The 57,413-nt window shown below is 51.1% G+C and carries 59 protein-coding genes and 1 tRNA gene (2 of these 60 running past the window's edge); 22 read left to right on the top strand and 38 right to left on the bottom strand.

Annotated features, from left to right (window positions below; translation table 11 throughout):
* The 4 genes from ACJJI4_RS21815 to ACJJI4_RS21800 all read left to right on the top strand — a co-directional run.
* On the top strand, positions 1–434 hold the 3' portion of the coding sequence (locus ACJJI4_RS21815; protein WP_444926451.1) for a uroporphyrinogen-III synthase. 349 nt of this gene lie to the left of the window's left edge; the window shows 434 of its 783 coding nt (coding positions 350–783); the start codon falls outside the window, past its left edge; its stop codon occupies positions 432–434.
* A gap of 120 nt (positions 435–554) precedes the next feature.
* Entirely contained in the window at positions 555–1,883 is a 1,329-nt protein-coding gene (locus tag ACJJI4_RS21810) for a uroporphyrinogen-III C-methyltransferase (RefSeq protein ID WP_444926450.1), read from the top strand.
* Positions 1,880–3,130 carry a heme biosynthesis HemY N-terminal domain-containing protein gene (locus tag ACJJI4_RS21805; RefSeq protein ID WP_444911935.1) on the top strand — a complete coding sequence of 417 codons (1,251 nt, stop codon included), beginning with the start codon at positions 1,880–1,882 and terminating at the stop codon, positions 3,128–3,130. The genes ACJJI4_RS21810 and ACJJI4_RS21805 overlap by 4 nt, the downstream gene beginning before the upstream one ends.
* Before the next feature lie 88 nt (positions 3,131–3,218).
* Complete coding sequence (locus tag ACJJI4_RS21800) at positions 3,219–4,247, top strand: alpha/beta fold hydrolase (RefSeq protein ID WP_444926449.1); 1,029 nt, start codon at positions 3,219–3,221, stop codon at positions 4,245–4,247.
* Between the two features lie 197 nt (positions 4,248–4,444).
* Here the strand turns inward: ACJJI4_RS21800 and ACJJI4_RS21795 are convergent, their stop codons facing one another.
* The 15 genes from ACJJI4_RS21795 to proC all read right to left on the bottom strand — a co-directional run bounded on the left by ACJJI4_RS21795 (position 4,445) and on the right by proC (position 19,474).
* Positions 4,445–4,774 carry a hypothetical protein gene (locus ACJJI4_RS21795; protein ID WP_444926448.1) on the bottom strand — a complete coding sequence of 110 codons (330 nt, stop codon included), beginning with the start codon at positions 4,772–4,774 and terminating at the stop codon, positions 4,445–4,447.
* Between the two features lie 306 nt (positions 4,775–5,080).
* On the bottom strand, positions 5,081–5,584 hold the full coding sequence (locus tag ACJJI4_RS21790; RefSeq protein WP_444926447.1) for a hypothetical protein: 504 nt from the start codon (positions 5,582–5,584) through the stop codon (positions 5,081–5,083).
* A gap of 86 nt (positions 5,585–5,670) precedes the next feature.
* On the bottom strand, positions 5,671–6,891 hold the full coding sequence (locus tag ACJJI4_RS21785; RefSeq protein ID WP_444926446.1) for a serine hydrolase domain-containing protein: 1,221 nt from the start codon (positions 6,889–6,891) through the stop codon (positions 5,671–5,673).
* Between the two features lie 184 nt (positions 6,892–7,075).
* Positions 7,076–8,542 carry a 4-hydroxy-3-polyprenylbenzoate decarboxylase gene (gene ubiD, locus ACJJI4_RS21780; protein ID WP_444926445.1) on the bottom strand — a complete coding sequence of 489 codons (1,467 nt, stop codon included), beginning with the start codon at positions 8,540–8,542 and terminating at the stop codon, positions 7,076–7,078.
* A gap of 156 nt (positions 8,543–8,698) precedes the next feature.
* Positions 8,699–8,968, bottom strand: a complete 270-nt coding sequence (gene rbp, locus ACJJI4_RS21775) for an RNA-binding regulator (protein WP_020413665.1) — start codon at positions 8,966–8,968, stop codon at positions 8,699–8,701.
* Positions 8,969–9,243: 275 nt separating this feature from the next.
* Positions 9,244–10,503, bottom strand: coding sequence for a transcription termination factor Rho (gene rho / locus ACJJI4_RS21770; RefSeq protein ID WP_108731406.1), 1,260 nt, complete (start codon positions 10,501–10,503; stop codon positions 9,244–9,246).
* 365 nt (positions 10,504–10,868) lie between these two features.
* Entirely contained in the window at positions 10,869–11,198 is a 330-nt protein-coding gene (gene trxA / locus ACJJI4_RS21765) for a thioredoxin TrxA (RefSeq protein ID WP_444895465.1), read from the bottom strand.
* A 147-nt stretch (positions 11,199–11,345) separates the two neighbouring features.
* A complete protein-coding gene (hemW, locus tag ACJJI4_RS21760; RefSeq protein WP_444926444.1) occupies positions 11,346–12,569 on the bottom strand; it encodes a radical SAM family heme chaperone HemW in 1,224 nt (407 codons plus the stop codon).
* A complete protein-coding gene (rdgB, locus tag ACJJI4_RS21755) occupies positions 12,553–13,170 on the bottom strand; it encodes an RdgB/HAM1 family non-canonical purine NTP pyrophosphatase (RefSeq protein ID WP_444906642.1) in 618 nt (205 codons plus the stop codon). Before rdgB ends, hemW begins: the two co-directional genes overlap by 17 nt.
* Positions 13,171–13,262: 92 nt before the next feature.
* Complete coding sequence (locus tag ACJJI4_RS21750) at positions 13,263–13,712, bottom strand: DUF4426 domain-containing protein (protein WP_413664060.1); 450 nt, start codon at positions 13,710–13,712, stop codon at positions 13,263–13,265.
* 140 nt (positions 13,713–13,852) lie between these two features.
* Entirely contained in the window at positions 13,853–14,443 is a 591-nt protein-coding gene (metW, locus tag ACJJI4_RS21745) for a methionine biosynthesis protein MetW (protein ID WP_282930320.1), read from the bottom strand.
* Positions 14,443–15,627, bottom strand: a complete 1,185-nt coding sequence (gene metX, locus ACJJI4_RS21740; RefSeq protein WP_444928257.1) for a homoserine O-succinyltransferase MetX — start codon at positions 15,625–15,627, stop codon at positions 14,443–14,445. Before metX ends, metW begins: the two co-directional genes overlap by 1 nt.
* Positions 15,628–15,764: 137 nt before the next feature.
* On the bottom strand, positions 15,765–17,732 hold the full coding sequence (locus ACJJI4_RS21735; protein ID WP_413664058.1) for a dynamin family protein: 1,968 nt from the start codon (positions 17,730–17,732) through the stop codon (positions 15,765–15,767).
* Positions 17,733–17,964: 232 nt separating this feature from the next.
* Positions 17,965–18,573 (bottom strand): YggT family protein, encoded by a 609-nt coding sequence (locus ACJJI4_RS21730; protein WP_413664057.1) that lies wholly within the window; start codon positions 18,571–18,573, stop codon positions 17,965–17,967.
* Positions 18,574–18,640: 67 nt separating this feature from the next.
* Positions 18,641–19,474 carry a pyrroline-5-carboxylate reductase gene (proC, locus tag ACJJI4_RS21725; protein WP_444926443.1) on the bottom strand — a complete coding sequence of 278 codons (834 nt, stop codon included), beginning with the start codon at positions 19,472–19,474 and terminating at the stop codon, positions 18,641–18,643.
* A gap of 126 nt (positions 19,475–19,600) precedes the next feature.
* Here proC and ACJJI4_RS21720 point away from each other — a divergent pair, with 126 nt between their 5' ends.
* Positions 19,601–21,616 carry an alpha/beta hydrolase family protein gene (locus ACJJI4_RS21720; RefSeq protein WP_444926442.1) on the top strand — a complete coding sequence of 672 codons (2,016 nt, stop codon included), beginning with the start codon at positions 19,601–19,603 and terminating at the stop codon, positions 21,614–21,616.
* 77 nt (positions 21,617–21,693) lie between these two features.
* Here the strand turns inward: ACJJI4_RS21720 and ACJJI4_RS21715 are convergent, their stop codons facing one another.
* On the bottom strand, positions 21,694–21,981 hold the full coding sequence (locus tag ACJJI4_RS21715) for a hypothetical protein (RefSeq protein WP_444926441.1): 288 nt from the start codon (positions 21,979–21,981) through the stop codon (positions 21,694–21,696).
* A 38-nt stretch (positions 21,982–22,019) separates the two neighbouring features.
* On the bottom strand, positions 22,020–22,724 hold the full coding sequence (locus ACJJI4_RS21710) for a YggS family pyridoxal phosphate-dependent enzyme (RefSeq protein WP_444926440.1): 705 nt from the start codon (positions 22,722–22,724) through the stop codon (positions 22,020–22,022).
* Positions 22,725–22,793: 69 nt separating this feature from the next.
* Here ACJJI4_RS21710 and ACJJI4_RS21705 point away from each other — a divergent pair, with 69 nt between their 5' ends.
* From ACJJI4_RS21705 to ACJJI4_RS21690, 4 genes are all read left to right on the top strand, one after another.
* Positions 22,794–23,828, top strand: coding sequence for a type IV pilus twitching motility protein PilT (locus ACJJI4_RS21705; RefSeq protein ID WP_108731395.1), 1,035 nt, complete (start codon positions 22,794–22,796; stop codon positions 23,826–23,828).
* 60 nt (positions 23,829–23,888) lie between these two features.
* The gene (locus ACJJI4_RS21700) at positions 23,889–25,040 is read left to right on the top strand and encodes a PilT/PilU family type 4a pilus ATPase (RefSeq protein ID WP_108731394.1); all 1,152 of its coding nucleotides are present in this window, start codon (positions 23,889–23,891) and stop codon (positions 25,038–25,040) included.
* A 236-nt stretch (positions 25,041–25,276) separates the two neighbouring features.
* Positions 25,277–26,026, top strand: a complete 750-nt coding sequence (locus ACJJI4_RS21695) for an SDR family oxidoreductase (RefSeq protein WP_444926439.1) — start codon at positions 25,277–25,279, stop codon at positions 26,024–26,026.
* 11 nt (positions 26,027–26,037) lie between these two features.
* Positions 26,038–26,646: a LysE family translocator gene (locus tag ACJJI4_RS21690; RefSeq protein ID WP_444926438.1), complete on the top strand. Its 609-nt coding sequence runs from the start codon at positions 26,038–26,040 to the stop codon at positions 26,644–26,646.
* Between the two features lie 3 nt (positions 26,647–26,649).
* Here ACJJI4_RS21690 and ACJJI4_RS21685 read toward each other — a convergent pair whose 3' ends face one another.
* Positions 26,650–27,396 carry a LytR/AlgR family response regulator transcription factor gene (locus ACJJI4_RS21685; protein WP_444926437.1) on the bottom strand — a complete coding sequence of 249 codons (747 nt, stop codon included), beginning with the start codon at positions 27,394–27,396 and terminating at the stop codon, positions 26,650–26,652.
* Positions 27,393–28,550, bottom strand: a complete 1,158-nt coding sequence (locus ACJJI4_RS21680; RefSeq protein ID WP_444926436.1) for a sensor histidine kinase — start codon at positions 28,548–28,550, stop codon at positions 27,393–27,395. The genes ACJJI4_RS21685 and ACJJI4_RS21680 overlap by 4 nt, the downstream gene beginning before the upstream one ends.
* An 89-nt stretch (positions 28,551–28,639) precedes the next feature.
* On the opposite strand from ACJJI4_RS21680, the gene argH reads away from it, so the two are divergent.
* Entirely contained in the window at positions 28,640–30,064 is a 1,425-nt protein-coding gene (argH, locus tag ACJJI4_RS21675; protein WP_444895475.1) for an argininosuccinate lyase, read from the top strand.
* 7 nt (positions 30,065–30,071) lie between these two features.
* On the opposite strand, the gene cyaY is transcribed toward argH, so the two are convergent.
* Positions 30,072–30,398 (bottom strand): iron donor protein CyaY, encoded by a 327-nt coding sequence (gene cyaY / locus ACJJI4_RS21670; RefSeq protein ID WP_282930329.1) that lies wholly within the window; start codon positions 30,396–30,398, stop codon positions 30,072–30,074.
* Positions 30,399–30,505: 107 nt separating this feature from the next.
* Here cyaY and lptM point away from each other — a divergent pair, with 107 nt between their 5' ends.
* The 4 genes from lptM (at position 30,506) to ACJJI4_RS21650 (ending at position 33,906) form a co-directional block, all read left to right on the top strand.
* The gene (gene lptM, locus ACJJI4_RS21665; RefSeq protein ID WP_282930330.1) at positions 30,506–30,856 is read left to right on the top strand and encodes an LPS translocon maturation chaperone LptM; all 351 of its coding nucleotides are present in this window, start codon (positions 30,506–30,508) and stop codon (positions 30,854–30,856) included.
* Between the two features lie 11 nt (positions 30,857–30,867).
* Positions 30,868–32,121: a diaminopimelate decarboxylase gene (gene lysA, locus ACJJI4_RS21660; RefSeq protein ID WP_444926435.1), complete on the top strand. Its 1,254-nt coding sequence runs from the start codon at positions 30,868–30,870 to the stop codon at positions 32,119–32,121.
* A 93-nt stretch (positions 32,122–32,214) separates the two neighbouring features.
* Positions 32,215–33,045 (top strand): diaminopimelate epimerase, encoded by an 831-nt coding sequence (gene dapF / locus ACJJI4_RS21655; RefSeq protein WP_413664046.1) that lies wholly within the window; start codon positions 32,215–32,217, stop codon positions 33,043–33,045.
* A 123-nt stretch (positions 33,046–33,168) separates the two neighbouring features.
* Positions 33,169–33,906: a DUF484 family protein gene (locus ACJJI4_RS21650; protein ID WP_444926434.1), complete on the top strand. Its 738-nt coding sequence runs from the start codon at positions 33,169–33,171 to the stop codon at positions 33,904–33,906.
* A gap of 74 nt (positions 33,907–33,980) precedes the next feature.
* On the opposite strand, the gene ACJJI4_RS21645 is transcribed toward ACJJI4_RS21650, so the two are convergent.
* The 5 genes from ACJJI4_RS21645 to ACJJI4_RS21625 form a co-directional block, all read right to left on the bottom strand.
* Complete coding sequence (locus ACJJI4_RS21645) at positions 33,981–34,205, bottom strand: hypothetical protein (protein ID WP_108731384.1); 225 nt, start codon at positions 34,203–34,205, stop codon at positions 33,981–33,983.
* Positions 34,206–34,588: 383 nt separating this feature from the next.
* Positions 34,589–34,927 carry a P-II family nitrogen regulator gene (locus tag ACJJI4_RS21640; protein WP_108731383.1) on the bottom strand — a complete coding sequence of 113 codons (339 nt, stop codon included), beginning with the start codon at positions 34,925–34,927 and terminating at the stop codon, positions 34,589–34,591.
* Positions 34,928–35,014: 87 nt separating this feature from the next.
* Positions 35,015–36,274 carry an ammonium transporter AmtB gene (gene amtB, locus ACJJI4_RS21635; protein ID WP_282930335.1) on the bottom strand — a complete coding sequence of 420 codons (1,260 nt, stop codon included), beginning with the start codon at positions 36,272–36,274 and terminating at the stop codon, positions 35,015–35,017.
* A gap of 54 nt (positions 36,275–36,328) precedes the next feature.
* On the bottom strand, positions 36,329–36,667 hold the full coding sequence (locus ACJJI4_RS21630) for a P-II family nitrogen regulator (protein ID WP_282930336.1): 339 nt from the start codon (positions 36,665–36,667) through the stop codon (positions 36,329–36,331).
* Positions 36,668–36,719: 52 nt separating this feature from the next.
* On the bottom strand, positions 36,720–37,445 hold the full coding sequence (locus tag ACJJI4_RS21625) for a TorF family putative porin (RefSeq protein ID WP_444926433.1): 726 nt from the start codon (positions 37,443–37,445) through the stop codon (positions 36,720–36,722).
* Positions 37,446–37,871: 426 nt separating this feature from the next.
* On the opposite strand from ACJJI4_RS21625, the gene ACJJI4_RS21620 reads away from it, so the two are divergent.
* Positions 37,872–38,114 (top strand): accessory factor UbiK family protein, encoded by a 243-nt coding sequence (locus ACJJI4_RS21620; RefSeq protein ID WP_108735120.1) that lies wholly within the window; start codon positions 37,872–37,874, stop codon positions 38,112–38,114.
* Between the two features lie 29 nt (positions 38,115–38,143).
* Positions 38,144–39,634 carry a YifB family Mg chelatase-like AAA ATPase gene (locus tag ACJJI4_RS21615; RefSeq protein WP_444926432.1) on the top strand — a complete coding sequence of 497 codons (1,491 nt, stop codon included), beginning with the start codon at positions 38,144–38,146 and terminating at the stop codon, positions 39,632–39,634.
* 85 nt (positions 39,635–39,719) lie between these two features.
* On the opposite strand, the gene ACJJI4_RS21610 is transcribed toward ACJJI4_RS21615, so the two are convergent.
* Positions 39,720–40,421: a YopT-type cysteine protease domain-containing protein gene (locus ACJJI4_RS21610; RefSeq protein ID WP_444926431.1), complete on the bottom strand. Its 702-nt coding sequence runs from the start codon at positions 40,419–40,421 to the stop codon at positions 39,720–39,722.
* 309 nt (positions 40,422–40,730) lie between these two features.
* On the opposite strand from ACJJI4_RS21610, the gene ACJJI4_RS21605 reads away from it, so the two are divergent.
* Genes ACJJI4_RS21605 through ACJJI4_RS21595 form a run of 3 tightly spaced genes read left to right on the top strand, consistent with a single transcriptional unit; the run spans position 40,731 to position 41,663 of the window.
* Positions 40,731–41,018 (top strand): putative quinol monooxygenase, encoded by a 288-nt coding sequence (locus tag ACJJI4_RS21605; protein WP_444926430.1) that lies wholly within the window; start codon positions 40,731–40,733, stop codon positions 41,016–41,018.
* 7 nt (positions 41,019–41,025) lie between these two features.
* The gene (locus ACJJI4_RS21600) at positions 41,026–41,469 is read left to right on the top strand and encodes a MarR family winged helix-turn-helix transcriptional regulator (RefSeq protein ID WP_444926429.1); all 444 of its coding nucleotides are present in this window, start codon (positions 41,026–41,028) and stop codon (positions 41,467–41,469) included.
* Positions 41,466–41,663, top strand: a complete 198-nt coding sequence (locus ACJJI4_RS21595; RefSeq protein ID WP_282930358.1) for a putative antibiotic biosynthesis monooxygenase — start codon at positions 41,466–41,468, stop codon at positions 41,661–41,663. Before ACJJI4_RS21600 ends, ACJJI4_RS21595 begins: the two co-directional genes overlap by 4 nt.
* A gap of 31 nt (positions 41,664–41,694) precedes the next feature.
* Here the strand turns inward: ACJJI4_RS21595 and bla are convergent, their stop codons facing one another.
* The 6 genes from bla to ACJJI4_RS21565 form a co-directional block, all read right to left on the bottom strand.
* Positions 41,695–42,561, bottom strand: coding sequence for a subclass B3 metallo-beta-lactamase (gene bla / locus ACJJI4_RS21590; RefSeq protein WP_444928256.1), 867 nt, complete (start codon positions 42,559–42,561; stop codon positions 41,695–41,697).
* Positions 42,562–42,576: 15 nt separating this feature from the next.
* Positions 42,577–43,365 (bottom strand): alpha/beta hydrolase, encoded by a 789-nt coding sequence (locus tag ACJJI4_RS21585; protein ID WP_444926428.1) that lies wholly within the window; start codon positions 43,363–43,365, stop codon positions 42,577–42,579.
* 308 nt (positions 43,366–43,673) lie between these two features.
* A complete protein-coding gene (locus ACJJI4_RS21580; RefSeq protein WP_444926427.1) occupies positions 43,674–44,231 on the bottom strand; it encodes a GNAT family N-acetyltransferase in 558 nt (185 codons plus the stop codon).
* A 12-nt stretch (positions 44,232–44,243) separates the two neighbouring features.
* Entirely contained in the window at positions 44,244–44,747 is a 504-nt protein-coding gene (locus tag ACJJI4_RS21575) for a GNAT family N-acetyltransferase (protein WP_444926426.1), read from the bottom strand.
* 17 nt (positions 44,748–44,764) lie between these two features.
* A complete protein-coding gene (locus ACJJI4_RS21570) occupies positions 44,765–45,217 on the bottom strand; it encodes a YaiI/YqxD family protein (RefSeq protein WP_152450565.1) in 453 nt (150 codons plus the stop codon).
* A gap of 2 nt (positions 45,218–45,219) precedes the next feature.
* Positions 45,220–45,438: a DUF3565 domain-containing protein gene (locus tag ACJJI4_RS21565; RefSeq protein ID WP_252084134.1), complete on the bottom strand. Its 219-nt coding sequence runs from the start codon at positions 45,436–45,438 to the stop codon at positions 45,220–45,222.
* A gap of 153 nt (positions 45,439–45,591) precedes the next feature.
* Between ACJJI4_RS21565 and rep the strand changes: the two genes are divergently transcribed.
* On the top strand, positions 45,592–47,625 hold the full coding sequence (gene rep, locus ACJJI4_RS21560; protein ID WP_444926425.1) for a DNA helicase Rep: 2,034 nt from the start codon (positions 45,592–45,594) through the stop codon (positions 47,623–47,625).
* Positions 47,626–47,682: 57 nt separating this feature from the next.
* On the opposite strand, the gene ACJJI4_RS21555 is transcribed toward rep, so the two are convergent.
* A complete protein-coding gene (locus ACJJI4_RS21555) occupies positions 47,683–50,205 on the bottom strand; it encodes a hypothetical protein (RefSeq protein WP_444926424.1) in 2,523 nt (840 codons plus the stop codon).
* Between the two features lie 299 nt (positions 50,206–50,504).
* Positions 50,505–50,927 carry a c-type cytochrome gene (locus ACJJI4_RS21550; RefSeq protein ID WP_444898270.1) on the bottom strand — a complete coding sequence of 141 codons (423 nt, stop codon included), beginning with the start codon at positions 50,925–50,927 and terminating at the stop codon, positions 50,505–50,507.
* A gap of 191 nt (positions 50,928–51,118) precedes the next feature.
* Here ACJJI4_RS21550 and ACJJI4_RS21545 point away from each other — a divergent pair.
* A tRNA-Arg gene (locus tag ACJJI4_RS21545) sits at positions 51,119–51,195 on the top strand.
* Between the two features lie 348 nt (positions 51,196–51,543).
* On the opposite strand, the gene moeA is transcribed toward ACJJI4_RS21545, so the two are convergent.
* A complete protein-coding gene (moeA, locus tag ACJJI4_RS21540; RefSeq protein ID WP_444926423.1) occupies positions 51,544–52,785 on the bottom strand; it encodes a molybdopterin molybdotransferase MoeA in 1,242 nt (413 codons plus the stop codon).
* Between the two features lie 41 nt (positions 52,786–52,826).
* Entirely contained in the window at positions 52,827–53,492 is a 666-nt protein-coding gene (narL, locus tag ACJJI4_RS21535) for a two-component system response regulator NarL (protein WP_108731363.1), read from the bottom strand.
* 198 nt (positions 53,493–53,690) lie between these two features.
* On the opposite strand from narL, the gene ACJJI4_RS21530 reads away from it, so the two are divergent.
* The gene (locus tag ACJJI4_RS21530; RefSeq protein ID WP_444895493.1) at positions 53,691–55,304 is read left to right on the top strand and encodes an MFS transporter; all 1,614 of its coding nucleotides are present in this window, start codon (positions 53,691–53,693) and stop codon (positions 55,302–55,304) included.
* Positions 55,305–55,358: 54 nt separating this feature from the next.
* On the opposite strand, the gene ACJJI4_RS21525 is transcribed toward ACJJI4_RS21530, so the two are convergent.
* Together ACJJI4_RS21525 and ACJJI4_RS21520 are read right to left on the bottom strand one after the other, a co-directional pair.
* Positions 55,359–56,561 (bottom strand): hypothetical protein, encoded by a 1,203-nt coding sequence (locus ACJJI4_RS21525; protein WP_444926422.1) that lies wholly within the window; start codon positions 56,559–56,561, stop codon positions 55,359–55,361.
* 100 nt (positions 56,562–56,661) lie between these two features.
* Positions 56,662–57,413, bottom strand: partial view of an ATP-binding cassette domain-containing protein gene (locus tag ACJJI4_RS21520; RefSeq protein ID WP_444926421.1) — the 3' portion only. The gene runs 367 nt beyond the window's last position; only the last 752 of its 1,119 coding nucleotides appear in the window; the start codon falls outside the window, past its right edge; the stop codon is at positions 56,662–56,664.

Genomic DNA, 57,413 nt, shown 5'->3' with positions numbered 1-57,413 from the left:
AGCAAAGCGGCAATACGATGAACTCCGAGGAGTTGCTGCGCCTACCCTGGTTACAGCAGTTGGACGGGAAAAGAGTTCTTATTTTTCGCGGCTCCGGTGGCCGCCCTCTTATCGGCGACACCTTGAGTGATAGGGGTGCGCGAGTAACTTATTGCGAACTCTATCGGAGAGTGCTGCCACCGGAGGCTGCAACCTCCCTGGCTGAGTATAAATTCCAACCCGATATTATCAGTGTGCACAGCGGTGAAACACTCGATAACCTGGTTACCTGTATCCGCCAGATAAACCGCAATACACTCTTTGAAACCGCTCTTATCTGCCCGAGTATACGAGTTGCCACTCGGGCAAATGAGCTTGGTTTTGCCCATTGCTATAGCGCGCTAAATGCCGGCGATAACGCTATGCTGGAAACACTGCGTAAAGCCCTCGGCTGATTTGCTATCGAATTCTCGACCGCTTTGCGCTAAAAATCTTAAAACGGCGTTTAGCCCGCTATTAAGGCTCGCGCCACTCGTTATAATCTGACGACATTTTCCACCTGCGCCGCCATACCCATGACCGATAAAAAAGATCAAAATATAGCCGCGACTAATGAGCCCCCGGAAAACACAAAGCCTGTAAAAGGCAAAAGTAATTTCGCCAAAGCCTCAGAGGAAAAAGCCTCTACTGGTAAAGCCAGCGGCGGTGCTGCGGCCAGTAGATCCAATGGGCTGTGGTGGTGGCTACTGTTCATCCTCATTTTGATTGCTGTGGCCTCACTGGCCTGGTTCAACTCTCCTCAGCTGCGCGAACACCTTGGCGCTTACCTCAACTATCTACCCGGAAAAACGGCAGCCCCGGAGAGCACCACCACTATTACCCCTGCAACGGAAGTGCCGGTTGCCGCTGAAAACACCACCCAAGCGCCGACCTCCAATACCACTTCGGAAACCCCAGCTGCTACCCCTGCCCCAACTGAACCCCAAACCCCCGATTATTCCGGGGAGTTCAATCAGCTGGAGCAGGCCGATGCCAATTTACGTAATCAACTGGAGCGACAAAATCGCACTATCGCCCAACTGCAGCAGCAACTGGCTTCCATGCAGCGCAGTGTCACCGCACAGGGAAACCGCTTGGGTCAGCTGGGAAATGTAAGCCGCGACGATTGGCAATTGGCTGAGGCAGATTATCTGTTGCGTCTAGCCAACCAGCGCCTGCTTCTCGAAGACGATAGTCGCGCTGCGCTGGGGCTGGTCGAACGCGTGGACGAGATATTGCGCAATGTGGACTTACCGGATCTGTACGGGGTACGCCAACAGCTTGCCCGTGATATCACCTCACTGAAGCTGGTCCAAAACATCGATCGCCAGGGTTTATACCTCCGTCTCAGCGCCTTGGAAGAACAGCTAATCCGCACAAATATCCAACCACAATTCGATATGGCTTCGGCAGAACAACCCAGTGAAGAGCAGCCCAGCATTGAGGAGAGTGCCCCCCTGTGGAAGCGGGAGTGGCACAACTTCACCCGCTTCATGCGCGAATCGGTGCGCCCCATTGATGGAGACATCAACCCGGTAATGCTGTCCCCTCAGAGTGAAGCTCGCTTTCGCCAGACTCTGCGCCTTTATATGGAGCAGGCCCAACTGGCATTGCTTCGCGGCGATACCACGGTTTACAGGGACGCTCTGGATAGTGCGCGGTCGCTACTACTCAGTTATGGCACTGCCAATCCGCAGCGCGATGCGCTGGCCCAACAACTAACGGAACTTAGCAAACAACGTATCCAGGTCGAAATGCCTGACCTCAGCGCCTCCCAGCTTGCCCTGCGCAATTATATTGAGCGTTTACACAAAACATCCGGCACCACCACACCAACTGCCTCGCAACAGGAGGAGAGCCAGTGAAAAAACTGTTCTTCACCGCTCTGGTACTACTGCTGCTCGGCGCTTTTCTACCGGAGGCTATTAACAATTATCCCGGCTACCTGGTAATCGGTATTGGCGGTGAGCTGAATAAAGGCTACGAGATGAACCTCTGGTTCGCAATTTTCTCGCTGGCAGCAGCTCTAATTATCCTCTTCTTTGCCATTTGGCTGGCTCGCAGTATCTTTCGCGGATTCCGAGGTAGTGTCGACCGGCTGAGATTTGGTCGCCAGCGTGTAGCGCGCCGACGCCTGACCAGCGGCTTGGTGGAATTTATGGAGGGCAACTGGTCCCGGGCCCGTCGTCAGCTGCTGAAGAGCGCCCCTCGATCTGAAGCCCCGCTGATCAATTATTTGGCGGCAGCGCGCAGCGCCTTTGAGCTGGGCTTTCGTGAGGAGGCCAATGAATTACTCGCCAAGGCGGAGGCCTGTGGTGAAGATACCCGCCTGGCTGTAGCCCTAAGCCAAGCTCGTATGCAGCTCCTGGATAAACATTACGAGCAGTGTATTGCCAGCCTAGAGCGCGCCAAGCAGCTCGAGCCGAAACATCCTGCCCTGTTACAACTTCTCAAGCAGGCTTATTACCTTCTGGGTGACTGGAGCCGTCTTCGCGCATTACTGCCCGAATTGGAGAAACATGCGAACATGCCCGAAGCTGAGCTGCACCAGCTTGAACTCGAGGTGTATCAACATCAGCTGACCGAAGCAGCTAATCGCAAAGATATCGATAAATTACACGATACCTGGCAAAGCCTGAGTGGCCGCTGGCAACGCAATGAAGCCCTGCGCAGTCTCTACGCACAGCAACTGCATCGGATTGGCGAAGACACAGAGGCAGAGAAGCATTTGCGCTGGCTACTCAATCGAGCTTGGGACCCCAATCTTGCCGAACTCTACGGCTGCCTGGTGGGGGCCGCCCCTGCGGCACAAATATCAGCAGCTGAAGGTTGGCTGAAAGAGTATGGGGAGAGTGCCGCACTGCTAACCTGTCTCGGACGTCTCTCAATGCGCAATGAACTTTGGGGCAAAGCGCAGCAGTATTTCGAGAAAAGCCTGTTGTTGCGCCAAGATCCCGCTACCTCCGCTGAACTGGCTCGCTTATTTCAATCCCTTGGGGAAAAAGACAAAGCAGCAAAACTCTATGAGGAAGGTTTGCTACAAGCAGTCAAGGACTTGCCCCAGTTGCCTATGCCCAGCCAAGGCACTCCCCTACTGGGCGCACACGCCTGAGCCATCCCCCCTGAAAGGCCGACGGGCCTTTCAGCCACCCCCCAATTGCGCCTATAGTGAACTCCCGTTTACCAATAAGGACACGGCTGTGACCCTCTTTGTGCGCTACATAGTTGCCTTACTTTTTACCGCCAGTGTGTTTTTTACCGGCCATGCATCTGCTGAATATTCAATAACGCCTCAAGATAAAGCCTTAACTGATTACGAATATCCCTATCCAGTTCATCACTTTCATTTCGAACAACAGGGGCAGCCACTGGCAATGACCTTTATGGATGTACCGCCTGCAGAGGGTAAAAATGCAAGAGGAACGGTACTCCTGTTGCACGGAAAGAATTTTTCGGCGGCCTACTGGAAGGAGACTATCTCCCAACTCAGTCAGCTAGGGTACCGGGTTATAGCACCTGACCAGATCGGTTTCGGAAAATCCAGTAAACCGCTTACCCAATATACTTTTCAGGGGCTTAGCAACAATACCAAGGTTTTATTGGATAAATTGAAAATAAGAGAGGTTATTGTAGTTGGGCACTCTATGGGAGGTATGCTGGCTACCCGGTTTACCCTGATGTACCCGGAGCGAGTCAAAAAGTTAGCACTTGTAAATCCTATAGGCCTTGAAGACTGGAAGCGATGGGTTCCCTATGAACCTTTGGACCAAGCCATTGCTCGCGAGAAAAAGCAAACTCCAGAATCTATCAAACGCTACATGAGTAAAGCCTACTTTTCTGAGCAGTGGCGCGAAGAATATAACCCGCTACTGGATATTCAAGCTGGCTGGACCCTGGGACCCGATGCAGCTCATATGGCAACCGTGGATGCCCTAACCTCCGAAATGGTATTCACTCAACCGGTACTTTATGAGTTTGCCAATATCAAGGTGCCCACCCTACTGATTATAGGTACCCGAGATCGAACAGCTATTGGCCGCGGCCGCGCGCCTGAAGCTGTACAAGAAAAATTAGGCCGGTACGATCAATTAGGAAAGCGTACAGCAGCAGAAATCCCCAAAGCCGAATTAGTTGAGATGGAGGGGGTTGGACATTTACCCCAGTTCGAAGCCTTTCCAGCTTATATTGATGTTTTAAGTAAATTCCTTGCGGCTCCTATTGGAAAGTAGGACCTACAGCCTGCCCAGTAGAAACCCAATCCAGGAAACATATCATTGGCACGGAGACTGATGTGTAGAGCATCCATTTTTCAGAAAGTTATAGCTTGTACGCTAGGAAACTATTAGTAATCAATGATAGTGCAAATGGCGATTTAGCATTCAATAAGTCGCCGCTTGCTGACTTTCTACGAGAATTTATTTCGTTTTTAAACAGCCCAGGGCAAACCCACAAAAATTAGCATGGCAAAATAAGTAATTACCCCTTGTAAAAGTGCAATTAGAATAGCCTTTAAAAAACCCGTACCAAGTACCAGCATATAGGCAATAGCAGCCAGGGGAATTGTCATTAAAATTCCAGCGCTATCCGTAACACCCGGCAACATGCCGCCAACAATTCTTTGAATAATTAGGGCCAATAGCAAAGCGAAAAGACAATAAAATACACCCGTATTTTTCGCCCCCAACATGGCAGCTGCCAACTTCAGAGGCAGAACAAGAACTGCCACCATAATAATTACAAAAATAATTAATTCCATTTGTTACCTCTCCATTTAATTTTAGTTATTTACTCACTTCCAACTTCTACCGTTTCCCAACCCCAGGAATTAGATATCCACTTGTTTTCAATGCAGCATGTCGTCATACGCAAAAACACAACCCGGCATAGCGCGCACTGTCACCCCATGCCAATAAGCTGGCAACAGCATGCAAATTCAGTCGCGAATCATACTTATATAAACCAAAACCACAATAAAGTTCACAAATAAAAAAGCTGGCGCGAATTTCGCTCCAGCTTTGAGAAATAATACATCTAAACTATCAGTTAATAACGATTTGGCAGCTTATTTACGTACCAGGGTCAGGGATGAGGGTAACTGCTCCCCGTTCTTCAAGTAAGTCTCTTCCCGCTGTAACTTGCCGTTACCTAACCAGGTAAAAGTGAGGCTATCCAGACGACTCTTACTGTCCAAAGTAAAATTAGTTACATCCTTGAAAGAGAATGCCAAAGTATCTTCAGCACTATTTTTTTGCCAGCTTAACCTGGGCTGATTACCCTGGGGGCAATAGTGCGTCACTATTAAATTATCGTTATCCAAGTGGTAGGCCGTCAGGGAGTGTTGGCGCCCGTTATAGAGCCAACGTTCCAGTACTACGCTTCCCCCAGCTGTATCGGCAAAACTAATAACAAAATCGTCATTTTTTGCCCCTTCCTCTCTCCACTCTCCAGCTAGCCCTTTGATCTTCTCAAAAATTGCCTCTGCACCATTACCCTGGCTGGCAATCACAGGCTGAAATATTGCTATCCCAAAAAATAGAATTATTAGTTTTGACAAATTCCCTATCATATTCCCATCCAACCTTAGAAAAATACACAAATAGAAAGACCCTCCTTAATATAAAAATTTCGGGAGTGGTCATCCTACAGTTGTTTTTATATTTTCATGAGGCGAATAGCAATACGCTTCATCGCATTGGCCGATTTAATATCCATGTCTCTGTTCATCAAGATAATAAAGCCATCCTTACTTTCTGGCTCAAAATACATAGCTACAAATACGCCCAGATCAGTTCCCATGTGCCCAGTAAGGCCATTGCGATCGCGCCAAAAGAAGCGCTGCGAATCTGATACAGACAACGGTAATTGCAGACGAAACATTTCCTGATACATAACATCTGATAAGATCTGAGCTCCAGATTTATCCCGATTATTAAGCAGCGCTAGCAAGAAATTGCTGAGGTCAGCAATGCTTACACGAACACCACCGTCAGGATACTGCGGATTACCACTGTGTGCATACGGGTGAAATTGCTTGTACTCAAAAGGAGGATCAATAAATCGACCAATTAAATAGTTCATCTTCTCCGCTTCACTATCTACACACAGACCGATATATGGTACACATTGCTCTACTTTGTAGGGAACTGCGATAGAGCTCAGATCTACTCCATTGAGTCTCCAATTGGCAGTCTCCATATCCAGGCTGTGAAATAAAGTATCCCGGCTATAATTGGCGAGAGACTGGCCGGTTACTGACTCAACCAATAACCCAGCTAAGCCGGCAGAAAGATTACTGTATTGTCTGTGCTCCCCGGGGTTATTTGTCAGATAATAATCCCCACTACCGTACAGGATTTCCCCTTTAACCAGCAGGGAGCGTAGATGTTGCTCCAAACTGATAGATGGATCACGATTTTCAGTGTAAGTGGCGTAGTCAAAATAATCTTTAATTGCTGCAGAGTGACTCGCCAGATGTCTCAGTGTAATTTTTTCTCCTTCTATATGTGGATTGTCGACCTTAAATGGTAAATAGCTATTAATATCCTCATCCAACTTCAATTTACCATCGTCGACCAATTGCAATAGTGTTACGCCCATAATCGGCTTACTTATCGAGGCAATATTAAATAACGTATCCTGAGTAACTGGTTTGCCGGCCTCAATATCGGCCATTCCGTACACTTGCTGAAGCGCAAGTTCACCCTCTTTTATTCTGGCAACGGCTATTCCGGGTATGGCTGCCTCATGCATAACGGCAGGAATAAAATCTTCGATATTATCAATTTCGGCACTTTGCTCCTGCTCACTTGGTACAACTAGTAAAAATATGAAAACACCTATCGATATCAGGCCCACTAAATAAATTTTCCTCATTAAAGCAATCCTTATAGTTAATTCAGGGCCACGGTCGAGCCCGTACCTGACTGCGACGTCAGCAGTAAAAGCTATAGATGCAAAGAAGGAAGAAAAAATAAAGAGTGACCGCTAAGCGGTCACTGTACTGAGCGCCACCAGAGGCGCTTATTCGGACGGGAGTACCGAGAATATGTCACCTTGCTTATTCGAGGCCCAATTTAGCCCACATTTCATCAATCTTTTTAACCACATTCGGGTCGCGCTCAATAGGTACACCCCACTCACGACTAGTTTCACCTTCCCATTTATTAGTCGCATCAAAACCTATTTTTGAGCCTAAACCAGAGACCGGTGAAGCAAAATCTAAATAATCAATCGGGGTATTTTCTATCATCACCGTATCCCGCGCCGGGTCCATACGCGTAGTCATCGCCCAGATTACATCTTTCCAATCCCTGGCATTGACGTCTTCGTCAGCGACAATAACAAACTTGGTGTACATAAACTGACGCAGGAAAGACCAGACACCCATCATTACCCGCTTGGCATGACCCGCATACTGCTTCTTCATGGTGACCACAGCGAGACGGTAAGAGCATCCCTCCGGCGGCAAATAGAAGTCGACAATTTCAGGAAATTGCTTTTGTAGGATTGGCACAAAAACCTCGTTTAAAGCCTCGCCTAAAATCGCAGGTTCATCCGGTGGGCGCCCAGTATAGGTGCTGTGGTAAATGGGGTTTTTACGGTGCGTAATCTTCTCTACCGTAAACACAGGGAAGCTGTCCACTTCGTTATAGTAACCGGTGTGGTCCCCATAGGGACCCTCATCAGCCATATCATTGGGATAGATAAATCCTTCCAGAACATATTCGGCACTGGCAGGCACCTGAAGATCACTGAGTAAGGCATCGGTCACTTCTGTCTTATCCCCCCGCAGCAGGCCGGCAAAGGCATACTCAGACAAAGTATCCGGCACTGGGGTAACGGCCCCCAGAATTGTGGCGGGATCGGCACCCAGGGCAACAGCTACCGGATAGGGCTCACCGGGATGCTTCTTACACCAGTCCCGATAATCCAGCGCCCCCCCGCGATGACTGAGCCAGCGCATAATCAGGCGGTTCTTTCCGATTAATTGCATCCGGTATATGCCCAGGTTTTGCCGTTTCTTCTCAGGCCCTCGAGTAATTACTAAGGGCCAAGTGACCAGCGGAGCGGCATCTCCCGGCCAGCAGGTTTGGATTGGCAGCTGATGAAGATCAACCTGATCCTTCTCAAGGACCACCTGTTGGCAAGCGGCACCCTTTACGACTTTTGGCCCCATATTCAGGACCTGCTTAAAGACCGGCAACTTCTCCCAGGCATCGCGGAGATTTTCCGGTGGCTGCGGCTCCTTGAGAAAAGCCAGCAGTTCTCCCACTTCACGCAGTTCGGCAACACTCTCTCTTCCCATCCCCAGGGCGACTCGCTCTGGTGTTCCGAATAGATTGGCGAGAACTGGGGTCTCAAAGCCTACCGGGTTCTCAAACAACAATGCAGGCCCCTCAGCTCGCAATACGCGATCGGAAATTTCTGTCATTTCCAAAATGGGGTCAACAGGGTGCTTGATTCGTTTTAGTAGGCCGCGCTTTTCCAGCAACTTAATAAAGTCGCGTAGATCTTTATATTTCATGGGCTAACAAGGCGTGACTATAAACCAGAGCGCAGTGTAAAACAGAAGGCGCAGGATGGGTAACAACACACCAATTGGAATGAAGAGAGAGGCGGGAGGGAGTCGCGGCTCGCAAGCCTGGGCTGCGAGCCGCGGAAATAATAAGCTTTTTACAGCTTAGAAGCGGGGGCGACGCGGACGATCTTCGCGAGGCTTAGCTTCGTTAACGCGGATGTTACGGCCAGACAGCGGTTGGTCGTTCATCTCTTCGATAGCTTTGCGCGCTTCATCGTCGTTAGGCATTTCTACGAAACCGAAGCCTTTAGAGCGGCCAGTCTCACGGTCGGTGATAACAGTAGCCCGAGAGATCTCTCCGAATGCACCAAAAGCTTCGTGCAGGTCGTCAGAGGTTACCGCGTAGGCCAGATTTCCAATATAGATATTCACAAAAGGTTCTCACTAGGTGTGTGGGCTGTCGTGCAGTCACAAATGGATAACCAGCTCCACCAGATTAACCATTTGAGATTGGCCCTTTGCGGAGAAATAAACTCCTGGGCCAATTCAGTAAGGCGCGTTGCCTAAAATCCATATCAAGCGCCACAATGTGGAACTTTATATGCCTAATGGCTCGCCTTTTCAACAGTAATAGACGCAATTAACCGTCTTATTCTGCTCCTAATAAATAAAGAGCGCCTTTTTAGGCGCTACTTTATATACAAAAATTATTTCCGTTTCATGGATAGGAAGAATTCGTCATTTGTCTTGAAATCTTTCAATTTATCCACTAGGAATTCAGTCGATGCTACATCTTCCATATCGTGTAACAGCTTACGCAAAATCCACACTCGCTGCAGCTCGCCTTCAGGCATCAATAGCTCTTCCCGGCGAGTGCCGGATCTGCGCACATTAATGGCCGGATATACGCGTTTTTCAGCAATTTTGCGATCCAGCTGCAATTCCATATTACCGGTACCTTTAAATTCCTCGAAAATCACTTCGTCCATTTTCGAGCCGGTATCGATAAGTGCAGTAGCAATAATAGACAGACTTCCGCCTTCTTCAATATTTCGCGCTGCCCCAAAGAAGCGCTTCGGGCGCTCTAAGGCGTGAGCATCAACACCACCGGTTAATACTTTACCGGAGCTAGGAACTGTTGTGTTGTAAGCGCGAGCCAGGCGGGTGATAGAGTCGAGCAAGATAACCACATCTTTTTTGTGCTCAACCAGGCGCTTGGCTTTTTCAATTACCATTTCCGCAACTTGTACGTGACGTGCCGGCGGCTCATCAAAAGTAGAGGCAACAACTTCACCGCGCACGGAGCGCTGCATTTCTGTCACTTCCTCAGGACGCTCGTCAATCAGCAGTACGATCAAATGGCACTCTGGATTATTGCGCGTAATGGCCTGTGCCATATTTTGCAACATAATCGTTTTACCGGCCTTCGGCGGCGCAACAATCAAGCCGCGCTGGCCTTTCCCGATTGGAGCTACAAGATCAATAATACGACCAATCAGGTCTTCGGAGGAGCCGTTTCCGCACTCGAGGGTGAGGCGATCGTTGGGGAATAGAGGAGTGAGGTTTTCGAAAAGAATTTTGTTACGTGCGTTTTCCGGTTTGTCAAAATTAATTTCGTTAACTTTTAATAAGGCAAAATATCTTTCACCTTCTTTCGGTGGGCGAATCTTTCCGGAAATTGAGTCACCCGTACGTAAATTAAATCGGCGAATCTGACTTGGAGATACATATATATCATCCGGTCCCGCAAGATAAGAGGAGTCAGCAGAACGCAAAAATCCAAAACCATCTTGAAGGATTTCTAATACGCCGTCGCCATAAATATCTTCACCGCTTTTGGCGTGGCGCTTGAGGATATTGAAAATGATATCCTGCTTGCGCGAACGGGCCAGGTTTTCAAGGCCCATGCCTTTGGCTATTTCAATCAACTCTTCAATGGGTTTGGTTTTTAATTCGGAGAGATTCATACCAATTGCTTATTAATGTTTCTGTTGTCATATGGCGCGGACACGCCTGAAATTTTGAGGAGGGGTTTGATATTAGAGATTAGCTCGTTTATTTACCCGATACACCTAGGTACCTTTTCCTACCAAGACCACAGTACTCAGTAAACTTTTGCTCTCCATAATCAATTTATGGAGCATTATCAGAACAAGTTCAACTCGAGGAGTATACGCGCCGGGGATGGTCAGGGACCCTGTGGAGGGGCGTTTTGTCAGCTCGTCTCATTTAATTCAAGACCGCTGAACTATTTCAGAATTACAGCCAGTATAACGGGTGTTTCCAATCCTGCAAAGAAATTTACCCCCTTTGCAGGATGGAAACGACAGTCTTACAGCTGACCGTCGATAAACTCAGTCAGCTGCGCGCGGGACAGTGCGCCGACTTTAGTACCTTCGACATTGCCGCCTTTGAACAGCAGCAGCGTGGGGATACCACGGACATTATATTTGGCCGGGCTCTCTTTATTCGCATCAACGTCTACTTTTACGATCTTCAACTTATCGCCGTAGTGGCTTGCCAGGTCTTCCAGCACTGGAGCGATCATCTTGCACGGACCGCACCACTGTGCCCAAAAATCTACCAACACCGGGCCTTCAGCTTTGAGAACTTCTGCTTCGAATTCAGCATCAGATACGTTGACGATTGAGTGCTCGCTCATATTGCATTCCTGTTCTTTAGTTACTCGATGCGTGGGCACCGCCAGCGCATCTTCTCACGGTCACAGCGGTGGTTATACAGCTGCGATGCACCATTGCCCTCAAAATTGGGGCGCAAAATGGGATTTCAAGTCTTTCCTGCCACAGACTTACGCCTGCTCCAGGAAGCGCTGCAAAATCTCATCGATATAGTCAAAGCCAAAAGCCGTGGCAGCAATCCGCTTATCGAGACACTCTACAAGCTCCATTGCCATCAGGGTAGGCCATTGTTTTTGCAGCTCGGACATCGGCAGCCCGGTGTAGTGGGTAAAAGTATCACTGGGAACACCATCCGCCAGGCGAAGGGCATTCATAAGAAACTCCAGTGGCAAATCCTCATTCTCAACCCTGTCAGTATGGGGTTCAGACAAGGCACTATGCAGCAGCTCGGGATGTTGCCTGGCGATAGACAAGTAGTCCCTCGGAGTGCGTGTGCGACGACTGCGCAGAATTTGCCCAGTTTCAGCTAGGGTTACCTTGCCATGAGCGCCGGCACCAATCCCCAGATAATCTCCGAATGACCAATAATTAATATTATGGCGGGATTCAAGTTCGGGTTTGCTATAAGCCGACACCTCGTAACGACGATAGCCCTCGGACGCCAGTAGTTCGCGTCCGCTGCCCTGCATACTGGCAATCAGCTGGGAGCCGGGGGTGACTGGTGGCGCACTGTAGAATGCGGTATTTGGCTCAATCGTTAATTGGTACCAGGAAATATGTTCTGGAGCCAAGGAAATTGCTCGGCGCAAATCGCCAAGGGCTTCCACCTCGGCCTGATTGGGCAATCCGTGCATCAGGTCGAGGTTAATATTGTCAAAGCCCGCACGACGTGCCATTGCCAGGGCACCTTCGGCCTCTTCTCCGCTGTGAATACGTCCCAACTGTTGTAGCTGATTGGAGTCGAAGCTTTGCACTCCAATAGAAAGACGATTAACTCCTGCAGATCGATAGCCAGTGAACTTGGCTTGTTCAAAAGTGCCGGGGTTGGCCTCCAGGGTTATCTCGACCCCCTCAGCAAAACCCACCACCTGCTCAGCAGCCTCCAGGATCTGCCCAATTGCTTGGGGGGAGAACAGGCTCGGCGTGCCACCACCAAAAAAGATGGACTGCAATTTTCGCCCCTGCACCCAGGGCAACTGGCTGATCAGATCCAGGCGCAACTGCGCCACATACTCGGATTCCGGTAGGGCGTAGTCAGAATTAGCCCGGTCTCTATCAGCCTGGTGGGAGTTGAAATCACAGTAGGGACATTTGCGCACACACCAGGGGATATGGATATACAGGCTTAGTGGTGGCAGCTGTAATTCAGCAATCTGATCAGGCAAGGTCGGCACCCTGCATATTTTGCTGCCATAAAAGCTCAAATTGAGACATAGCCTGGGCCCTGTGGCTCAGTCGATTCTTCAAGTCTCTCGGCAGTTCAGCGGAGGTCATTCCCTCAGATTCAACAAAAAACAGCGGGTCATAACCAAAACCCTGCTCTCCCGCCGGCTCCCGCAAAATTGTCCCGCTCCACTTTGCACTAGATACCAAAGGCACCGGGTCATCCCATTGCCGCACAAAAGCCAGCGCGCAGTGGAAACTGGCAGTGCGATGCTTAGATTCAACATCAACCATGGCCTCCAATAACTTCGCATTGTTTTTTTCATCAGTCGCCCCGGCACCTGAGTAGCGTGCAGAGTAAATTCCCGGCGCACCACTCAATGCATCTACCGACAGCCCGGAGTCATCGGCTAATGCCGGCAGGCCACTGATACGGCTGGCGTGGCGGGCCTTAATCAAAGCATTCTCAATAAAGCTCAATCCGGTCTCATCAGCGTCACTTACCCCAAAGTCAGACTGAGGAAGAACCTGTATATCCCATGAGGCGAACAGCTGTGAAAATTCGCGAAGTTTGCCGGCATTACCGCTGGCAAGAACAATTTTATTTACCATATTGCTTCAAACAAAAAGCGGGCCTCGGCCCGCGGTGAATCTTAAAGAAGGGGTTTCGACCAGCTCTCAGCCAGCGGAACCTTGGCAGATGTCTATCGGTTCAATCTGCGACGGAAAGTGATCGTCTCACTTTTACCATTGGGCAGCTTGATATCTACGTTAAAAGTAAGGGTTTCCTCATCCTCAAAACGCAGGGGCGCGAGATAGTAAACAGCATCCCCTTCCCGAATTTCTTTGAACTTAAGTGGTCTTGACTGCTGGATCAGGTTGGTAGCTGTACCAGACATCTCAGCGCTGAGGCCATGAGTTCCGCCCTCTTTCTTGACGACAGAGACATTTACATAGGCCCGATCTTTTGCTCGAGCCAACTGGTACTGACGGGCGATATCCGGCTGGATAAAATCGCTATTGAACACTGAATAGACTACTCGATAGTCGCCAAAATCAGCGTAGTTCTTAATCGTACGCGCTTCTTGCGCGGCAGCGCCGACAGATAAAAATAGCAAGGCCACAGAAGCAGCCAGGGTAAGGATGCGTTTCACGCTCCACCTCCAGTTGTTATAGGCGCCACCTCTCCCGGCAGGTTTGGTGGTCAATTCCAGTCAGGCCCCCTCAGGAGTGCCTTTCTCGATCTATTTATCGCGCCAAAGTCCTCCACAAAAGAGCTGGCGCAAATCTTAGTTTAGCGAGTTAGGTGATAGATGGCTGTCTCACCAAACAAATTTGGTAAAAAGTCTTTGAATGCCCGCCCAACCATGGACTCAGAAACCACTTGCCGATGCAGAATCGCCCAGCCGTTTTCTCGGCATAACACCTCAAAGTCTGTAAAAGTACAAAAGTGAATATTGGGAGTGTCATACCATTCGTATGGCAATAAGTCGGATACTGGCATGCGCCCGGAGAATGCGAGGTGCCAGCGGGCCTTCCACTGCCCAAAATTGGGAAACGTAATAATGCAATCCCGCCCAACCCGGAGCATTTCCTCTACCACTAAATGAGGCTGACTCAAGGTTTGCAGTGCCTGGGTCATCACCACAGCATCAAAGCTGCCATCAGCAAAATTTCCCAGCCCTGTATTCAGATTTTGCTCGACAACATTGACCCCACGGGCCACACATCGCTCTATTTGCTCGGGATCAATCTCCAGGCCATAGCCTTTCACATTTTTATTTCTCCCCAGCTGATCGAGCAGTGCACCATCGCCACAGCCGAGGTCGAGAACCCGGCTGTTGGGAGCGATCCATTCCTGGATCACATCCAAATCTATCCGCATCAGTACACCTCCTCAGCAATTTCTGCCGCAACTCTATGCATATAGGCACGAAATACACTTTCATAACGACCATTGGGCAGCAGGAAGGCATCGTGTCCCATTGCTGACTCTACTTCGGCATAGCTGACTGGAATATCCGCGTGCATCAGGGCATCGGCGATTTCCCTCGAGCGCTCCGGCGCAAAGCGCCAATCAGAAGTAAATGACACCAATAAAAACCGGCACTTGGCACGGGAGAAGGCCTCTACCGGGTCATCCCCGTATTCCCGAGCTAAGTCGAAGAAATCCAGCGCTCGAGTCATCAGAATGTAAGTATTGGGATCGAAGGTGGTGGAAAAACTGGCTCCCTGGTAGCGCAGATAACTTTGTATCTGAAACTCCACCTCTTCATCCGACCCCTGCTGAAAGCTGCCACTGCGCAATTCTCGACCAAACTTGCGCCCCAACCCATCGTCAGACAGATAAGTGATATGCCCGATCATTCGCGCAACGGCCAGGCCTCTACGGGGTAACTTATTCTGTTGGAGGTAGTGCCCATCACAAAAGTCCGGATCGGATGTTATCGCCTGGCGTGCGGTCTCATTAAACGCGATATTCTGCGCAGATAACTTCATGGCAGAGGCAATCACCACACAGTTACGCAGGCGCTCAGGGTATTCCAGTGACCAGCGCATCGCCTGCATTCCACCGAGACTGCCGCCAACAACCGCCGCCCACTGTCGAATGCCTAGCATATCCGCCAGACGCGCTTGGCTGTGGACCCAGTCGCGGACACGCAGTGATGGAAAATCCGGCCCCCAGGTAGTGCCGGTATCCGGGTTGATGGATACGGGGCCGGTAGATCCGTGGCAACCGCCGAGATTATTAACAGACACCACGAAGAAATGATTAGTATCTATCGGCTTACCCGGACCGATATAGTGGTCCCACCACCCCGGACGCTTATCATCGATACTGTGTCGCCCCGCAGCGTGATGATGCCCAGACAGAGCATGACAGATCAGAACTGCGTTAGTCTTTTCCCTATTGAGTTCACCGTAAGTCTCATAAACCAGAGTGTAATTTTTCAGTACTCGGCCACAGGCCAATTCCAGCGGTTCACTAAAGTGATGGCTTTTAGGCTCAACAAGGCCCACGGAGCCTGGGTCACCGGTAGTTGCGGTTTGAGCTTCCGCAGAAGCGATAGGATTTTCCGTTGACAAGGCACTGTATCTGTCAGGTTGAAAGGTGCTGCCTGGCAAATTGCCGAAGCAGTCAGTGAATAAGATCACTGCAACTTATAACAAATGCCAGTCAGAACCAATATCAATTAGCACCCAATTCAGGTGGTATGGGAGGCCTTCAAGGGGGTTACATTGTGCGCGCGCGGCGCCGGCGCAACCGGCTGTGGTGCAGAGCTGTTGTGCCGCAATAAATCCTCTAACGCCACCAGCGCCTTATCATTGCGCTGAACCTCATCCTCGAGAGTTCGAAGATCCGTGCGACGACTGCGAGTTTTCTGTTTCAACTCGGTGAGCTTAATCAAATGGCGATTGAGTAATTGTTTCTGATACTGCGCATGCTGTTTAAGAGGCTCAAGAGCCTGCTCTAACCAATTTTCCGCTTTGTTACCCATATCGTCGTACAGCCGACCCACTTCACTGGCAAGCGTGGTAATAAAGCGCTCGCTGAGACGGCTGCGGCGCGCCAATAACAGCTGCGGGGATCGCCTCAGCTGAGCGGCCTGGCGATGCAGTCCACGCAACGCGAAGCGAAATTTGCGGATAGTAAAATACTGCTCGGCATCATCGACTTTCTTCAAGCTGGAGCGCTCAAATACAGCGTCGAGCAAGCGATTAGCCTGATCCACTTCCCGCTCGAGGTTAGACATCTGATGGTCTACCCCTTCCATAAAAGTATCGATAGCCCTCGCCATGCCCATAGGCGTCCAACGGCGATTGAGAGTAGCCAGGGTATCGTCAATCAGCGCCTGCAACTGCTGTCTGGATATTGGCGCCAACAAAGAAGTACTTTGTCGTGTAAGCATTCTCTGGCTGGATTTGAGCGTCAGCAATTCCTGATGACAAATCTTATGCTGCTCGCGCACAGTCGTCTGCAACTGTTCCAACTCTGCCAATTGCTCTGAGGTGTTGCCACTATTGCGCTGCAGGTGAGCCAGCGCTGCCCGACCACTATTCAAACGACGCTTGAGTAGATCGCGGGTATCAGCCATCAGGGTGAGAGCTTGATGCAGTGAGCGGTGCTCGGCCATTTTATGCCGGTGCTCCAACAGGCGCTGAACCAGCATCCTTTCAAACTCACCGAAGCGGCTGCTTCGCACCAAATCCGCATCCCGCTGCTGGCGCCCCAACAAAGCCATTTTTGCAGAGACACCGGCAACACTTTCCTGAGGCAGAGACAAGAGGCCGGCCACTTCACTGCGCATGCGTCGCAGCAGCAGCTCAGCATCCTCCTCCGGATCATCCCAAAGCACATCCATCTTGTTGAGCAGGGCCATCACGGATGTTCCGCGATGCTCTTGCAGTGGCGCCAGGTGAGTTTCCCACATGCTCATATCGGTACCACTTACCCCAGCATCGGCAGCCAGCAGAAAGGCAACCGCCTGGGCCCCGGGCAGTGTACTCAATGTGAGCTCCGGCTCATTGCCGAGGGCGTTCAGTCCCGGGGTATCAATAATACGCAACCCCTGATCCAGCAATGGGTGCGGCAGACAAATCAAAGCAAAACGCCAGGCGGGGATCTCCACTAGATTCCCTTTGCCATCTAAGTGGCGCCGATCGAAGCCATAGCGAGCGGCTTCTTCCGGCATTACTGACTTGGTCGAGGCAACCTTCAATAAAGTCTCTCGGGTCGCCTCGGGATCATTGGCATCAAACTCGTGAGTTACCCACTTTTGCGGAATTCGACGGAAGCTTTCCAGGCTGGTATTCGTCGCCAGGGTCTCAATCGGAAGCAGCCGCAAACTGGCGCGCTCGCCGCCATCACTGAAAATTTCCGTGGGACACATAGTGGTGCGCCCCGGTCTTGAGGGCAGTAGACGCTGTCCGTAAGTTTGCGACAACAGGGCATTGAGCAGTTCAGTTTTCCCCCGTGAAAACTCCCCAACTAAAACCAGGGTGAACTGATCATCTGCAAGTAGGGCGCGGGCCTGCTGTACAACCTGGCAGGCACCAGCAGAATTAGAGAAGTGCTGTTCAAGCCATTGGCTGAAGTGGGCAAACTGGCGATCGAGATTCTTCTTCCAACGGTCGTAGTCAGAAATATGCTGGCGTAAAAGTGCGTCTTCCATTTCACGGTGTTCTTGTTATTGAGACCCGGAACTACCGGCCCCTACTAAGACAAGAGAAAGAGCCGTCAGTCGATAGTATAAGAGTCTAACACCGCGCCAAATACGATCTAGTGCGCACAGGTGAAGAAATGTTCAGCCGGTCACAATTTAAGAAACCTTCGAACAATTGCGCAAGCCCCAGAGGGCGGGGCTTGAAAGATGCAGGGGATATTTTGGGGTGATCAGAGTCCGGTTAAAAGCCGGGGATATGCCAAAACAGGCTGTACACAAAAGCCGGCATGTTGGCCATTTGGGCAAAACCAATAAGCAGCCTGTTAATCACAGTGAGCAGGATAAAGACAAATATCGGGCTGATATCAATCACCCCCAACGGCGGAATCAAGCGTCGCACAGGTCCGCAAAATGGCTCCAGGAGTTGGTGCAGTAAAATTAGAATTGGATGGCCGCTATTCGGCGCAATCCAGCTGGCAACGATGGAGACCAATAAGCCGACAAACACCATCGCTATCACAGTGGAGACACAGCCGATCAACGACCACAGCAGGGCACTGAGGGGGTTAACCAGGCCGTAACCTGCAATCATGGCGCAAGCCATAATCATCGCCCAACCGACTATCAACGCCAGTACTACTGAGGCCATATCGACGCCAAAAAGTCCTGGCACCACTTTGCGCAGCGGCAGCAGCAAAGGGTTGGTAACCTTCACAACTCCCTGAGATATGGGGTTGTAAAAATCCGCACGGCCCAACTGCAATAGGAAACGCAATAACACGGCGAAAAGGAACAAAATGCCCAGTATGCCCACGACATAAACGCCGATATCGCTGAAGGTATTGACCATGGATAAACCCTAAACAAAAAGATTTTCAGCAGCCACCGCTGCACCTACCCAATTGGACCGGAACCTGTTACCGATCCAATTCCTTTGCCATTTCCGTCGCCCGCTGCTCGCAATCGCGCATGGCATCGGCCACTAACTGCGGCAACCCACCCTTCTCGAACCGTTGAACAGCGCGCTCAGTGGTTCCACCTGGTGACATCACATTGCGCTTCAACTGGGCGACGTCAACATCGCTGGCGACCGCCAGTTTGGCGGCGCCCAGGGCAGTTTGCAACACAAGGCGCTCCGCATCTGCACGAGCAAGGCCACCGGCGGAAGCCGCATCAATCATGGCCTCCATAAACTGGAAAAAGTAAGCCGGTGCCGATCCCGCTACCGCAATCACCTGATCGATGCCGCGCTCTTCCTCAACCCAGTATGAGATGCCTACCGCATCGACGATACGCCCGGCAAGTTCCTTCTGTTCGCCCGTAACCTTGCTATCGGCATAAAGACCGGTAACTCCGGTTTGCACCAGGGCCGGGGTATTAGGCATAGCCCTGACAATAGGGAGGTGCATTCCCATCCAACGGTGGTAAGCCGCGAGCGGAATTCCCGCAGCAAAAGTGATAATCAAGGGCGAGCGATCCACCAAATGGGGTTTCAGTCCCTCACAAAGTTCTCGCATAACTTGCGGTTTCACCGACAGTACAATTACATCGGCATCAACAATAGCGGCAACATTATCGTCACTAATAGCTACCCCATGGCTCTCGGCAAAAGCATTGAGTTTGTCCCGATCACGGCCTGTAGCAGTGATCTGGTCCGCCGGATAACCGGAGGCCACCAAACCACCGATCACTGCCCCCGCCATATTGCCGGCGCCACCAATAAAAACCATCTTAGGGTTCGCTGTACTCACTCATATCACCTTGGGCGGTTACAAAAATTTTGTTGCTTTTCCCCGTTCGGGGCATTCCGCTAATATGTGGCCGCCAGATTCAAATAACAAGAGAGCCATACCAAGTGGCTCCTAACGGAGGACAGTATGCAAAAAGGATGGCGTTCACTGCTTATAGCAGCACTGATCACTGCGACCAGTGCTGCTGGTGCAGTAGAAACTCGCACGCTAAACAACGGCCAATTGATACTCGAAGATGTGCCAAACATTCCCCAAACTATCATCAATGAGCTCAATCGTTACCAGAACGTACGCTCAGCTAGCTTCCGGGGCTGGGATCTTGACGGTAACGGTATCTATGTCAGTACCCGCTTCGGCGAAGTTTCTCAATTACACAAGGTAGAGAATGCAGGTGGCGCTCGCCGACAACTAACTTTTTTCGAAGAGCCGATAGGCGGCATCTCTACCCGCCCGGAGCACAGCCAACTGGCATTCACCATGGATGCCGGCGGCAATGAATACGCCCAGATTTTCCTGTTTGATACAGAAAACGGCACTAGCGAGATGATTACTGATGGTGAGTCTCGCAATGGCAGTATTCTCTGGAATAAGCAGGGCTCAGCTATCGCTTACCAGAGTACTCGCCGAGATGGCAGGGCCAATGATATATGGTTAACCACTTTCGACGGTGACAAAAAAGAAGACCGCTTGATCCTTAAGTCTGAGGATGGCAGTTGGTGGGGCCCCAGTGATTTCTCACAATCCGGCAGCCAAATTTTGGTCATGCAATATATCTCCTCCACTCGATCTAATGTTCATTTGCTGGATCTCGACAGCGGCGAAGTCTCACTACTCGCCGGTACGAGCGATGAAGAGGCTGATTCCCGCAATTTCCCAGCGGGTTTCAGTTATGACAATCGCTCGGTTTATATCATCTCTGATAAAGGGCGCGAATTTACCCAACTGATCCGCAAAGACCTGGAGAGTGGCGATGAAAAGATAATTACCTCCGATATCCCCTGGGATATCAGCAGCTTTATCCTCAGTAAAGACGGTCGCCGCGGCGCTTTTGTCGCCAACGAAAATGGTATGTCCACCCTTTATCTATACGATCCACGCAATGACCGCTACCGCAAGGTCGACTCGCTACCGATCGGTCTTATCGGTGGAATAGAATTTAACCCCGAAGGTGATAAGCTGGCCCTAACCCTTAACACACCTAAAACTCCCTCCGATTCCTTCGTAATGGATCTTGGCCGCCGCCCGCTATCCAGTGGTGACCTTACCCGATGGACATTTAGTGAAGTCGGTGGTCTCGACAGCGAAAGCTTTGTCGAACCCGAACTGGTGCACTATCCCACTTTCGACGAGGAGGATGGAAAGCCGCGTGAAATTCCCGCATTCGTCTATAAGCCGCGCAATGCCAAAGGCCCCGTACCTGTGGTTATTTCAATCCACGGTGGTCCTGAAGGACAGTACCGCCCCATGTTTTCCAGTACATACCAGCTGTGGCTAGAAAAACTTGGTGTTGCTGTAATTGCCCCAAATGTACGCGGGTCCGCTGGTTATGGTAAGAGCTACCTAGCCATGGATAACGGCTACAAGCGCGAGGACTCAGTTAGGGATATCGGTGCTCTTCTGGATTGGATTGCTACTCAGCCTGACCTGGATGCGGAACGCGTTGCAGTGTTTGGCGGCAGCTACGGTGGTTATATGGTGCTGGCCAGTAGTGTTTACTATTCCGATCGTTTAAAAGCAGCAGTGGATATCGTCGGCATCTCTAACTTTGTCACCTTCCTCACCAATACCAAGAGCTATCGTCGCGACCTTCGTCGAGTCGAATATGGTGATGAGCGGGATCCCCAGATGCGCGCTTTCCTGGAAAAAATCAGCCCCAACAACAATGTGGACAAGATCCAGGTGCCAATGTTTGTAGTGCAGGGACAAAATGACCCTCGGGTACCTGTCACCGAGGCTGAGCAAATCGTGGCTGCACTTCGTGAGAATGGCAATCAAGTCTGGTATATGAACGCACTCAATGAAGGGCACGGCTACCGCAAGAAAGAGAACAGTGATGCCTTTACCCAGGCAACAGCTCTCTTCTTTGCCGAACACCTACTGAGTGAAGATCAAAAAAAGCAGCTCAGCTTGAATGAACAATAATTATTTGTTCCCAGAAAAAGAAAACGGCCTTAAGGGCCGTTTTCTTTTTAGAACTTAACTATGTAAGGAGCCCCTGATTAACTAAACAAAAAAGGAAATGTTTCCACAATCGCAATCAAGTTCAGAACAATCGCCAGTATCCAAAGCCAATAGCGGCTCTTATCTCCGAATATCCCGGTAACAGCCGAATTCAAAAAGCCGGTAACCAATGAGATTTTGGGAGATATAAATGCAAGCAGGCAGATAAAAGCCAACCACTCAAGCGCCACCCAGGTCACCAGCACACTATTCGTTACAGACAAAGATAGAACTGCGCTTACTGATAAAAGCAGCAGCAATACATCTACAGTCCCAGATTTTGTCATCCCATATCCCAAGAAAGTCTACTTGCGTACTAATTCTGTCATGCAGAATAGTTTCGTGCCCCAAAAATATCTGTGCCAATACGCACAATAGTGGCACCGCAGGCAATAGCAGCCTCCATATCTTTAGACATCCCCATGGATAGAGTATCCAGGGCCTGCTCGGGAAATGCTTCGCGAAGGCTTTGCAGCAACCCTGCCAACTGGATAAATGGTTTTTCCTGCTCAAATACATTGTCACGAGCAGCGGGAATCGCCATCAAACCGCGCAGGCATAGTCCCGGCAATGTCATCACTTCACGCGCCAGAGCCACCAAATCCCGTGGAGCTATGCCAGACTTGCTCTGCTCGCCATCGATATTCACCTGCAAGCAGATATTGAGTGGTGCCATATTACTGGGACGCTGTGCCGACAGACGTTGGGCAATTTTTAAGCGATCCACCGTGTGCATCCATTGGAATCGCTCTGCCACAGCGCGGCTTTTGTTCGATTGAAGCGGCCCAATAAAATGCCAGTGAATATCCAGGTCGGACAGGGCATCCTGTTTTTGCAGGGCTTCCTGTAAATAATTTTCGCCAAAGTGATGCTGGCCAGCTGCAAAAGCAATCCGCAGGTCTTCCGCCGGTCGTGTTTTGGAAACCGCCAACAGGGTAATTTCTGCAGGGTTGCGATCGCAGTTGTTGCAGCATGTCACAATCCGCTCACCTACTGCATTCAGGTTTTCGACGATTGTCTCTTTGCGCATATACTGATGCCCTTACCGATTTGAGCGGCGATTTTACCTGAGCCCAAACAAGAACCATAAGGTAGCAGTATGGATATCACTGAACTCCTCGCCTTTAGCGCCAAGCAAAACGCCTCGGACTTACACCTCTCGGCGGGCCTGCCGCCGATGATCCGTGTCGACGGCGACGTGCGCCGTATCAACCTGCCCTCAATGGAGCACAAGCAGGTACACGGCCTGATCTACGAGATCATGAACGATAAGCAGCGCAAGGATTACGAAGAACTACTGGAAACAGACTTCTCTTTTGAAGTCCCCGGTGTCGCCCGCTTTCGTGTAAACGCCTTTAACCACAACCGGGGTGCCGGCGCCGTATTCCGGACCATTCCCTCCAAAGTTCTCACTATGGAAGACCTGGGAATGGGTCAGGTATTCAAGCAGATTTCGGATACTCCCCGTGGCTTGGTACTGGTGACCGGGCCCACGGGTTCCGGTAAGTCCACCACCCTGGCGGCGATGATGGACTACATCAACGACAATAAATACGAGCATATCCTCACCATCGAGGACCCGATCGAATTTGTGCACGAATCCAAGAAGTGCCTGGTGAACCAGCGTGAGGTGCACCGGGATACCCACGGCTTTGCCGAAGCGCTGCGCTCTGCACTGCGTGAAGACCCGGATATCATTCTCGTGGGTGAGATGCGGGACCTGGAGACCATTCGCCTGGCGCTGACTGCGGCAGAGACCGGTCACTTGGTATTCGGCACCCTGCACACCACTTCCGCCGCCAAAACCATTGACCGTGTGGTGGATGTATTCCCGGCGCAGGAGAAAGCCATGGTGCGTTCAATGCTGTCGGAATCCCTGCAGGCCGTTATCTCCCAGACGCTAATGAAGAAAAACGGCGGTGGCCGGGTCGCTGCCCACGAAATTATGCGCGGTACCCCAGCCATCCGTAACCTGATCCGCGAAGACAAAATCGCGCAGATGTACTCGGCCATCCAGACCGGAGCCAGCGTCGGCATGCAGACCATGGACCAATGCCTGGAAGACCTAGTGGCACGCCGCATCATCAGCCGCGAAGTGGCTCGCGAAAAAGCCAAGATGCCGGAGAACTTCTAAACGGCCAAAACCCGCCCCCAATCTGGGGAAGAAAAGTCGAGATAAAACGCGGTAATCACCATGGATATTGAAAGACTTCTACAACTGGTTGTAGAGAAGGGCGCTTCGGATTTATTTATCACGGCGGGCGTCCCGCCCTCCATCAAACTGCACGGCCGAGTGGTGCCCTGTAGCAGCACCGCGCTCACGCCAGAGAAAGCGCGCGAGCTGGTGGTGGGAACCATGAACGAGAAACAGCGGCGCGAGTTTGCCGAGCAAAAGGAATTGAACTTCGCGATTGCAGTGCGCAACGTGGGGCGCTTCCGGGTATCGGCCTTTTTCCAGCGCAATCTGGTAGGTATGGTGCTGCGTCGCATCGAAACCAAAATCCCCACTATCGATGGACTCGGACTACCCGACGTACTCAAAGACCTGGCCATGACCAAACGCGGTCTGATTATTTTTGTGGGCGCCACCGGTACCGGTAAGTCCACATCCCTCGCCTCCATGATCGGCCACCGCAATGAGAACACCAAGGGCCATATCATCACCATTGAGGACCCAATCGAATTTATCCACCAGCATCGCGGCTGTATTGTGACCCAGCGCGAAGTGGGCCTGGATACCGAGTCTTTCGATGTAGCCCTGAAAAACACTCTGCGTCAGGCACCAGATGTTATTCTGATCGGTGAGGTGCGCTCCCGCGAAACCATGGACCACGCCATCGCTTTCGCCGAGACCGGCCATTTGTGTCTGTGTACCCTCCACGCCAACAATGCTAACCAGGCCCTCGATCGGATCATTCACTTTTTCCCGGCAGACCGCCACAAACAGTTGTTTATGGACCTGTCCCTCAACCTGAAGGCGATGGTGGCCCAGCAGCTGGTACCGACTCCCGATGGCGATGGCCGCCGTGCCTGCCTTGAGATCATGATCAATACCCCACTGATGTCGGACCTGATCCGCAAAGGCGAAGTGGATAAGATCAAGGAGTTGATGAAGCGCTCTGGTGAGCAGGGAATGCAGACCTTCGACCAGGCACTCTACGAGCTCTACGATGGGGGAGAAATTACCTATGAGGATGCCCTCTCCCACGCCGACTCCGCCAACGATTTGCGCCTGATGATTAAGCTCAAATCCGAATCCGATGCCGAGTACTTAAATAGTGCCGCTGGCGAGTTGAGTCTACAAAATGATTCAGAGTACGGAGACGGTGGTCCTCAGCTCTACTAGCCCCCGATCCAGCCAGATCAAAACCGTTTACAGACATATCAAAGGTCCCCAGCCTGTAAACGGTTTTCACCCGGTATAATCCGCTGCGGATATTTCCGCAATGCAAAAGCTGATCCCGCCCGATATTGAATGATATCGCAGGCTCTTTTCTGCAGCATTTTTATTGGAAGAAAATAGCCTTTCAATAAGTCTCTATTTTCCTGCGCAATATCCCGTTTAAAGAGTGACCAATCAATATGAATAAAAAAGTTGCCTTGATCACTGGTGGCAACCGGGGCATTGGTGCCGCGACAGCCAAATTACTTGCCCACAAGGGGTACCAGATTGCCATTAGCTACCGGCAGCCCAAGCAGCAAGCGGAAGAACTGATCGTCGAACTTCGATCTTTTGGTGTTTTAGCAATAGCCGTTCGCGCCGATATATCCTCAGAGAAAGATATTGTTCAGTTATTCAATACAGTCGACGAACAACTAGGCCCAATTAGCTGCCTGGTTAACAACGCGGCAATCATTAAACCGCAAATGCGTGTCGAAACGATGGACGCTGAGCGCATCAATGAAATCCTGCGTACCAACATCACCGGCACCCTGCTCTGCTGCCGGGAAGCAATCAAAAGAATGTCTATCAAAAATGGGGGCACTGGAGGAACCATCGTGAATATTTCCTCTGCTGCCAGCCGTTCGGGATCACCTAATGAGTACATCGACTATGCAGCGAGTAAGGGCGCTGTCGATACGCTGACCATCGGGCTCAGCCAGGAGGTTGCCGATGAAGGGATTCGCGTAAATGGTGTAAGGCCCGGATTTATCTATACGGAGATGCACGCTGATGGTGGCGAAGCAGATCGAATTGAGCGAGTAAAGTCTGTAATTCCACTCAAGCGAGGGGGGCGAGCAGAGGAAGTGGCTAAAGCTGTGGCTTGGCTACTCGGTGATGAATCCACCTTTACTACCGGTTCATTTATTGACGTTGCAGGCGGGAAGTAGGACCAAAAATTATGTTAGAAGCACTCTTTTCACTAATTGCAGCAACCGCTCTGTTGCTCGGCTCCCCTGGCCCGGCACCACTTGCCCTGGCCGCATCGGGAGCGACATTTGGAGTGAGAAAAAGCGGCGGTTTCCTTATCGGCATCCTGCTTGGCCTGAGTGTCGCCATTGTCGGGGCTACCGCCGGCATCGCCGCACTGCTGGCAGCCTGGCCAGAAGCGCGCTTGGCGGTTCAGCTTTGCGGTGCCTTATATATTGGCTATATCGCGATCAAAATTGCCACGGCCCCGGTACTGGAGCAGGGCGAATCGGCGACGGCTCAGCCTCCGTCGCTGCTGGATGGGTTTATTTTTAACTTATTGAATCCCAAAGCCTATGCTGCTTTTCTCGCCATATTCTCCCAATTCTTACTACCGATTGAAGAGAGTGGCCTGAGCTATTTAGCCACAGGGTTGGTCTGTTTACTGGTAGCCGCTGCGGTGGATTTTATCTGGTTGTGCTTAGGAGGAAGCCTGAGGCCGGTTTTTCATAAACCCAGGCAGGCGCGAATAATCAGGGTATGTTTTGCGGTATTAATGGTGGCAGCCGTACTCGCTGTTTTTATCCGCGGAAGCATTTAAGCTCTAACATATCTCTGCGATCAACCCTTTTACCGAAGGCAGCATGCGCCGACTCACCAGCGGCGCTGCTGTTACGCCATCCAGCTCTACCCGGTAATTTGTACCGTCCCTGCGCAACCCAACAATATATTGCACAGCCACCAGCGCGCTGCGGTGAATACGCACGAAACGCTGTCCAAACTCACTCTCAAGCTCTTTTAGAGACTCATCCAGTATGGTCTCTCCAGCGGAGTGATGGGCTACAACATACTTGCTGTCCGCAACCAGACAGCGGATAGAATCTACATCCAGTAACTCCACCCCCAGGCGACTTATCGCCTTAATGCGGCTGCGGCCACTGGGCTCCTCCAGATCCTGCTTGGTTAACAACTGCTGCTGCGGCTTACTCAGACGCTGCGCTTTAGAAACCGCCTCGCGCAGCTGTTCGACATTCACAGGTTTTAATAAATACCCCACCGCTGAGGTGGCAAAAGCGGGCAAAGCAAACTCATCGTGAGCAGTGCAGAATATTATTGCCGGCGGACACACAAAGCTGGATAACTGCTGAGCCAATTCCAGGCCGCTACCACCGGGCATTTCAATATCCAGTAGCACAAGGTCCGGGTCGAGTTCGCGGATCTGTGATAGTCCGACTTCAATATCTGCCGCTTCTCCCACAGCAATACAATTATCGATCCTCTCCAACTGCCGGTGCAGACGGGCACGAGCTAAAGGCTCGTCATCAACAATTAGTACGCGCAATTGGGTCACTCCATCACCTCGATAGTCTTCTTGGAATTTGTGGTGGACTCTATTTCCCGCCGGTCCACTTCCCGGGGAGATAAGGGTAGCTGTAGTATGACCCGGTACCGGCCCTCCTCCCGACGGGCGGTAAATTTGAAGCGATCGCCGTAGTATGCAGTGAGACGCTGGCGAATATTCTCTGTCGCCATGCCATTACCAGTCTTCGCAGGAACTGCACTGTCCTGTGGCAATGGGTTTTCAATAACAACTTTGAATATGCCCCCCCCTTGCGAGAGCTGTACGCTGATCTCTCCGCCTGCCCGCAACTGTGCCACACCGTGCAACACCGCATTCTCCAATAGGGGTTGAAGCAACATACTGGGCAGCTGAATCTTATCCAGGCCCGCGTCTAGCTGCCAACTCTGGCGCAAACGCTCCCCCAGACGCAGGGCTTCAATCTCCAAATAGCGTTGGGCTAGAGTAATCTCTTGCGCTAAAGGCACCAGCTTTGGATCGGCGAGGCTTGCACGAAATAATGCACATAAATCCTCTACCAACCGCTCCGCGCGATCAGGATCAACAGCGATCAAACTAGCCAGGCTGTTCATACTGTTAAAAAGGAAGTGGGGGCGAATCCGCGATTGAAGTGCCTCGATTCGGGCACCGAGCTCCGCCTGCTGCTGGTTGTAGAGTTGCTGCTGAAGATAGGCGTAGCGCAATACCACCCCCGCACAAATAGCCCCAAGCAGGCAGTCGCCCGCAAATCCCCAGCTATCAAAGCTGGTCTGCAACAACACCGCGCGCAGGGAGCGCTGCACTGCCATCACCAATATGAGCACCGACAGCACTGCAATAAAACTCAAGCCGCCAGCGAGTTTGTGGGGCATTTTCGCCAGGCTCGGCCGAAGCCGGCACAGCAGCGCGGCCGAAGGTAATATCACCCATTGGATCACCAGAGAGATCAGCCCCAGGCGCTGCCAACTGAATTCCGGTAAACCATCCAGGGCCAGGACCAGCACCAACGCCAGCAACTCCCCCATCAACACCAGTACCGCCAGAGAGGTGACACTACAGAGGTCTGGCAGAAACGGAAGCTGCCCAGATAGCGCAGAATCCTTATTTCCTGTGCGATATTTTCGAATTTTCTGCGTTATAATGCCCGACGGCCAGGGGAATGACATGCAGTTGTTATTCTTGATTGTCCCAAAGTTCCAAGCGCAAGATATCACCAAGCTCCCCAGCCTTTCATCTCACTGCAGCCAGGAAAACCATGAGTAACGAAAAATCCCCCTCCGAGTCCGCCAACAATCCTGCCGCCAAACTCTGGGGCGGCCGCTTTAGTGAAGCCACCGATGCCTTTGTCGAGCGATTTACCGCCTCGGTGACTTTTGACCAGCGCATGGCCATGGAAGACATCCAGGGATCACTTGCCCACGCGCAGATGTTGTCAGAAGTGGGGGTATTAAGTGCTGATGAATATCACAAGATAGCCGACGGCCTGAAGGGCATCGCCGAAGAGATAAAAGCGGGAGAATTTCCCTGGTCTGTGCAGCTCGAAGATGTCCATATGAATATCGAAGCGCGCCTGACCCAACGCATTGGTGCCACTGGCAAGAAACTGCATACCGGCCGCTCGCGCAACGATCAGGTGGCAACCGACATCCGCCTGTGGCTGCGTGGGCGCATCGATCTGATTGCTGCCGAACTGACCCGCCTGCAAAATGGCTTGGTCGATTTGGCGGAGCGCGAAGCCGATACCATTATGCCCGGCTTTACTCACTTACAGAGCGCGCAACCGGTGACCTTTGGCCACCACTTACTGGCCTGGAATGCCATGCTGAGCCGGGATTTCGAGCGCCTGATGGATTGCCGCAAACGGGTTAACCGCTCACCGTTGGGAGCCGCAGCACTGGCCGGCACCAGCTATCCGATCAATCGCGCACGCACAGCGGAGCTGCTGGGCTTCGATGCCCCCACAGAAAACTCTCTCGACTCAGTCAGCGACCGGGACTTCGCTATCGAGTTCTGTGCTTTCGCCGCGCTGCTGCTCACCCATCTGTCCCGGGCCAGTGAAGAGCTGGTGCTGTGGACTTCCAGCCAGTTCGACTTTATTGACCTGCCCGATCGCTTCTGCACCGGCTCCTCAATTATGCCGCAGAAGAAAAACCCCGATGTTCCGGAGCTGGTGCGCGGAAAAACCGGCCGGGTTAACGGCCACCTGATTGCGCTGCTCACACTGATGAAGAGCCAACCGCTGGCCTACAACAAGGACAACCAGGAAGATAAAGAGCCGCTATTCGATGCCGCCGATACCGCTCTGGATTGCCTGCGCGCGTTTGCCGATATGGCGCCGGCACTGAAGGCAAAAAAAGAAAATATGCTGGAAGCTGCGGCCAAGGGCTTCTCCACCGCGACGGATCTGGCCGATTATCTGGTACGCAAAGGAGTGGCCTTCCGCGATGCTCACGAAATTGTCGGGCAGTCCGTATCCTTTGCTATTGAACAGGATAAAGACTTATCCGAACTCAGCCTGGACCAACTACAACAATTCTCAACAGAAATTGACGAAGATGTATTTGAGGTGCTGACTTTAGAGGGATCGGTTGCGGCTCGCGATCATATTGGCGGTACCGCACCAAACCAAGTGCGCGCGGCCTGTAAACGCGCACGGGAAGAGATTTCGCAGCGCACTTAAGTGCTGTTTAAGCGGATAATCCGAGGGAAACCTGTTCGCCTTGCTGCTCGCTCAATACGCGGTCGAGCAAAGTCGGCAGGTCCTCACCGGTCGTGGTGCACTTCCAACCGGGGTTTTCAAAAGAAAGATGGTAGCCACCGGATTTGGCGGCGACCCACAACTCCCGGTTGGCAGACTGGCGCGAGAGAATTACCTGGCTGCCATTGTCTTCCAGGGTCAGGGTCAGCACCGCATCACTGCGTTCGTAGTCAATATCCCAATCGCAGTGATCGAGTGCATCCTCAATACCGATTAGAGTCTGCTCCACAGCCGCATCATATTCCGCTTGGCTCATCTTTGGTTACTTCTGTTACCGTGTAATGTGTTGAATCAGGTGGGCCGCTATACTATCAGGCTTTTGCCGGTTGCCGCTGCGAATCTCCGACTCTCAGGATGTTATCGATGCTCAAAAAACGACTCTCTCTATTAACCATCACCATCGGTGCCACCGCACTGTTACTGGGCTGTGGCCAAAAAGGTCCTCTCTATCTTCCACAGGACCCCGCCATGCCCGCCTCCAATATTCCAGGTGGCCCGCCGGAGACAGTACCCACCAGTGGTGCAGCACAACCCGGCGAGCCCGGCTCTGCAGCAGAGCAAGCGGTGGAAACCGTTGATGAAATTGAATCTGAAGACGGCTATGGGCCCGACTTTGATATCGATGACACCATTGAGACCGGCCCGACTATCGAAGTCGACGACGAATCGGGCACAGCGGATGACTCCAATGTCGAGGAAGATTTAGAAGAGTAAGAACCGGTCATATGAGAGAGTTTAGTTATCGCGACGGTAGCCTGTGGGCTGAGCAGGTTTCACTGGAACAAATAGCTGAGAATTTCGGCACCCCCACTTATGTCTACAGCCGCGCGCACTTTGAACGGCAGTATCGGGATTACGCCGAGGCCCTCGGCAATCGTCCCGGCCTAATCTGCTACGCAGTGAAAGCCAACAGTAACCTGGGCATTCTGTCACTGCTGGCACAGCTGGGGGCGGGCTTTGATATTGTTTCCGGCGGGGAACTTGAGCGAGTGCTGCTCGCCGGCGGCGACCCATCGCGAATCGTATTTTCCGGAGTGGGTAAAACCTCAGAGGAAATGCGGCGTGCTCTGGAGGTTGGAGTGCACTGCTTCAATATTGAATCAGAAGCGGAAATTGACCGCCTTGAGCGCGTGGCCACAGAGTGTGGCAAGACCGCCCCAATTTCCATCAGGGTCAATCCCGATGTGGATGCCCAAACCCACCCCTATATTTCCACTGGCCTCAAAGAAAATAAATTTGGTATCGCCATAGACAAGGCGATCGAGGTTTATCAGCGCGCAGCGGATTCTGAGCATCTGAAAATTACCGGTGTGGATTGCCATATCGGTTCCCAGCTCACCGAAGTCGCCCCCTTCCTAGATGCACTCGATCGCCTGCTGGTCCTTATCGATCAGCTCGCCGAGCTGGGAATTACTCTGGAACACCTGGATCTGGGCGGAGGCCTCGGTGTGCGCTATCGGGGTGAGGAACCACCCCCTGTCGGGGATTACCTGGCGGAGGTCCACAAGCGTATCGGCGAACGCAATTTATCCCTGATTCTCGAACCCGGCCGCTCCATTGCCGCCAACGGCGGCGCCCTGCTGACCCGGGTCGAATACCTGAAGCGTACCGAAGAGCACAACTTCGCTATCGTCGATGCCGCCATGAATGACAACCTGCGTCCGGCCCTTTACCAGGCGTGGCAGGATATTGTGCCAGTGACACCGGACGAGAGTGAAAGTACCCTGTGGGATATTGTCGGTCCGGTATGCGAAACGGGTGACTTCCTGGGTAAAAACCGCTCCCAATCTCTGCGAGAGGGGCAACTGTTAGCCATGTTGTCGACCGGTGCCTACGGTTTCACCATGAGTTCCAATTACAACAGCCGCTGTCGCGCTGCTGAAGTACTTGTGGATGGCGACAAAACTTACCTGGTGCGTGAGCGGGAGACTTTTGCCGACTTGGTTCGCGGTGAGACCACTGTCCCCAAAAAAGCCTGATCAGCTACTTGCATCGCAGTGGGGTCCATTTTTTAGCCCGGGCCCCAAACCGCAGCTAACGCCGCGGAAAATCAGTACGAACAGAGAAATGGAATGCGCGTTAAATTCAGCAAGATGCATGGGCTCGGCAACGATTTCGTGATGCTAGACGGCGTCAGCCAAAAAATTAAACTGACCCCGGAAAAAACTCGTCGCCTGGCAGACCGCTGCCTCGGCGTGGGCTGCGACCAGGTACTGCTGGTGGAGCCGCCCCGCACACCCGAGGCGGATTTTCGCTATCGCATATTTAACGCTGATGGCAGCGAAGTGGAAAATTGCGGCAATGGTGCCCGCTGCTTTGCCCGCTTTGTACGTGAACGCCGCCTTACCGGTAAGAAAAATATCCAAGTAGAAACTGCCGCCGGTTTACTGCACCTGAGAGTGCTGGACGGGGATCAGGTTAGTGTCGATATGGGAGCACCGGTCCTCGAGCCCCAAAAAGTGCCTTTTTCCGCCGATCGCCGTGCAGAATCCTATCCCCTGGAAGTGGACGGGGAGACCTTCACCATTGGTGCTGTATCCATGGGAAACCCCCACGCGGTTCTGCTGGTGGAAGATATCGCTTCCGCACCGGTAGAAAGACTCGGGCCCCTAATTGAACGCCACCCGCGGTTCCCACAAAAGGTCAACGCTGGCTTTCTGCAAGTGGATACACGCACCGAAGCCCGGCTCAGGGTATTTGAGCGCGGCGTTGGCGAAACTCGTGCCTGTGGCACCGGCGCCTGTGCTGCCATGGTATACGCTCGCCTGCGAAACCTGGTGGATGACAAAGTCCAAATTCAGCTCCCCGGCGGCACACTGACAATTCACTGGAGCGGACCCGGCCAGCCAGTTACTATGACCGGGCCCGCAACCACGGTTTTTCACGGGCAAATTATTCTCTAAACAATTGTCCGGGTATTTGGCAGTAAACCCGCCACAAGCGGGTACGGGATAACTCAGAGAGCAGAACGCTTCGCCACATCAGTTGTCCGATGCCCCATCCCCGTGCCAGAAAAAGCAAACACAATGGAACACACAGACGCCAATCAGCCCCCCGAAGAGATTGCCGGCGACACTCACAAGGAAACCCAGCGTGACGATAAACTGCTGGCACGGCAGGTAGCCCGCTACCTGATTCAAAACCCGGAGTTCTTTGAAGAGCGCATGGAACTGCTGGAAACCATCAAGTTGCCACGGGAAAATGGCAAGACCGTGTCGCTGATGACCCACCAAACGAATTTGCTGCGTGAGCGCAATATCGAAATGCGCCAGCGCCTCGACCAGCTCTTGCACAACGCACGGGACAACGACCAGTTATTTTTCAATAGCCGCCGACTTATCCTGGCACTGCTGGAAGCTGAAAATATCGGTGAAGTCACAGAAGCTCTCTATGCCAGTTTCGCCGCTGACTTCAATGTTGAGTTCACCAGCCTGACTCTGTTCGAGCCACTATCTGTTCCCCGCCAAAGCCTGGGACAAGTTCAGACCAGCACATTTTCCGATGCCGAGACGGCAATTGGCGGAATAATTCGTAACGGCCGCCCCATCTGTGGTGTTTTGCGCCAGCGGGAAAAAGAATTCCTGTTTGCGGAAAAAGCGCAATATATCGCTTCAGCTGCCGTAGTTCCTTTGGGCAATCAACTTGGCACCCTAGCGGTAGGCTCTGCTGATCCCCAGTACTACCGGTCTAGCCTGGGCACTTTATTCCTATCCTATATCGGCGAAGTCCTGGAGCGCCTGCTACCAAAACTGCTCAATCGGTAAAAGCTCTGAGAGGCTGAGAGGGGTTTGGCCAACTGTCACTCCTCCTGCTGGAGGAGCAACAGCGACCAGAGAGATTAGATAGGGCGGCTGCCATATTTTGGCTGCGGTTTGCGCGGGGGGTCGGCGGTAACTTCTGGATCAACTTCACTAATCGCGCCGCCACCGGCGAGAAACTCCTCTACATCGGAACTTAACTGGCTTCTGGCGCGCTGGCGAGAGGTGATACTGCGTTCTTCTGCAAATTCCTCGGAGTCCTTGCTGCGAGAGTTCTTACCCTGATCTTCATAACCATCTTTCATAGCTAAAACCCTGTAACCTTTACTCCTGTTACAGAGGGAGTACCTCTGTGCCGCCCCTTTCCCGCGGCATCTACAAAACTGACAACCACTTTTCAGTGGCGATCCCCTACCGCGTCAATAGCGGCGATTAATTTATAGGCAGTTCCCCACCCCCGTGCCAGTAACACAAGGAGGAGGCTGTAGAGTTTTTTGTTGGGAAATGAAATGGGAATATTTCAGTTAGTTATGCAGATTTTTGCGCCTGCACCGATAGCAGGTATTTCAAACAAAATAGATAACAAAGATGGGAGGGAAGATAGCGGGACTTATCAGAAGTGCATATAAAGCCCCTTGCGGGGCTTATGATACTCAATCGCTACGTTATGAAAGAGTTATCAAACAGGTTACACAGCTTCGCTACCGGTTTCACCGGTACGGATACGAATGACTTCTTCGAGAGCCGTGATAAAGATTTTGCCGTCACCGATTTTGCCGGTTTGCGCCGCCTTGGTGATTGCCTCAACAGCGGAGTCCACCATCTCATCATCAACAGCAAGTTCCAATTTTACTTTCGGTAGGAAGTCCACCACATATTCGGCGCCACGATAAAGTTCTGTATGGCCCTTTTGACGCCCAAAACCTTTTACCTCGGTGACGGTCATTCCTTGCACGCCCACTTCAGACAGGGCAGTGCGTACATCATCCAATTTGAAGGGCTTTACTACAGCCGTAATCAATTTCATCTTGAGTATTTCCCCTGATTCGTCCTCGTCGAGAGAACCTTACCCAGGCCACTGCCCCGCCTATGGGGCAGCACCGACACTGTTAACTTACTTGTTCATAAATTCCGGGTAAGCTTCCATTCCGCATTCGGTCAAGTCAACACCCTCTTGCTCCTCATCTTCGCTCACACGGATACCAGTGACGAGCTTGAGCAGGTACCACACTGCGAATGAACTGACGAATACCCAGCCGAAGATGGTCAGTGCACCAATCAATTGCCCGCTGAAACTGGAATCATTGTTAGTCACAGGTACCAATAGCAAACCGAGCAAGCCGACAACGCCGTGTACAGAGATAGCGCCCACCGGATCATCAATTTTCAGCTTATCCAGGGTGATGATAGAGAAGACCACCAACACACCGGCGATCATACCGAAGAGGGTTGCCTGCAATGCAGTCGGGGTTGAAGGCTCCGCAGTAATTGCTACCAGACCGGCCAAGGCGCCATTGAGCAACATGGTCAGATCCGCTTTACCGAACAGGATACGGGCGGTGATCAGTGCAGCAATAGCACCACCGGCAGCAGCGGTATTGGTATTCACAAAGACCATGGCGACGGAGTGCGCACTGGCAGCATCGCCCAGCTTCAGTACGGAGCCGCCATTGAAGCCAAACCAGCCCATCCACAGGATAAAGGTACCCAGGGTTGCCAACGGTAAGTTAGCACCGGGAATGGCATACACTTGGCCGTTGGGGCCGTATTTGCCTTTGCGCGCGCCCAGTAGCAGAACACCAGCAAGCGCAGCCGCTGCACCCGCCATATGCACGATACCGGAACCGGCAAAATCAGAGAAACCGAGATCGCCCAAGTTGTACAGGCCGAAAACCTCTTTACTACCCCAAGTCCAGGCACCTTCCAGTGGATAGATGAAACCGGTCAAAACTACTGCAAAGGCCAGGAAGCTCCACAGCTTCATACGCTCGGCAACCGCACCGGATACAATGGACATAGCGGTAGCTACGAAAACCACCTGGAAGAAAAAGTCTGAAGCTCCGGAATAAACGGAGTCACCCTCAAAACCATTTTCTGCAGAATCGCTGAGGACGCCTTCCAGACTAAACGCCTCAATACCGGACAATGCCCAGCCACCATCGTACATAATGGCGTAGCCAGTCAGCAGATACATAATGCAGGCAATCGCAAACAGGGCCACATTCTTGGTGAGAATTTCCGTGGTGTTTTTGGAGCGCACCAAACCGGCTTCCAGCATAGAAAAGCCGGCGGCCATCCACATTACCAAGGCGCCGCACATCAGAAAGTAAAAAGTATCAATTGCATACTGCAATTGAAAAATTTGGTTCTCCATATTCCTCTCCGTTCAAATCTGGATATTTATTAAAATTATGTTTTCGGTTTTTAATTAAATTGCTGCATTACCGGTTTCTCCGGTACGTATGCGCACGACCTGCTCAAGCTCTGCGACAAATATTTTTCCGTCACCGATCTTGCCACTCTGCGCACTGGAACCAATTGCTTCGATAACCGCATCCAGTTGCGAATCTGCCACCGCTATTTGCAGCATGGTTTTCGGAAGAAAATCCACCACATACTCTGCGCCGCGATACAATTCCGTATGCCCTTTTTGGCGACCAAAGCCCTTCACTTCAGTGACCGTTACACCATTAACCCCCGACTCCCGCAGGGCATCTCTCACAGCATCCAGCTTGAAGGGTTTAATGATTGCAGTGATTAATTTCATGGTATTCCCCTAAAGAAAAACGAGCCCTCGCATTAACGAAGGCTCTTTTGTATTACCAGGTATAAGCCGCGCCGGCGAGCAATGTAGGTTCGCACCAGTCGGTCTCGTAGCACTCTTTATCGCTGACATCGGTGCCCACGAAAGAAGCGCTCAGGCTCAAGCCGCCAAATTCTTTACTGAGGGAAACGGAGTAATCGATATAGGAATCAGATCCATCGAGAAAACCTTCTTCTTCAAAAAGGTTTAATCCCAGATGTAGATCGAGAGAAAAATCTGAGGGAAGAGCGAAACTATATTCCGCATAAGGGTAATAAAACTCACCTGTATCCGCCCAATAATCATCGGAATAGGCAAACCCCAACGTTAAGTCTGAAAAACTCAGGCTGCCGTATATTTCCTGATAATCTTCATCTTCACTTCCACCGTGATAGGCGTAATAAATGTAGCCAACATCAAAGCTAACGCTGTCATTGATATCCGCACTATAACCGCCGTAAAAATCCTGTTCGTAGTCAGTTTGATCAGTCTCGTAATCAAAATCCACTTGGGATGCCCAGGTGCCAATATAAATGCCGTTTCCAAAATCGACATCGACACCACCCTGTAATGCGGGGCCTCCATCAGTCTGGCTAATACCACGGAATCTATAGTCAGAAACAAGACCCACATTGGCACTAATGCTGGGACCGCCCTCGGCAGCTATCGATAAATTTGCAGCGCCCAGTGCGAGAACGGCACCGGTGACGAGAGTGGCAACTTTATACATTTTATTTTCCACTTTAATCCTCCAAGGCTTTTGAAGCTGTTTTTTCGAGTGCTTTTATGGCGCCGCCTGCAATCAGTCCTTCACTGTCGGGTGTGACAGAGGGTCGCTTGCGTCTCGTGAACTGCTACTTTCCCAGACTCCCAATGATCGTTAATGGGACACCTGCACAGATTGTTTGCAGACTTGATGCCAACACTGCAACCGCAAGCAAAATCAATAAGTTAGGAGTAATTGAATTATTAAAATTCGTACGAATAGAAACTCGGAGGCAAAGTGTTGCACCAACATGGAACTGCCTTTCTTCCTTTGCACTGAAGTGGGGAGGTAAAGATTAAGGTGCGCTCAGAACGGTGCGCTGTTAGGCTGCTTTTTCCAAAAAATGCACTGGGTTACAATCCCGTGCTATTCATATCCATCTTATTTAGCGAGGAAATGCCCGTGGCAGCAGATAAACTGCAACAGCTGCTGAAAGAGCTACAACAACAGGGCGCCGTGGTGACCAGTGACTTGCGCAGTGCTCTGGAAGTATCACTGGATAAATTGCCATTGGTCTCCCAGCGAGAGTTCGACACTCAGGTGGAGATACTGCGCCGGACCCGGGAAAAGCTGGCACGACTCGAAGATAAGGTCGAAATGCTGGAGCAAGCCCTGGCGCAGAGAGACAGCGCCGCCAAGGACTAAGCCCAGGGAGCCACTTCAAGGATGAAATCGTGAGCCTCTCAGTCACCTACTCCCGAGCTCAGCTCGGGGTCTCTGCACCTCTGGTTACCGTAGAAACCCACCTGGCAAATGGCCTCCCTGCCTTTCATATTGTGGGTTTACCGGAAGCGGCGGTGCGGGAGAGCCGCGATCGTGTCCGCAGCGCCCTAATCAACAGCCATTTCGACTTCCCCCAGCGCCGAATTACCGTCAACCTCGCCCCCGCCGACTTACCCAAGGAAGGTGGTCGCTACGATCTGGCCATCGCCATCGGCATTCTCAGCGCCTCGGGACAGGTTCCCACCGAAACTCTGGAACGTTATGAATTTATTGGCGAGCTAGCACTCACCGGCGCCTTGCGGGAAGTAAGTGGTAGCTTACCGGCAGCCGTAGCCTGCACCAATGAAGACCGTAAACTCGTTGTGCCTACCGAGAACGGTGCGGAAGCCGCGCTGGCAACCGGCGAAGTCAGCATTGCCAACTCCCTGCTGGAAGTTTGCGCCGAACTCCATGGGCGTGAATCTATGCCCAAAGCTGTTGCAGAGCCTATTGCCGAAGAGCACCTGTGCGCAGACTTGGCCGATGTACGCGGCCAACTAAAGGCCCGCCGCGCTCTCGAAGTAGCAGCAGCCGGGAGCCACAATCTGCTTTTTTACGGTCCTCCCGGCACCGGCAAAACCATGTTGGCCAGCCGCCTGCCAGGTATATTGCCCCCGCTGACAACTGAAGAGTCATTAGAGGTAGCGAGCGTTTACTCCAGCGCAGGCCTACCTCAGCAGAGCCTGCGCCCTTTCAGGGCCCCGCACCACAGCGCCTCACCAACAGCGCTGGTCGGTGGTGGCAGCACCCCAAGGCCCGGTGAGATATCCCTCGCGCACCGGGGAGTCCTTTTCCTCGATGAAATGCCCGAATTTCCCAGGCACGCCCTGGAGATACTGCGGGAACCCCTGGAGAATGGTGAAGTGCGAATCTCCCGCGCCCGAGCCCAAGTCACCTACCCCGCCCACTTTCAGCTGGTCGGGGCTATGAACCCCTGCCCTTGTGGCTATTTAGGCGAACCCCGCTGTCGCTGTACCCCAGACCAGATAGATCGATATCGCAACAAGCTCTCAGGCCCTCTGCTGGATCGTATCGACATGCAGGTAGAGGTGGGCACTATGAATGCCGTGCAATTACAGGACTCAGCTCCCGGAGAAACTTCCGATGCCGTGAGAGAGAGAGTTTGTGCCGCACGCCAGCAACAAATACAGCGGCAAGGTAAGACAAATAACCTGTTAAAAGGCGCAGAACTGGAAAAGCACTGTGCCTTGGGGGAAAAGGAAAAGCACCTCTTACGACAGTCGGTGGAAAAACTGGGGCTATCCGCGCGTAGTTACCATCGGGTCCTTAAAGTAGCCCGAACCTTGGCAGACCTTGTTAATGCTGAACGTATAAGCACAACTCAAATTGCTGAAGCTTTAGCGTACCGCAATCTGGATAGGCGCCAAACGGCTACGGCATAAATTGCCTATATGAACACTTACACATCCCGAGGAATCTATATCGGTCTCGATACCTTTATTCGTAAGCTGAGGTGGATACTCAATATCAGCTCATGAAGTAATTTAAATTAGGATCCCGACTATAAGACCCCATTTCCAAAACATGGAGCACTTTACGCCCCAAATATTGTGCACCTTGTTCACGTCCCCCAACCCCATAAGGAAAGATCACATCGCTTAAAAAATTCCTCAGGTGCGCCAGATAATTAAATTGGAAAGTCCCAATATTTGGATCAAAAAATATCAAATTTTCAAGATCCAAGGCCATAGTATGCGAATGAAAACTTCGAGTGGAAATTATTCGGAATTGATTTATATCTGGCCCCTGACAGCAGTAATCACCAACCCAATTTCTAAGTCTATTGACATATTCTTTACGGGGCATATTTCCTACGAAACCGTGAGTATTCATCCACAAATGGGCATCCTTCATCTGAGTATTCGCAGCTTTTGTGGCATTAAATAATTCTATTGCCGGTGAAAGAGCATCAGCAATAACTCTCTTATTCTGCCCGACCATAGGGCCTAGATAGTCCCTGTTTTTAATTTCCCCCTCAAGCCAATAAAGTGCTAGTGCTATACATATACCATCTCCAACTCCCCTTTTAGTGAGTACAGTGTGAATTTTACTTCCAGGGGATTGTGAAAACTCAACAACTCTAATACAACCCCGAGCTCTTGCTGCTAAGATAACTCTTTCTATAATTCTGCGAGTATCTCTTGCAGTTCTATTTATCCATAAAGGCATATTTATCCTCACCCAGTAAAAGCTTCGATCATTATTCGACAAATTGTTACAACCAAATTTGTCGACAACTTTTCGTCCGATTGCATGTACATGAACAATTAACCTTCATCCTACAGTGAGGCTTTACTGTATTTTTGATTTTTCTTGCTATTTCTCCCCCTAGTGATTTCAGTATTTTATAAACACAACCCACTTAAAATAGGCCCGTATTCAATCCCATTAATCATTGCAATTATTGATATGGCAGTCAGTTGACATAACCACCCATATAGTTATCATGGTAACCATTACTATATAAAGGCACTATGTATGAACAAGCATCTATTTATTATTGCCAAGATTTCCCCCAAGGCTGAATTCTTCATGCAAGCCAAGCAGGCCATCCGGTCCATAGTGGCTAATACATTGGAGGAGGAGGGCTGCCTGCAGTTTGTTGTGCACGAGGACGGGGAAAACTTGTTTTTATACGAGGAGTGGCGCAGTCAGGAAGACCTCGATAAGCATTACACTATGCCCTACATCACCCCGATTTTCGAAGCCTATCAAGAGTGGCTAAAAGGGCCTGTGGAGATCAATAAGCTGGAGAGGTTGGCTTAATACTCTTATGTTTTTTCTCAAAGAACTTCCCTCACAACAGATGGTTGAGGGATATTCCAAACGATTTTCTGTAAAAGATCCCGCTGCCGTTCAGGGCGCCCTTACCATGATGCGGGATGCGAGTCTGCTATTGCGGGAGCTGGAGGGGTATTTTTCTGAACACGGAACCTCCCAGCTGCGCTTCCTGGTAATGATCGTTATCGACCGGGAGCCTCAAAGAGACAGTTTGCTGGCTTCAGAAATCGCAGAGCGCATCGATGTTTCTCGACCGGTAATGACACGAACCCTGAAAAGTATGGTGGAAGATGAGCTCATCGTTATGGAAGCAGACTCCAGCGATGGTAGGGCAAAATGTGTAGCACTATCCAAGAGTGGAAAACAATTTTTACAGAAAATCTTACCCGGGTATTTTAAGACAATTTCTAAATTTATGAAGGAATTGAACAAATGAAGAAACCGATACTACATGCTCTGTGCATCTGGGCATTGGTTTACCCTATTGTTACTCTATTACTTCTAGGGATGCAGGCACTGGAATTGCAAATTGCAATTGGTTTAAAAGCGCTAATAATGACCGCTATTCTGGTCCCACTAATGTATTTCTATCTTGTGCCAAAGGTGCATCAATTTTTAGCCCGGCATTAATATGCCGAGCCATGTTTTGTAGCGCAAATATCTAGTCAACTGGATCTTTCTCAGCTTCCAGCTTTTCACTTAATTTTTCTTCCGCTTTCTCTGCATATTGATGACAGCTTACTGATTTTTTCTGTATAGCTTTGTTTTTAAACTCCCAGCCGCTGGCAGGTGCATGAGGGGTAAGTAGTAAATCACAAGGTAAATCCCGCACACGGGCAAAGCTTGTGCGGAAGTCCTCGACGATATTTGGATAGCGGCGGTTATCAATCAGTTGATAACCGGGCGCTGTAAGGCTATCCACATAAGCTATATCTTTAGTTTTACCATCAACTTTGTCTTCCCAGGTCCAGGCCATACTGCCTGGTGTATGGCCTGGGATAAAATGTACGCGTAGACGCAAATCCCCTAGAACCACTTGTTCGCCATCGTGCAGGATACGATCCGCCTTTATTGGCGGATATAAAAGTTCGTCGGCAAAATGAATATCATTGGCACCACCGCGAGCCATTAACACCGCTGACTCGGCATTGGTTACTACCTGTGCACCAGTTACGCGTTTTAGCTCGGCTAAGGAACCTACATGGTCTGCATGGGCCTGACTGTGCAAAATTAACTTGAGATCCGAGGGGGCGACTCCCAACCTGCGCATATTCTCCAATAAATGCTCAGCCGTCTGCTCCATGCCACCATCAATTAGAATCGATCCCTCTTTGCCTTTTAATAACAGTGAGGTAATTCCCTCGGTACCTATTTGCCACGTGTTACCTGCAATCTTTAGAGGCGCTACCGGCTGACGCCAGGATTCTGGTACCTTGTAGGTTTCCAGTTGTGGTAAGACAGCATAGTTTTCCGCTGCCGAAAAACTGGAATAAGCGGCCATCACTATTGCGGCTAATTGGATTCTTATATTCATTGATCAGTCTCAACTTTTACCGGCATCAGAGATACACCCGGGAGCTCCATTTAGTGCAGTCTTTTTGATCCATCCAGAAATTCTTTCAAAAACTTCTCCCCGGTGATTTACACCATCCTTATCCGTCATATAGTGATCGTAACCGGGGTACTCCCAATAAGTCAGCTCACAACGTCCGGCTGATGCATAGGCATCTTGTGCTGCTCGGCCGGAACTGACCGGGGCAGATTTATCTTCTGTACCCTGGATCAATAATACGGGGGCATGGCTGTTCAATAAATCGTTAACTGGTACCCGATCGACGACATCGGCCCACCAACGCATAGAGTTTCCACCCCAGACTTCCGCGCTTTCTGGGTTAGCTCGGGCATAGGCGAGTTTGGCATCTACCTCTTTAGCTACGTGGGGCGGAACCAAACTCTTTAGCACTTGAGCAAAGGATTCCCCCAATCCACTTGAAAAGACCACTGCCGCATCGGGATTTAGCCTCGGCGCCAGTCGTGCAACAAGATCACCACCCTCGGAACCGCCGAACAAGACCAGCTTGCCATTCCACCAATTAGCCCCGCGCAGTTCGTCGACAATCTGCTCTACATCTACCGCACGCTGCTCAACAGTATGGTTAGCTACATACTCTTTTGAACAATCTTTAAATTGCTCTTCCGGGCTGTCAGAGTGAGTTACACCATATTTTTCTACCAATAAAACAGCATATCCTGCCACTAACTCTTTAGCCTGTTGGATAGTGGTATTTTTAACAGCTGGCAGGCAGCCAGATCCCTGGGCTATCAGAAACAAGCCATATTTCCCGTTAGCCGATGGTTGCTCTAAAGACCAGTAAAGCGTTGATCCATCAGGGCGTTTACTAACTTTAAGTAAAGGTTCGGCGGATACGCCGATATGCAAAGCCGCTAGCAGAAAACCAGTTGCCGCTATAAAAGGCCGGTTTAAGAAAACCCATAGCGAGAACTCCCTGCCCTCACCTGAAATTAATGGTGGGGCTATATTTGCTTGGTTATTGTTGAAGAGGGGGTGGACCTCATATTCACCCCCTCTCCGAACCCAAGAAAAAGTAATGGTTCCCGAGCTAACTGAAGCTAATCACATCAAGATTTTTTCCAATCATCGGCACTTAAGCGATAAAGGCAGTGCCGCTGCAGATGGCTTTCGCTGGGGACAAGTGGATGTTCAAAGACGAGAGAATCCCGCCGCATGCCCAGCCGCTCCATCACCCGCTGGGAACGAAGGTTTTGTAGTGCAGTAAAGGAAACGACTTCGCTGAGATTCAGGGTATTAAAAGCTACATCCAAAGATGCTTGTGCAGCTTCACTGGCATAGCCTTTTCCCCAGTGGGGAAAGGCCAAGCGCCAGCCAATCTCTACCGCTGGAGTGAAGGGCAAATCTTCGGTCACATTTTTCATACCGACAAATCCGAGAAACTCGTTGGTGTCTCTCAGCTCCAAGGCCCAAAAGCCCCAGCCATATTTCTCAATATGCGCAATACTGCGATCCACACCGGCATCACTCTGCTGTCGCGTCAGCAATGAGGGGAAAAACTCCATCACCCTTGGGTCGGCATTCATTTCGGCAAATACAGGCTTATCTTCCTCTCGCCACTGACGTAGCTGCAAGCGTTCGGTCGTGGGTTGTATTAATTCGGGCATGAAATATTCGCGCTATTCAATATTTTGTTTCTGCTGAAAATCTACAGACGGTGAGACCAAAAAATCGCACTGATCCAGCCATTTTCGCTGCCCTGGATAAGCTGCTTCCTCAAAACCCAATTTCTGGTAGAGAGTCCGTGCCGCTAGATTAGTACGCAAGACAAATAAAGAGCACTCTATTGCATCCAGGGCTCTGGCTCCTGTTTGTGCAAGCTGTACTACTAGCGAACGTCCTAATCCGGCTCCGCGATGATTGGGGGAGACAATTAAGCGACTTAAGTGGCAGCGACCCAGGTGTTGGTAATACTGCCCAAAAGCCAGCACATCGCCGCTACTGTCCTGAAGTGCGTAGCTGGGCAACTCCGGCCAACGACAATCCTCCAAGAAGGACTTCCCCTCGAACGGAAACCTGAAATCGGGACCACCCCACTGTTGGCACTGCTCCCTGTCAGGTAGCCAAGACATCAATGTTGGGAATTGCCACTCTTCCATTGGCTTCAGTCTCAAATTCTCCACGGCAATTCTCCTTAAAGTTACTTGCGACTCTTTGCCAGCCATCTATCTAACTGATCGGCAAAAGCTTTGCGGTCCGCCTGGCTAAGGGCCGGTGGTCCGCCGGTATGCACGCCGCTGGAGCGCAGGGTATCCATAAAGTCCCGCATATTCAGACGCGCGCGGATATTGGCCTTGGTATAGCGCTCCCCACGGGGGTTAAGGGCTTCAGCACCCTTGTCGATCACCTCTGCTGCCAGTGGGATATCGCTAGTAATAATCAGGTCCCCCGCCTCGCAGCGCTGCACTATCTCGTTATCCGCCACATCAAAACCCGCTGTCACTTGCACGGAGCGAATATAGCGCGACGGCGGCACCCGCACCGCTTGGTTGGCCACCAAAGTCAGTTCTGTGGCTGTACGCTCAGCGGCGCGAAACAGGATTTCCTTGATGGCGACCGGGCAGGCGTCGGCATCGACCCAGAGTTTTGTCATGGCTATACAACCTTTTCGAGCGTATCGGGCGGTGCGCCCTCATCGCATTTCTTGCAATTGAGCTGGAAACCCAGCATAGACTCGCGCCCTTGTTCAGTGATCACCCAGGGCCGGTTGGTCCAGGGAGGGTTGTGGCGTACATGTTGGAAGTGGCCACAGGCGAGCTCCGCCACCCAGTGATTCTCTTCATCCAGGTGGTAGCCGGCGATGGGTTGTTGCATGGGGTTACACAAGCAGGGAATAAGGCGCAGTTATAGCCAATCCCAAGGGCAAAGTATACGTGTGGCCGGTGGTTCGCACTGGTACTGGGATGATTCGAGCCAAGGCTGCTAGAATCTCCCGCTTTTCCGCGACGCGAAGATGCAGCCCCATCTATGACCCAGCTCAATCCCCGCCAATCCGAAGCCGTGAAGTATGTCGATGGCCCCTGCCTGGTGCTGGCCGGTGCCGGCTCCGGCAAGACCAGCGTAATCACCCGCAAGATCGCCTACCTGATCGAGCAGTGTGGCTACGCCGCGCGCAATATCGCCGCCCTCACCTTCACCAACAAGGCGGCACGGGAGATGAAAGAGCGGGTCAGCAAACTGCTGGCAGGCCCGGATGGCAAGCGGTCCAAGGCGAGTCACGGTCTCACCGTATCCACCTTTCACAACCTTGGGCTTAATATCCTGCGTAAGGAATACCGCGCCGCCGGCTTTAAGCCGGGCTTCTCTATCTTCGATGCCGAAGACGCCCGCGCCCTGATCAAGGAGCTGATGCTCAGGGATGGCGACCTGGATACAGACCTGTTGGATCGGGTACAGAACCAGATCTCCAACTGGAAGAACGATATGCTCACCCCGCGCCGCGCCCTTGAGCAGGCACAGAGCCCCGGTGAGCAGGCCATCGCGGTTGCCTACGATCGCTACTGTGAAGCCCTCAAAGCCTACAATGCCGTCGACTTCGACGACCTGATCCTGCTGCCGGTACAGTTGTTCGACAAAGATCCAGAGTTGCTGCAACGCTGGCGCAAAAAGATTCGTTACCTGCTGGTGGACGAATATCAGGACACCAACAACTCCCAGTACCTGCTGGTGAAGCTGCTAGTGGGCGGGCGCGGCGGCCTCACAGTGGTGGGAGACGATGACCAGTCTATCTACGCCTGGCGCGGCGCGCGCCCGGAGAACATGAGTGCGCTGAAGACCGACTTCCCCAACCTTCGCCTGATCAAACTGGAGCAGAACTACCGCTCCACCAGCCGCATCCTCAAAGTGGCCAACCACCTGATCGCCCACAATCCTCACGAATTCGACAAGGCGCTGTGGTCCGATCGCGGCCTGGGTGAGGAGATCCGCGTGCTCAAGGTGGCCAATGAAAACGAGGAAGCGGAGCGGGTCGCCAACGAGATTTTTCTGCAAAAGAGCCGTCGCGGCTGCAAATTTATGGATTTTGCCGTGCTCTATCGCGGCAATCACCAAGCGCGCCTCCTTGAGATGAAGCTGCAGGAGCACCAGGTTCCCTACCAGATGTCCGGCGGCACCTCCTTTTTCGCCCGCGCTGAAATCAAGGACGTGATGGCCTATCTGCGCCTGTTGGTAAACCCGGATGATGACAACGCATTCCTGCGCATTATCAATACCCCGCGCCGCCAAATCGGTACCAGCAGCCTGGAAGCCCTGGGCAACTATGCCAAGGGCCGCGAGATCTCCATGTTCAAAGCCTGCTCGGAACTGGGCTTTAAGGAGCATATCAACGAGCAGGGCTACGAGCGCCTGAATCGCTTCGCCCTGTGGCTCGAAGGGGTACAGCGCAACTGTCGCGATACCACCGCCAATGGCGCCCTGCGCGAGATGCTGGAAGATATCGACTACGCCGGCTGGCTATCGCAAAACGCCAGCAGCGAGAAAGTGGCCGAGAAGCGCATGGAGAATGTGTATTGGCTGTTGGAAAGCCTCAACAAAATTATGGAGGGCACCGACGACGAGCTGGAGCAGGATATTCGCCTGGAACAGGCCATCTCCAAACTGATCCTGCGGGATATGCTGGAGCGCCAGGAAGAAGAGGAAGCCACCGATAAGGTCAGCCTGATGACCCTACACGCCGCCAAGGGCCTGGAATTCCCCCACGTATTTATGATCGGTATGGAAGAGAACTTACTTCCCCACCGCAACAGTATTGAAGACGACAATATCGAAGAGGAGCGCCGCCTCACTTACGTAGGCATTACCCGCGCCCAGCGCACCCTTACCATGACCCTGGCGGGCAAGCGCAAACAGTTCGGCGAAACCCAGGACACCACACCCAGTCGCTTTATTGACGAATTGCCGGAAGAAGATGTGTTGTTGGAAGGATTTGGTAAGGCGACGCCGGAGCAGAATCAGGCGAAGGGAGAGGAAACTTTAGGATCTTTGTTGAGTATGTTTGATTGAGGCTGTACATATTGGTCAGGATATAACGGCGTATATCCTGACCTTAAGTCAATCAAATCAATACGAGATAGCGGTAGCCATATTACTCTCAGGATTAATTTCCAATATTGAGTTTGTATTCAAATCCAACCCAAATAGATATCCAGAATCTGGATCAAGCGCGATACTAGCCAGCTTATGTGAACTATTTAACGGGGTATGTTTTAGTGGGGCGGAAAAATCCACAGGGATAGATTTAAGCCCGTCTCCAGCATAACTATGAACGAATATTAATGTTTCTTCATCCGCACTCAATATCATGTCCACACTTCCCGTAAGCTCACTTGAATCACTAAAACGGGAGGTCATGACAATAGATCCAGTCTCAACATCTACAGTATACACTTCGCGTGAAATCGGCTGACTCCAAGAAGAATATCCTAATAAATAAAGGTATTGCCCATCCTTTGTCATAGCCATAGTTTCAATATTCACCCAGCTACCTGAACCGGTGAGTTGGCCAAGAGTATCTTTAAGATCAGTTTTCTCCCCTGTTTCCAGAGAAATAGAGGTTAGCCGCCCTAAATCTGAAATTACCCAAGCACGCTCATTAACCTGATCAATTTCCACCTCAACAGCATCAGTTAAAACTAGAGCGTCAGAGCTGTTATTGTCACTTATTAGAGTTCGGTTTCCCGATGGGATATCTACATGAATTAGGGAAAATTCGTCCCGATGCCCATCAAGAGCATAAAGCGACCCTGTGCCACCAAAAGCTAAATCATAAATAAAGGAAAAAGACGGACCAGTGCCTTTTTCAGGGCCAGTAATGACTGATCGCTCTCCAGACTGTGGGTCAACAGAAATAATTTTCCCCGCTGTATCTCTTTCTGCTGAAGAGGAAGTTAGGTATAGCTTTTTCTCCTCGCTACTATAAATGAGTGGTTCAAGTACAGATTCTGCAACTAGCTGAGGCCCTACACCCCGAAATGGTTCTGTCAATTGCTCAACTTCACCAGAGGTCAGATTAACCTCAAATATCTCATCAGAACTTTCGGTTGTTAATAAAAGATTAGTAGAATCTCCTTTCTCAACCACTTTTGCTTCACTCAAATTTAAATTGAAAGGCTCGAGAGAGTTAACACCAACGACTTTCGTTAAACTATTACTTAAAACTTCCCATTGATAAATTTCACCCTCTTCATATGTTGATCTAACAAAGTTTGATATACGGTAGGGCCTACCAATAAACACAAAGCTATCATCTAAGGGGCGATAAATTAAATCTTCGATAGATGCTATTGGAAAATCTACATGGCGCCCAAAACTAGTCAGTTCAACAACAGTACTATCTTGAATATTCAGAGAAAACAATGCAGCTCCAGATTCTCCACTAGAACTTTTATTAGTTGCAAACACCAACTGATCATTAGCCCACTGAAGAGCCGTCACTCGCTGAAAGCGATCACCATTCAAGAGGTCATCCTTGATAACAGAAACAGCATTTGTTGCCAGCTCCAATTTCCCTAGTGAATAATTCCCATCATCTTTTTTCAAGAAGTAAATGTTAGATTTGGAATTATCAAACACCAAGTCAAAAATTTCTTCCCCTAATTCTCCAGAATACAACTCAGACTGTTTTGACTCAGCTGAAAAATTATCTAACCTATAGATAGATCCATTGATATAGCCAACAACAAAATCATTCGCCTGATCGTAGACAAAACCCTCTAAGCTCTGAATCCAATCATCGACTTCAACTGAAATAAATGTTTTGCTTCCAAGGTTATACCTGCTCAGTGGGCTACCAAATAACAATTCTCCTCCGTTGGAGGAAGAATAAGCAAACCCTTTTCTTGGCAGACGCTCATAGCCTTTATTCGTATACACTTCAACGCCAGAAACTTCCTCTCGGTTCTGGTAAATATCAATAGCATCTACCTTTATCTGGGTAGAGCCATCTTCAACTAGAGGAATAGTGGCATGCCATTTTTTTGATTCACTGTCATAATCACTTTGAACTCCGTTAACTTCTATCCTTTCTATGCCATTATCATCTTCAGCCACACCACTGACTGTGAGCTCAGAATCAAATAAATAAACTCCATCTTTCACAGGAAAGTCTATACGCACAGATGGATTACTCAAATCCCCCTTAGTCGTGACATTGAATGTTGTCATGAAGTCACCAACATTAATATCAGAAGAAACTACGCCCCCCAGCTCAACATGAGATATAAGTCGAACTACAAGAGTTTGATTATTTTCTATATTACGAGATTCAGAGGAAAAATCTTGGCCATCGATAGAAAATTCCCCCTCAGATACTTCAACAAGAACCGCGGTATCAATTCCAGTAACTATTACTGGTAATGAAGTTATTAATGTTTCAGGAAGAGCATTTTCAATATCTAAAAAACTAATTTCATCCGGAGTACTATCTGAGCCACTCCCCCCTGAGCCACCGTTATTGGAGCCACCGCCACCATTGCTAGAGTTATTAACATCACTATCTGTACGAGAATCACCACCTCCACCGCCACCACAGGCAGTCAAAAAAGATGAAAGAATAATAAATGAAAGAAGCTTCCCCAACTTCATGCTCAATATCCTTATGTTGTTATATACATCTGACTTACAAACAGACACGGATAATACAGAGTTTGCGCATCAGGGGGGATTAAATGTCGAATAACTGCTAATTACTAATTACCTACCAGCAAATTATCCAATTGTCATTTAAGACAGCTTTTTTTGGTAATACCTATAATTTCATTGGAAGGTACAAGTCGTACTTGAAAATTACAGAAAATGAGGCTGGTTAGACGAGGAGATATTTTGCTTAGCAGAAAACAAAAAAGGCCGCTCAATGAGCGGCCTTTTTCCAACAGAGAAACAGCTTACTTGCTGTTATCCACCATGTAATTCACAGCAGCTTTGATCTCGTCATCGCTACAGTCCATACACAGGCCTTTGGCCGGCATGGCATTGATACCATTGATGGCATTATTGTAGAGAGTATCCATGCCCTTGGCGATACGGGGTGCCCAAGCTGCGGCATCACCGAATTTTGGCGCACCTGCAACACCCATTGCGTGACAGGTCTGGCAGCTTGCGTTGTAGATATCCTGACCACTGCGAGCAGCGCCGCCGCTAGCACCTTCAGGTGCTGCCGCTACTGCCGCCGCACACTCTTTACCTTTCATGCAGGTTTCACCTGCCGGAGCAATTCGCTCTGCGATTTCTTCATTAACAGACTGCTGGGCCACTGCCGTAGCCGCACTGACGGCCAATGCCGCCACAATACCCAAAATACGCTTCATCATATTCCCCCAAAAGGACCGAAGTGAGTTGGCCCACAAACGTTCAAAATATCGTCGCAAACTCCTACGCCGCGCATTATAAGCACTGCATCGCCACCTGCCAAAGACTATATAAGCCAACAGAATGTCCTTTAACCCGCCCCCCAGCTTCTGTATAATCCGCCTCCCATTGGCACAGATAGCCAATTAAACCGCCCGTAGCTCAGCTGGATAGAGCGTCGCCCTCCGGAGGCGAAGGTCAGAGGTTCGAATCCTCTCGGGCGGGCCATATACAAAAAAGCCCGCTTATGCGGGCTTTTTTGTATATGGTTAACTCCCAGGGTTTTGTTCGAACTCAGGTTCGACTCGGAGGCAGCAAAGCTGCCGCAGAGCAGCGAGCCCAACGGGCGAAGCTAATCCTCCCGCACACTACCCGCTTATGCGGACTTTCTTGTATATGGCTAACCCCCAGGCTTTGTTCGAACTCAGGTTCGACGCGGAGGCAGCAAAATTGCCACTGAGCAGTACTCCCCCAAAGGGCGAAGCAAACCCTCACCGCCTTTACTCACTTAAATCAAATTAATTTGGATATAGCTTATACGAGCCCATACTCAATACGAAAGCAGCTATAAAAAACCTACCCCAACGGCACCCTCAGAGGCTCAATCACCACCTGCTCCCCAGCCTCTACACTGCCACTCTCTCGCGCCAAAACGATAAAGCAGTTAGCAGCAGCCAGGCCGGAAAGAATATGGCTCCCCTGGGTACCAACCGGTTCTACTACCAATATCCCGTTTTCATCACTGCGATATACACCCCGCTGGAAATCGGTACGGCCCGGCTTTTTCTTCAGGGGTTTTAACAGTTTTGCCTGCAAGGTCTGCGGGCCAGTCCACTGATCACCTTTCATCACACTCAGGGCGGGCACGGCCAGTTGGTAGAAAGTTACCAGGGCGGAAACCGGGTTGCCGGGTAAGCCAAAGAAAGGGGTTCCTTGTAGGAAACCGAAGGCAAAAGGTTTACCGGGCTTCATCGCCACTTTCCAGAAACCGATCTCTCCCAGTTCTTCCAACACTTCACGGGTGTAATCCGCTTCGCCAACGGAGACTCCACCGGAGGTGATAATAGCATCGGCCTCTTCGGAAGCACGCTGCAAGGCATTGGTAATAGCCTGTTTGTTATCGGGCAATATACCCAAATCCAAAATATCCAGGTCCAGCTGTTCCAGGGCGGATAACAGGGCAATGCGGTTGCTATCGTAGATATCGCCCTTACCCAGGGCTTCGCCGGGCTGGTGCAGTTCATCGCCGGTGGAGAAAAGTGCGATTACCGGTTTGCGCACTACAGTCACTGTGCCCACACCGGCAGCAGCGAGCAGGGCAATATGTGGAACGCTGATGCGCTCTCCGGCCTTAAGCAGGCTAGCTCCTTCAGCCACGTCTTCACCGCAGCGGCGAACATGGTCGCCAGCGCGAACTTCACAATTTATTCGTATCGACTCTCCTTGGGCATCGACATTTTCCTGCATCACTACCGTATCTGCACCGGCGGGTACTGCGGCTCCTGTCATAATGCGCACGCAGGTGCCGGGGTTCACCACACCGTCAAAAGGTGCACCGGCAAAAGATTTGCCGATCAGTTCCAGCGGCAAGCCACTGGCCAGGTCTTCAAAGCGCAGGGCGTAACCGTCCATTGCGGAGTTGTCGCATGGCGGCAGGTTTACTGTGGAGATAACATCCTCAGCCAATACTCGACCGGCGGCTTGTGCCAAGGGCAAAGTCTCAGTGCCACTGATTGGGCTCAGTGCCTCGAGAAGTTTTTTGCGGGCGCTTTCGATGGGCATCAGGCCCGGTTGGCTACAGCAGTCGATAGTGGGCATGGACAATATCTCTTACTTCATTCCTTTGCGGTTGGGACAAATTAGTGGCTGCGGTTTTGGGATTCCGGTCGCTTCTGATTAACCATCCACACAGCAGCTTCTACGCGGGAGCGCATGCCCAACTTTTTCAATAAGTGTTTAACGTGAACCTTTACAGTGGCATCACTGATATCCAATTCACGGGCGATTAACTTGTTACTGAGGCCATCGGCGATCAATTGCAAGATCTGGTATTCGCGACTGGTGAGCGTCGACAGGGTATCCGCACCGGAATTGTCCGGTTTGCGCAGAGCGGAGGCGAGGATCTCGGTAAGGCGCTGGCTGATAGCGAGCTTGCCGTGTGTGGCCTGGATAACCTGATCGAGAATATCTTCCGGCTCCATATCCTTGAGCAGGTAACCATCGGCACCGGCACGAATACAGGAAACTACGTCCGCGTTGTTATCGGAAACGGTGAGTATCACGATACGTGAGGCTACATCGGCTGCACGCATTGCCCGCAGGGTATCCAGCCCGTCCATACCGCGCATATTCAGGTCCAATAGAATAAGGTCCGGCTCGTGCTGTTTGGCCAGCTCCAGCGCTTCCTCCCCGCTACTTGCCTCGGCTACCAACTCCAGGCTGGGCTCCATAGCAAACAATTGCTTGAGACCTTTACGAAACAGAGGATGGTCATCAACCATCATTACCGTGGCAGAAGAAGTCATGGGGTGTCCTGCTTCATTGCTGTAAGTTGTACTAATTCTGAACAGTGACTTTAACACAGGGCTCAGTGCCTGCGCTTACCCCCAAATGGGTAGCTATTACGCGCGGGGGCAAAGGGGTTACTTACTGTTGGTAATTGAGCAGGGATAAGCCCCGGCCCATAGTGGCCGGACGAATCATTTCGAGGAGGAGTGGCCGCCGTGTCTGACATCTACGAGTGGGCCCCAGAGGACAGCAAATTCTGGCAGTCCAAGGGCAAAAAAATCGCAAACCGGAATTTGTGGATATCTATTCCCAGTTTGCTGTGCGGCTTCGCCGTGTGGCTCTACTGGGGCATTATTACCGTTCAAATGCTCAACCTTGGCTTCCCCATTGCCAAAGCCGATCTGTTTACCCTGATGGCAATTGCCGGCCTCACCGGCGCTACTCTTCGAATACCCAGTAGTTTCTTTATTCGATTATTCGGTGGGCGTAACACCATTGTCTTTACTACGGCCCTATTGATGGTCCCTGCCCTAGGCACGGGTATCGCCTTGCAAAATCCTGAGACCCCATTGTGGGTATTCCAGCTGCTGGCTTTGCTGTCAGGTATTGGCGGTGGTAATTTCGCCTCTTCCATGTCCAATATCAGCTTCTTTTTCCCCAAGGAAAAACAAGGGTTGGCGCTTGGCCTGAATGCGGGCTTGGGTAACTTCGGTGTTACCACCATGCAGATCCTGGTACCGCTGTTTATGACCTTCGGTGCCTTCGGCGCTGCTGGCGGCGATCCCATGACCCTGGTGAGCAGCTCTGGCTCCCTGATTGGTAAAGTACCAGCCGGTTCTGAAGCGTGGATTCAAAATGCCGGTTTTGTATGGCTGCTGTTCCTGGTTCCACTGGCCTTTGTCGGCTGGTTCGGTATGAACAACCTGCGCACCGACGAAGTCACCCCGGATGTGGGCAGCTCTATCGGCGCGATGTTGAAGATGACCATGATGTTGGGAATCGGCCTCTTCACCGCAATCACAGGTCTGTGGCTGTTGCTTCCCGAAGCGGCCAACGGTTCAGGCTGGGGGGTGCCCAAGGAAATCGTTCTGGTACTGGTAATCGCCGCTACCGTGTTCGGCTTAAAGCTGCTGCCCGGTGAGATTAAAACCAGCTTGCAGCGTCAGTACCGTATCTTCAACAACAAGCACACCTGGGTGATGAGTGTCATTTACACCATGACCTTCGGCAGCTTTATCGGTTTCGCAGCGGCCTTCCCCCTGGCTATCAAGGTCATCTTCGGATACAGCCACGTGATGGTGGATGGGGTTATGACTCACGATACCATCAACAACAATGGCCCCAGCGCCCTGATGTACGCCTGGATGGGTCCATTTATCGGCGCCCTGATTCGCCCGGTGGGTGGTTGGATCTCCGACCGCATCGGCGGAGCCCTGGTTACCCAAATCTGTGCTGCAATCATGGTGGGTAGTGCCCTGGGTGTGGCTTACTACATGAAGGCCGCCTACGGCTCAGCCACTCCGGAAGAGTTCTTCCTGCCCTTCTTCCTGCTGTTCCTGGTGCTGTTCGCCGCTACCGGTATCGGCAATGGCTCTACCTTCCGCACCATCGCCATGGTGTTCCCGAAAGAGCAGGCAGGCCCGGTATTGGGATGGACTTCAGCCGTTGCCGCCTACGGTGCTTTCTATATTCCCAAGGTCTTCGGCGAGCAGATCAAAGCCACCACCCCGGAATACGCTCTGGCAGGCATTGCTATCTTCTACGCGGTTTGCCTGGTGGTTAACTACTGGTTCTACTTACGCAAGAACGGCGAATTCTACAATCCATAATTTGGTCTCACGGGCGGGGAACCGCTGTTGCGGGGAGGTTTAACCTCCCCTTTTTTATTTCACCTGAACCAATGTCGGTGTTATATCCGAACCTTCAAACAGGCTGGAAATCAGCTGTCTATCGGTATCCCTGTGATAGTAGAGCGTCACTTCATCCAAGTCTTCAACGGTCGGCATCGTCGGGCATAGATGCCTGGCAATAGCCATACACATCTGCTCATAAAAATCTAAATCGTGCAGTTTATCCAGATAGATATGGCACCCTGCGATATCCTCAGCACTAATCGTATAGTTGTAACCTATGGACGGCTGAAAATAGTAGGCCTGCACAGTAATAGACTCATCTGCATTTTCAGTAACTTCGTATTGGACAGGTCTGCCGCAGATACTCTGTTGGTACCCAACAAGATCCTCCGCAACTGAGGCAAGACTGTCATCCGTCTCAATGGTGCTCTCAATTTCACTGTAGGCTTGATGGATAGCTTCAAAGCAGCTCAAACAGGACATAACACCCGCTTCTTGCAGCTCTGGCAGCAGTTCTGTCGCCATATCTTCAAGCAATTGCACTAACTTTTCTGCCGAGATGGCGTCGCGAAAATAGTAAGAGCCTTCTTTCTCAATCGCCGACTGGAAGATTTTTAGCTTGCGCTCCGGGCAATAGAAATCGAGGTGGTAGAGAGGCTGTTCTGGATCGGAAGTGTGGTTGTTTAGCTCTACCTTGCCCAAATACGGGATAAAGAAGGTAAAGGACCAGTACTCCGGGCAGTGAATAAATCGCCGGCAGTGCTCTTCGATATAACCGGGCAAATATTGAAGGTCGAAGAAATTGGCCAGATGATAGTTACCACCACCCTGGTATTCCGCTATGGAGTCATAGTTATAAAACGGGTGCTCGCCGTGGAAATCTATCTTAACTCTCTGCCCACTGGCTGCGCGGCAAGCCAGATGAAAGTACAAGGCATCGTCTTTGTAAGTAGAGTGGATAACGATAGCGTCGCCCTTTCGGCGAAGCTGATAACGGAAAGCATCGACCCGGTAGGGCTCACAATCCTCAAGTAGCTCGGCAATTTCCAGCTCACCCGATTCCAGGCGGCATACTCGATAGTTGTGCCCGCCTTCTTCTATGCAACGAGTAAGTACTGGGTGTAGATCCTCAATGGTCACAGCTTTCGCTACAGGTAAGCCCTCGACCTGTGCTTTTTCCCGGTAAAACTTATCGCCCTCGTTAAAGAGGGAAATTCCCAACACAACGCCCATAGGAGCACCACTAAGTTAGCTGATGTTCAAACTTAGCAAAAAAATTGTTGTGGTTTTAGGGATTGAAGAGATGCACTTTCAGAAATTGTCCTGGAACTACTTATAAACCGGCAAGACTACCGGCCTTAAACTGGGCAAAGTAGGTAGTGCCCTCACGCAGTTCTAGGCGCTCGCAGGAGAGACGGGAAATATCTGCGTAGAACACCTGATCAGCAGCGGCTAACTGTAAACGAATGCGGCCATCGATAAGGTTCTGCTTAGAAACTAAAGTTACCGGCAAGCAGTTGAGGATACTGGACAGGCCCGGCTTCTCTACACTGAGGCTGATATCTCCAGCTTCCAGCAGAAAAGCAGCGGTATCGCCTTTGCGATAATGGCCTGCCACCCTATCTGCAAAGATGGAAATCCCACCTAAATCCAAAGTGAGCAGACCATCGTTTAGGGATTCCACTCGCGCTTCAATCCGGCTGCGGCAGCTATCCCCTACGCCGTGGCTATCCAGGCGCTGGGCAACTTCAGGTAAGGGAAGTGGCGCGGACAAATTGGCAGAATCCATCCACAAACAGCGCTGGGCCAGCAACTGGATTTCATCAAAGTCGTGACTGGTCCAGATTACCAGCGCAGGATATCGAGCCCAGAAATCCCGTAGGGTCGGCAATAGGCGCCGCAGTACTTGGGCGCGGTCAACCGCTGAAAGCGGCTCATCAAATAATTGCAGCGGCGCGTTGTTAAAAAGCTGGCGTAATACAGCCACACGCTGCGATTCTCCGCCAGACAATAGCTCTACCGGCTGATGGAGTAGCAGTTCAATACCAAAAGCCTTTAGCAGCCGATCACACTCTTCCTCGGGCA

This window comes from Microbulbifer maximicatervae (SeqCode), from assembly GCF_052467305.1.
This window is presented reverse-complemented; position numbering and strand designations above follow the sequence as displayed.

Excerpts from the sequence above, each read along its gene's own strand:
- ACJJI4_RS21690 (WP_444926438.1), top strand. The coding sequence starts at position 26,038 with ATGTTAGAAGCACTCTTTTCACTAATTGCAGCAACCGCTCTGTTGCTC.
- argH (WP_444895475.1), top strand. The coding sequence starts at position 28,640 with ATGAGTAACGAAAAATCCCCCTCCGAGTCCGCCAACAATCCTGCCGCC.
- ACJJI4_RS21795 (WP_444926448.1), bottom strand. The coding sequence starts at position 4,774 with ATGGAATTAATTATTTTTGTAATTATTATGGTGGCAGTTCTTGTTCTG.
- dapF (WP_413664046.1), top strand. The coding sequence starts at position 32,215 with ATGCGCGTTAAATTCAGCAAGATGCATGGGCTCGGCAACGATTTCGTG.
- ACJJI4_RS21610 (WP_444926431.1), bottom strand. The coding sequence starts at position 40,421 with ATGCCTTTATGGATAAATAGAACTGCAAGAGATACTCGCAGAATTATA.
- cyaY (WP_282930329.1), bottom strand. The coding sequence starts at position 30,398 with ATGAGCCAAGCGGAATATGATGCGGCTGTGGAGCAGACTCTAATCGGT.
- ACJJI4_RS21735 (WP_413664058.1), bottom strand. The coding sequence starts at position 17,732 with ATGGAAGACGCACTTTTACGCCAGCATATTTCTGACTACGACCGTTGG.
- ACJJI4_RS21700 (WP_108731394.1), top strand. The coding sequence starts at position 23,889 with ATGGATATTGAAAGACTTCTACAACTGGTTGTAGAGAAGGGCGCTTCG.
- ACJJI4_RS21680 (WP_444926436.1), bottom strand. The coding sequence starts at position 28,550 with ATGTCATTCCCCTGGCCGTCGGGCATTATAACGCAGAAAATTCGAAAA.
- rdgB (WP_444906642.1), bottom strand. The coding sequence starts at position 13,170 with ATGGTAAATAAAATTGTTCTTGCCAGCGGTAATGCCGGCAAACTTCGC.
- rep (WP_444926425.1), top strand. The coding sequence starts at position 45,592 with ATGACCCAGCTCAATCCCCGCCAATCCGAAGCCGTGAAGTATGTCGAT.
- rho (WP_108731406.1), bottom strand. The coding sequence starts at position 10,503 with ATGAATCTCTCCGAATTAAAAACCAAACCCATTGAAGAGTTGATTGAA.
- ACJJI4_RS21650 (WP_444926434.1), top strand. The coding sequence starts at position 33,169 with ATGGAACACACAGACGCCAATCAGCCCCCCGAAGAGATTGCCGGCGAC.
- ubiD (WP_444926445.1), bottom strand. The coding sequence starts at position 8,542 with ATGAAATATAAAGATCTACGCGACTTTATTAAGTTGCTGGAAAAGCGC.
- ACJJI4_RS21525 (WP_444926422.1), bottom strand. The coding sequence starts at position 56,561 with ATGGGCGTTGTGTTGGGAATTTCCCTCTTTAACGAGGGCGATAAGTTT.
- ACJJI4_RS21730 (WP_413664057.1), bottom strand. The coding sequence starts at position 18,573 with ATGGTCAATACCTTCAGCGATATCGGCGTTTATGTCGTGGGCATACTG.
- amtB (WP_282930335.1), bottom strand. The coding sequence starts at position 36,274 with ATGGAGAACCAAATTTTTCAATTGCAGTATGCAATTGATACTTTTTAC.
- ACJJI4_RS21710 (WP_444926440.1), bottom strand. The coding sequence starts at position 22,724 with ATGCGCAAAGAGACAATCGTCGAAAACCTGAATGCAGTAGGTGAGCGG.
- lysA (WP_444926435.1), top strand. The coding sequence starts at position 30,868 with ATGAGAGAGTTTAGTTATCGCGACGGTAGCCTGTGGGCTGAGCAGGTT.
- ACJJI4_RS21810 (WP_444926450.1), top strand. The coding sequence starts at position 555 with ATGACCGATAAAAAAGATCAAAATATAGCCGCGACTAATGAGCCCCCG.
- ACJJI4_RS21790 (WP_444926447.1), bottom strand. The coding sequence starts at position 5,584 with ATGATAGGGAATTTGTCAAAACTAATAATTCTATTTTTTGGGATAGCA.
- ACJJI4_RS21600 (WP_444926429.1), top strand. The coding sequence starts at position 41,026 with ATGTTTTTTCTCAAAGAACTTCCCTCACAACAGATGGTTGAGGGATAT.
- lptM (WP_282930330.1), top strand. The coding sequence starts at position 30,506 with ATGCTCAAAAAACGACTCTCTCTATTAACCATCACCATCGGTGCCACC.
- ACJJI4_RS21555 (WP_444926424.1), bottom strand. The coding sequence starts at position 50,205 with ATGAAGTTGGGGAAGCTTCTTTCATTTATTATTCTTTCATCTTTTTTG.
- ACJJI4_RS21715 (WP_444926441.1), bottom strand. The coding sequence starts at position 21,981 with ATGACAAAATCTGGGACTGTAGATGTATTGCTGCTGCTTTTATCAGTA.
- ACJJI4_RS21705 (WP_108731395.1), top strand. The coding sequence starts at position 22,794 with ATGGATATCACTGAACTCCTCGCCTTTAGCGCCAAGCAAAACGCCTCG.
- ACJJI4_RS21630 (WP_282930336.1), bottom strand. The coding sequence starts at position 36,667 with ATGAAATTAATCACTGCAATCATTAAACCCTTCAAGCTGGATGCTGTG.
- ACJJI4_RS21695 (WP_444926439.1), top strand. The coding sequence starts at position 25,277 with ATGAATAAAAAAGTTGCCTTGATCACTGGTGGCAACCGGGGCATTGGT.
- ACJJI4_RS21785 (WP_444926446.1), bottom strand. The coding sequence starts at position 6,891 with ATGAGGAAAATTTATTTAGTGGGCCTGATATCGATAGGTGTTTTCATA.
- metW (WP_282930320.1), bottom strand. The coding sequence starts at position 14,443 with ATGCGGATAGATTTGGATGTGATCCAGGAATGGATCGCTCCCAACAGC.
- narL (WP_108731363.1), bottom strand. The coding sequence starts at position 53,492 with ATGACTTCTTCTGCCACGGTAATGATGGTTGATGACCATCCTCTGTTT.
- trxA (WP_444895465.1), bottom strand. The coding sequence starts at position 11,198 with ATGAGCGAGCACTCAATCGTCAACGTATCTGATGCTGAATTCGAAGCA.
- ACJJI4_RS21645 (WP_108731384.1), bottom strand. The coding sequence starts at position 34,205 with ATGAAAGATGGTTATGAAGATCAGGGTAAGAACTCTCGCAGCAAGGAC.
- moeA (WP_444926423.1), bottom strand. The coding sequence starts at position 52,785 with ATGCCCACTATCGACTGCTGTAGCCAACCGGGCCTGATGCCCATCGAA.
- ACJJI4_RS21595 (WP_282930358.1), top strand. The coding sequence starts at position 41,466 with ATGAAGAAACCGATACTACATGCTCTGTGCATCTGGGCATTGGTTTAC.
- ACJJI4_RS21565 (WP_252084134.1), bottom strand. The coding sequence starts at position 45,438 with ATGCAACAACCCATCGCCGGCTACCACCTGGATGAAGAGAATCACTGG.
- ACJJI4_RS21640 (WP_108731383.1), bottom strand. The coding sequence starts at position 34,927 with ATGAAATTGATTACGGCTGTAGTAAAGCCCTTCAAATTGGATGATGTA.
- ACJJI4_RS21570 (WP_152450565.1), bottom strand. The coding sequence starts at position 45,217 with ATGACAAAACTCTGGGTCGATGCCGACGCCTGCCCGGTCGCCATCAAG.
- ACJJI4_RS21580 (WP_444926427.1), bottom strand. The coding sequence starts at position 44,231 with ATGCCCGAATTAATACAACCCACGACCGAACGCTTGCAGCTACGTCAG.
- ACJJI4_RS21720 (WP_444926442.1), top strand. The coding sequence starts at position 19,601 with ATGCAAAAAGGATGGCGTTCACTGCTTATAGCAGCACTGATCACTGCG.
- ACJJI4_RS21550 (WP_444898270.1), bottom strand. The coding sequence starts at position 50,927 with ATGAAGCGTATTTTGGGTATTGTGGCGGCATTGGCCGTCAGTGCGGCT.
- ACJJI4_RS21605 (WP_444926430.1), top strand. The coding sequence starts at position 40,731 with ATGAACAAGCATCTATTTATTATTGCCAAGATTTCCCCCAAGGCTGAA.